This window comes from Streptomyces sp. NPDC048383 (genome assembly GCF_040651775.1).
In the GTDB taxonomy this organism is placed as follows: Bacteria; Actinomycetota; Actinomycetes; order Streptomycetales; family Streptomycetaceae; genus Streptomyces.
Genome location: NZ_JBEZKS010000012.1, coordinates 1 through 55821, shown reverse-complemented (window position 1 = coordinate 55821; position 55821 = coordinate 1). Strand labels below are relative to the sequence as shown.

Genomic DNA, 55821 nt, shown 5'->3' with positions numbered 1-55821 from the left:
GCCGTGTGCGCGTGCCCGCACAGGAAGGCACGCAGGTGCGGATGGCGGCCCGCCAGTTCCGCGAGGCGCTCCTCCCCGAACTGCCGGATCGCGTCCACGTACGGTGTGTGCAGCGGCACCGGCGGGTGGTGGAACGCCACCAGGACCGGCACCTCGTGCGGGGTGTCCGCGAGTACGCCGTCCAACCAGGTCAGCGTCGCATCCGTCAGGTAGCCGTGGTCCTCGCCGGGCACGGAGGAATCGCACACGGCCAGGGCGAACCCGTCGGCGCGCAGCACCCGGTCCACGGGCTCCCGCGACGGCTCCTCCTCCCCCAGCAGGACCCGGCGGAAGGCGACGCGCTCATCGTGGTTGCCGGGGCAGATGACCGTCGGGTGACGGGAGACGAGCAGGGCGCGGGCCTCCTCGTACTCGGCGGGCGTACCGGCGTCGGCTATGTCCCCACTGACCACCACCGCGTCGAGGTCGTACGGCAGGGCGTCCAGGTAGTCCATGACGGCGCGGGTGCGGTCGGCGGCGCGCGAACCGCCGTCGATGTGGACGTCGCTGAGGTGGGCGATCACGATCACGGTGGCGGCTGCTCCTTCGGTCGCCGCGTCCTCCGGTCGTGGGTCGCCGGAGGCTACGCTCGGCCCATTCAACAGGGCCCGCCCGCAGCCTCCTTCGTCCCCTCCCCGTGGGAGCGGCGTCCCTCCTCAGGCCGTGCGGGCCGCGCGCCCGGATGCCGGGGTGGCCGGTCCCGCTCCCTCAACCCGTCGAGCCTCGACCGGGCGGCGCCGCCGGCCGCACCGGCTAGCCGCGGTAGGCCTCCAGCAGTCGCAGCCACACCTCGCTGATCGTCGGGAAGGCCGGAACCGCGTGCCACAGCCGGTCGATCGGCACCTCACCCACCACGGCGATGGTCGCCGCGTGGACGAGTTCGGCGGCGCCCGCGCCCACGAAGGTGACTCCGAGCAGGACCTCCCGGTCGAGGTCGACCACCATCCGGGCCCGGCCCTGGTACCCCTCGGCGTAGAGTCCCGCGCCCGAGACCTTGCCCATGTCGTGGTCGACGGCCCGCACCCGGTATCCCGCGCGCTCCGCCTCGGCCAGGGAGAGCCCGACGGCGGCCGCCTCCGGGTCGGTAAAGACGGCCTGCGGCACGGCCTCGGTGTCGGCCGTGGCGGCGTGGGCGCCCCAGCGGGAGGTGTCGATGTCGCCGGTCCCGGCGGCGCGGGCGGCGATGGCCGCGCCGGCGATCCGGGCCTGGTACTTGCCCTGGTGGGTGAGGAGCGCCCGGTGGTTCACGTCGCCGACGGCGTAGAGCCAGTCGCTGCCGGGTACCCGGCAGCTCTCGTCCACCCCGATCCAGCCGCCGGGGGTCAGGCCCACGGTGTCCAACCCGATGTCCTCGGTCCGCGGCGCCCGGCCGGTCGCCACGAGCAGTTCGTCACCCTCCAGCCGCTCACCGCCCGCCAACACCACCGTGACGGGGCCGGTCGACCCGTCGCGCTCCACCGCCTCGACCTCCACCCCGGTACGGACCACCGCACCGGCCTCGCGCAGTGCCTCGGCGACCATCTCCCCGGCGAAGGGCTCCATCCGGGGCAACAGCCCGTCTCCGCGTACCAGCAGGGTCACGCGGGAGCCGAGCGCCTGCCAGGCGGTGGCCATCTCGGTGGCCACGACCGAGCCGCCGACGATCAGCAGCCGGCCCGGCACCTCCCGCGCCGAGGTGGCCTCGCGGGAGGTCCACGGTCGGGCTTCGGCGAGCCCGGGGACCTCCGGCACCACGGCCCGGGTCCCGGTGGCCACGACCACCGCGTGCCGGGCTGACAGGACGTGGTGCTCCCCCTCCGGACTGGTCACGGCCACCTTGCGGATGCCGTAGAGCCGGCCGTGACCCCGGTAGAGATCGGCTCCGGTGGAGTCGATCCAGTCGACCTGGCCGTCGTCGTTCCAGTTCCCGGTCCAGTAGTCGCGGTGCGCGAACACCGCCTCCGCGTCGAGCGGGCCCGCCACGGCGCCCGCCAGCCCCGGCACCCGCCGCGCCTCGGCCCGCGCCAGCGCCGGGCGCAGCAGGGCCTTGCTCGGCACGCAGGCCCAGTACGAGCACTCCCCGCCGACCAGCTCGCTCTCCACCAGGGCCGTGGTCAGCCCGGCGGCCCGGGTCCGGTCGACGATGTTCTCCCCGGCCGGTCCCCCGCCGAGCACCACGACGTCGTATTCCATCGCTTCAGTCATGGGGACCAGTGTGTCCGCAGCGGACGGGCGGCGGACGGCAAGGTCAGGGCTGCGGCGTGCCGGGGGTTTCCTCGGGCCCCGGGCCGGCCGCCGGGCCGGCCGACTGCTGCGCCTCGGCGGCGATCTTCGCTCTGACCTCGTCCATGTCGAGGGCGCGGGCCTGCCCGATGAGGTCGGTCAGGGCGGCTTCCGGCAGGGCTCCGGGCTGCGAGAAGATCGCCACCTGGTCCCGGACGATCATCAGGGTCGGGATCGAGGTGATCTGGAAGGCCGCGGCCAGCTCCTGCTGGGCCTCGGTGTCCACCTTGGCGAAGACCAGGTCGGGATGGTCCTGCGCGGCCTTCTCGTAGACCGGGGCGAACTGCAGGCAGGGCCGGCACCAGCCCGCCCAGAAGTCGATCAGCACGAACGGGTTCTCGCTGACCGTCCGGTCGAAGTTCTCCTTGGTGAGCTCGACAGTAGCCACGGGTCCGGACCTTCCTGTTGGGTGCGTGTCCTGTGTGAACGACCGTCCCACCCGTCGAATTCCGCGCCCGCGCCGGATCCGTCGAACGAGTGACCGGGCTCCTAGAACGGGTGGCCGGGCGCGCTGGTGCGGGCCGTCGTCCAGCGGAGTTCGGTGAAGGCGTCCAGGTTCGCCTCCCCGCCGAAACGGGCGCCCGTACCGGAGGCGCCGACCCCGCCGAAGGGGGCCACGGCCTCGTCGTTCACGGTCTGGTCGTTGATGTGCGCGATGCCGGTCGGTATCCGATCGGCCAGCTCCATGCCGTGCCCCGCGTCACGCGTGATGATGCCCAGCGAGAGCCCGTAGGGGCCCGCCGAGGCCAGCTCGACGGCTTCGTCCTCCGTCACGAAGGACCGTACGGGCGCCACCGGACCGAAGACCTCCTGCGCGTAGGCGGGTGTGTCGTCGGCGACCCCCGCCAGCACGGTGGGGCGGTAGAAGAGGCCCCGGTGGGTGCCTCCGGCGACGAGTTTGGCACCCTGCCCGATGCTGGCCTCGACCAGCGCGTGGACCCGCTCCAGCTGGGTTTCGTCGAGCAGCGGCCCCAGGTGCACCGGCTCGCGGTACGGGTCCCCGACGGCCAGCGCCTCGGCCCGCGCGGCGAGCCGCTCCACGTACTCGTCGTAGAGCGAGGCGTGGACGAGGTGCCGGCCCGCGGTCATGCAGATCTGCCCCTGATGGAAGAAGGAGCCCCAGGAGGCCTGCGCGACGGCGGCCTCGACGTCCGCGTCGGCGAGGACCACGAGCGCCGAGTTCCCGCCCAGTTCCAGGTGCGCGCGCTTGAGGTGCCGGCCGGCCAGCTCGCCGACCGCGCGGCCCGCCGCGGTGGAGCCGGTGAAGGACACCACGCTCACGCGCGGGTCGGCCACCACGGCCGCCCCCGTCTCCGCCCCGCCGGGCAGCACGCCGAGCAGCCCGGCGGGCAGTCCGGCGGCGGCGAAAACGGCGGCCAGGGCGAGGCCGCCGCAGACGGCGGTCCGGCGGTCCGGCTTGAGCAGCACGGCGTTGCCGAGCGCGAGGGCCGGCGCCACGGAGCGGATCGACAGGATCAGCGGGGCGTTGAAGGGCGCCACCACCCCGACGACTCCTGCCGGAACCCGGCGGGTGAAGGAGAGCCGGGGGGCCTCGCTGGGCAGGACCTGCCCCGTCGGCCGGGAGGCGAGGGCGGCGGCCTCGTAGCACTCCTGGGCGGCGACGTGCAGCTCGAAGTCCGCCTTGCCGGGGATGGAACCCGACTCCCTGACCAGCCATTCGCGCAGTTCGTCGGCGTGGGCGGCGAACAGGTCGCCGGCGCGGCGCAGTACGGCGGCCCGCTCCGGGTGGGTGGCGCGCGCCCAGTCCCGCTGCGCGGCCCGGGCCCGTACGGCGGCCTCGGCCACGTCGGCCGGGGCGGCGAGGTCGAGCGTGGCGAGGGTACGCCCGGTCGCGGGTTCGACGACCGGGGCCGTGCCGCCGGTGAGGGTGGGTCCGTCCTGCCAGAGCGTCGGGTCGAGGAGCGGCGTCACGCGGGGCCTCCGGAAGGCGATGGTGCGGGGCGGGGGGCGGCAGCACGCGCCATCGTGCCAGACCGGAGACGCCACTTCTGTTCGGTTATTGGGCAGTTGACGGGCTGTCATGTCTGGAAATGATCGACAGCTCGCGGGCGGCGACGCCCCCGCGGTGGCGTCGGGCTACCGCTCCAGGACGAGCGCGATGCCCTGTCCGACGCCGATGCACAGCGCCGCCATGCCCGTACCCGAACCGGCGGCCGCCAGTTGGTGGGCGACCGAACCGGCAAGTCGGGCCCCCGAGGCACCGAGCGGGTGGCCGATGGCGATGGCCCCGCCGCGCGGGTTGACCACGTCCGGGTCCAGCTCCGGCCAGGCCGCCAGGCAGCCCAACGCCTGCGCGGCGAAGGCCTCGTTCAGCTCGACGGTCGTCAGGTCGGTCAGCGAGCGGCCGGCCTTGCCCAGGACCCGCTCGACCGCGTCGACCGGGCCGAGGCCGAAGAGCTGCGGCTCGATCCCGGTGACGGCACTGGCGCTGATCCGGGCGAGCGGTTCACGTCCGGTCGCCGCCAGCCCGGCCTCGTCCGTCAGCAGCAGGGCGGCGGCCCCGTCGTTGAGCGGGGAGGCGTTGGCGGCCGTGACCGTACCGGAGCCGTCCGTGCGGAACGCGGGCTTCAGTCGGGCGAGGGCCTCGGGGGTGGAGCCCTCGCGGATGCACTCGTCGCGCGCGAGGTCCACCCGCGGGTACGGGACGACCTCGTCGGCGTACAGTCCGGCGGCCCACGCCGCGGCTGCCTTGTGGTGGCTCCGCAGCGCGAAGGCGTCCTGCGCCTCGCGGCTGATGCCGTGCTTCTCGGCGACCAACTCGGCGCCCTCGCCGAGCGAGCCGGTCCACTGCGCGGGCATGGCGGGGTTGGTCATGCGCCAGCCGAGGGTGGTGGACCACATCTCCTGGTGCCCGGCCGGGAAGGCCCGCTCCGGCTTCTGCACCACCCAGGGGGCGCGACTCATCGACTCGACGCCGCCCGCGATGGCGATGGAGGCGTCGCCGAGGGCGATGGCGCGGGCCGCCTGGATCACGGCCTCCAGGCCGGAGCCGCAGAGCCGGTTGACGGTGACCCCGGGGACGGTGACGGGCAGGCCGGCGAGCAGCACCGCCATGCGCGCCACGTCCCGGTTGTCCTCACCGGCGCCGTTGGCGTCGCCGAAGACCACGTCGTCGATGCGCGCCGGGTCGAGTTCCGGCGTACGGTCCACCAGGGCGCGGACCACGTGGGCGGCCAGGTCGTCCGGCCGGATTCCGGCGAGGGCCCCGCCGAACTTGCCGATCGGGGTGCGGACGGCGTCGACGACGTAAACGTCGCGGACGGTGCGGATGCTCATGGGGTCTCTCCTGGGCGGATCCGTACGGGCGGCGGCGCGTCGGAGCCGGCTTCGGCGCCGGGCACACCGCCGGGCACGCCCGGGTGGGGCGCGCCCGCAGTTTCCGTCCGACCGTCGCCGCCTGTCAACGGCCGTCCGGAAGCCGGCGGGGCGCCGGGCGGGTCCGCCGGAGCCTCAGGTCGACTCGCGGGGTACCACCAGGGCCGCCATCAGGTCGTGCCGTTCGGTGATCTCCGAGGGTTCGCGCACGGCCCGGTCCACCAGGGACGCCAGGTGGTCCCCGCTCGGCATCTCCAGGCGGACGGTGCTCAGCCGGGGCCGCAGCAACCGGCCGATGAGCAGGTCGTCGGCCCCCATGACCGCCACGTCCTCGGGGATCCGCAGGCCCGCGTCCTGGAGGGCGCGCATCAGCAGCATCGCGTACTCGTCGTTGTACGCGAAGACGGCGTCGAGGTCGAGCGAGGGCCAGCGGGCGGCGAGTTCCGCCGCCGACTCCTCGGTGTGGGCCAGCGCAACCTCCTGGACCACCTCCGCGCCCGCGACGGAGCGGGCCCCGACCAGGCGGGGTCCGGAGAACAGCTCCAGCCCCGCCTCCCGGGGGACGACCACGCCGATCCGGCGCCGGCCGCGCTGCACGAGGTGGGCGGCGGCCCGGGCGCCGATCTCGGCCTGGTCCATGACGAGCCCGTGCGCGCCGGGCACGCCGGCGGGCCCCAGGGTGATGACGGCGCGCGCGCCGGCCCGCTTGAGGGTGGCGACGTCGTGCGGCGACAGGGCGATCTCCCCGAGGGAGATCACGGCGACCGGCCGCAGCTCGGCCCAGGCGCGGGCGGCCTCGTCCCCGTTCAGGCCGAGGCTGCCGTACTGGACCACGGTGTAGTCCAAGCGGCGCAGGGCCCATTGCAGCTCGTTGAGGAAGGCGCTGTAGAGCGGGCCGACCGGCACGTGGGAGGTGGGCAGCAGGACGATCCGGGTGTGCCCGGCCCGCAGGCTGCGCGCGGCGGCGTGCGGGACGTAGCCGAGTTCCTCGGCGGCCTCCCGGACCTTGCGGCGGGTCGGTTCGCTGATCCGCACGGCCGCCGCGTTGTTGAGCACGTACGAGACCGTCGCGCGCGACACGCCCGCGAGGCGGGCGACGTCCGCGCTGGTCGGCACGTTCGGCGATTTCGATGACTGAGACATTGCCGTCGCATCCTTCCAGACCTGTTGCGCCCGGGGGCCGGCGGATGGCCTGAACCGAATGCGGGCGCGCCCGGGGGTGTCCGAGCGGCCGTCCTGCCCGCTACCGTCCTGCTACCGACGGGTAGGGGAGGTCCGGTGGCGGGTTCGTTGGACGTGGTGGGGTCGCCGGAAACGTCGCGACCGCCGGGGGCTCGCGGGGCACCGGGACTGCGGGACATGGCGACCGCGCTCGCCCGGGGTTCCGTCACCTCACGCGAGTTGGTCGAGGGATGTCTGGCCCGGATCGCGGCCGCGCAGCCCTCGCTCAACGCCTTCCGCCTCGTGCGCGCCGAGGCCGCGCTCGCCGAGGCGGACGCCGCGGACCGGCGCCTCGCCCGGGGGGAGCGACTGCCGCTGTTGGGTGTGCCGCTGGCGATCAAGGACGACATGGACCTGGCGGGCGAGCCGACCGCGTTCGGCTGCGCGGGGGACTTCCCGGCGCAGCGCACCGACAGCGAGGCGGTCCGTCGGCTGCGCGCGTCGGGGGCCGTGATCGTCGGCAAGACGCAGACGCCGGAGTTGGGGCAATGGCCGTTCACCGAGGGCCACGCCTTCGGGGCGACGCGCAACCCCTGGAACCCGGACCACACCCCCGGCGGCTCCTCGGGCGGCTCCGCGGCGGCCGTGGCCGCGGGGCTGGTGCCGGCCGCGCTCGGTTCGGACGGGGCGGGTTCGGTACGGATCCCGGCGGCCTGGACCCATCTCGTCGGGGTGAAGCCGCAGCGCGGGCGGATCTCCACCTGGCCCGCGCCCGAGTCCTTCCACGGGTTGACCGTCAACGGCGTGCTGGCCCGTACGGTCGCGGACGCCGCGCTGCTGCTGGACGCGGCGAGCGGCTCCGATCCGGGCGACCTGCACCGGCCCGCCCGCATCCCCGCGGCGGAGGCCGTGCTGCGTTCGCCGGGGCGGCTGCGGATCGCGCTGTCCTACCGGACGGCCTTCACCGCGACACCCAAGGCCCTTGATCCCGTGGTGCGTTCGGCGGTGGAGCGGCTGGCCGGACGGCTGGAGGCGCTGGGCCACGAGGTGGTCCCGGAGGATCCCCGCTACGGCCTCATCGGGCTGACCTTCGTACCCCGCGCGACCGTTGGAGTACGGGAGCTGGCGGCCCGGGTGCCCGATCCCGCGCTGCTGGATCCGCGGACGCACGGGGCGATGCGTACGGGGCGCCTGTTGGGCGGGCCCGCGCTGCGGGTCTCCCGGTGGGCCGAGCCGGCGCTGCGCCGCCGGGTCGGGGAGATGTTCGGCCGCTTCGACGTGGTGCTCACGCCGACCACGGCCACTCCCCCGCTGCGGATCGGCGCCCTGGCGGGCCTGGGGGCCATGGCCACGGACCGGGCGATGATCGCGGCGTGCCCGTACGCCTGGACGTGGAACGTGCTGGGCTGGCCCGGGGTCAACGTCCCGGCGGGCTTCACCCCGGACGGCCTGCCGCTCGGGGCCCAGTTGTTGGGGCCGGCGGACGCGGAGCCCCGGTTGCTGTCGTTGGCGGCACAGTTGGAGGCGGCGGAGGACTGGTCGGCGCACTGGCCCGCCCGCTGAGCCACGGGTCGGGGTCCGACGCGGCGGCCCCGGCCCGGCGCCCGTCGGAGGGACGGGCGGGGCGCGAGCGCGGCGCCGTCCGGGCCCGCGTCCGCGCGTCGCGGCGGTGACGGACCGGACGTGTTCCCGTTCGGGGTCCCGGGGCCAGTAATCTCGCCCGAATGACGGCACTTTCGCATCACGGCAACAGTCACGTCGAGCAGCCCGGCCGGGACGGGGTCACCGCCACCACGGAGGCGGATCCGTGTGCCACCGGGCCGGTGCGCACCGAGTACGCGCCCGACAGGGACGGGGATCCGGACCCGGGGGAGATCGTCTGGACCTGGGTTCCGTACGAGGAGAACGACGGCCGGGGCAAGGACCGCCCCGTCCTGGTCGTGGCCCGGGAGGCGGGTGGGCGGACGCTGCTCGCCGTCCAGCTGTCGAGCAAGCGGCACGACGCCGACGGGGAGTGGGTGCCGATCGGCTCGGGGCCGTGGGACTCGGCCGGGCGGGAGTCCTGGGTGGGCCTGGACCGGGTGCTGCGGGTCCACGAGTCGGGGATGCGGCGCGAGGCGTGCGCGCTGGACCGGGGACGGTTCGAGCTGGTCGTGGACCGCCTGCGGGAGCTCTACGGCTGGCAGTGACGGCGCCCCCACCCCGGGGCCCTGCCACCGCGGCCCTTCGCCGGGGACCCTGCGGTCAGCCCGTCAGCGGTGTTCCGAAGGCGCGGGCGAAGGCTTCGCGCGGGGCCGGGTCGCGGTCGAGCACGCCGAACACGACGTGCTCGAACGTCCCGGTGAAGCGTCCGGTCAGCAGGGCCCGGAAGGCCTCCGCGACCTGCGCCGGGTCGTTCCGGAAGACCCCGCAGCCCCAGGCCCCGAGGACCAGGCGCCGGTAGCCGTGCAGCACGGCGACCTCCAGGACCAGTTCCGCCCGCCGGGCCAGGACCGCCAGGATCTCGGCGACGCGTTCCGGTTCCTGTCGGCGGATCGTGCCCGCGTTCGGCGCCGGGGAGGTGAGGAAGCCCGCCCGGAAGGGCGTCTCCAGCAGTGCGGCCCGGTCATCGCGGAAGACGGGCACGCCGGGCGAGTGAATCACCCGGTCGGTGTAGAAGGTGCTCTCGGTCGCGCGGTGGACCTCGTAGTACGCGCGGGCCTCCAGCAGGGTCTCGTAGAGCGCCGAGGCGCGGCACAGCGCCTCCTCCTGGGCCTTGGCCCCGCGCACGTAGCCGCCCCCGGGATTGCGGGCCGAGGCGAAGTTCAGGACCGCCGTCGAAGCGGCCTCCGCGTCGTCGGCGGCGAGCCGGCGGGCGGCGACCGTACTGCTCTCCCCTGTCACCTCGATGACCGTCCGGGCTCCCCCACTGACGGACTGTTCGTCTGGAATGACCCGATTCGGTCCGTATATCGTGGTTCCCGCCTTGGCTTCCGCCACGGCGGCGGCAAGGGAAATCTGCCGCCCGGACCGCGTCCGGTACCCGCCGGCCGTCACGATCTGCGCGTTCTCCCGCGCGATTTCGCGCAATCTGCTCACGCCGCAAGCTTCGGGCCCCGCCCGGGGCAAAGCAAAGGAATTTGTGTCCCGAGGACGGGTAGGCACGGGTGACATCAAGGCCGACGACAGGAGACGAGGAAACGGTGATGCCGGAAATCCCGCCCGATCCGTTCGCCCAGGACTTCGATCACGCCCCCCTCACGGAGCCGGCCGCGGAGCACCTGGTGCACGGCATATGCTTCAAGACCGGACCGCCCCGACTGATCGGCACCGAGCTGGAATGGCTCGTGCTGGACGCCGAACGACCTTGGCTGCCACTGCCGCCCGAACGACTGGCGGCCGCCCACGAGGCCGCCTACGCCCTGCCGCTGCACTCACGGATCACCGTCGAGCCCGGCGGGCAGCTGGAGCTCAGCTCGGAGCCCGCCGCCTCCCTCACCGCGTGCGTGGACGACCTCCAGGAAGACCTCACCGCCGTACGCGCCGCCCTGGCCGCCCAGGGACTGGCCCTGCGGGGCGTCGGCCAGGACCCGCGCCGCCCCTTGCGGCGGCTGCTGAACAGCCCGCGCTACGACGCGATGGAGACCTACCTCGACCGTACGGGCCCGGCCGGCCGGGCCATGATGCGCTCCTCCGCCTCCGTCCAGGTCTGCGTGGACGCCGGTCACGAGGAGCCGGGCCCGCTCGGCTACGGCCGCCGCTGGCGGCTGGCCCACCTGCTGGGCGCGGTGCTGGTCGCCGCGTTCGCCAACTCGCCGGCGCGCGAGGGCCCGTACCGGGGCTGGCGGTGCGCCCGGCAGGGCATCTGGAACGACCTCGACACGCGGCGCTCCCTGGCACCGCCACTGGACGCCGAACCGCGGACCGGCTGGACCCGGCACGCCCTGGACACCGGGGTGATGTGCGTACGGTCCGAGGGCGACGGGCCGTGGCCGGTGCCGAGCGGGCTGACCTTCCGCGAGTGGCTGCGCGGCAACGTGCCCGCGGACGCCCACCCCGGCGGACTGCGTCCGCCCACCGCGCTGGACCTGGAGTATCACCTCAGCACCCTCTTCCCGCCGGTCCGGCCCCGCGGCCACCTGGAGCTGCGGATGATCGACGCGCAGCCCGGAACGGACGGCTGGCTGGTGCCCGCCGCCGTCGTGCACGCGCTCTTCGACGACCCGGAGGCCGCCGAGACCGCGTACCGGGTGTCCAAGTCGCTGGCCGACGCCTACGGCGGCCGGGCCGCCCCGCGCAATCCGCTCTGGCGCACCGCCGCCCGGGAGGGGCTCGCCGACCCCGAGCTGCGGTCGGCCGCGGCCGCGTGCTTCCTGGCGGCCCGCGAGGCGCTGCCGCGCCTCGGTGCGAGCACGCACGTACGCGACACGGTCGGTGCCTTCACCGAGCGCTACGTCCTGCGCGGTCGCTGTCCGGCCGACGAAGCCGAGGAGGACGACCTGTGGCAGCCCGCCGGGAAGGGACACCGCACATGAGCATCGACAGCCCGCACCGGAGCGCCGACCGTCCGGGCCGGAGCGCCGACCGCCCGCCCGGGAGCGCCGACCCCGAGGCCCTGCGCGCACGCGCCGTGGCCGCCCTGACCGCCGCGCGGGCGCGCACCGCCGCGCTGACGGACCCGGTGGACGACCGGGACCTGACCGCCCAGCACTCCCCCCTGATGTCGCCGCTCGTGTGGGACCTGGCGCACATCGGGAACATGGAGGAACTCTGGCTGCTGCGCCACGTGGCCGGGCGCGAGTCCCTGCGCCCGGAGATCGACCCGCTGTACGACGCCTTCGAGCACCCCCGCTCCGAACGGCCGAAGCTGCCGCTGCTCGGCCCGGCGGAGGCCCGCCGGTACGCGGCCGAGGTGCGGGGCCGGGTCTTCGACCTGCTGGAGAGCGTCCCGTTGGAGGGCACCGGGCTGCTGACCGACGGCTACGTCTTCGGGATGATCGCCCAGCACGAGCAGCAGCACGACGAAACCATGTTGATCACTCATCAGCTCAGGGCGGGCGCACCGGTGTTGACCGCCCCGGAGCCGGACCCCCCGCAAGGCCAGCCCCCGGGCGCGGCCGAAGTCCTCGTACCGGCGGGGCCGTTCACGATGGGGACCTCCACGGAGCCCTGGTCGCTGGACAACGAGCGGCCCGCGCACGTCCGCGACGTCGCGGCGTTCCTGATCGACACGACTCCGGTGACCAACGCCGCGTACCAGGCCTTCATCGCGGACGGCGGCTACCGGGAGCCCCGCTGGTGGGCGCCCGAGGGCTGGGAGCAGATCCGCGCCCACGCCATCGTGGCGCCGCTGTTCTGGCACCGGGAAGGCGACCAGTGGCTGCGCCGCCGGTTCGGGGTGACCGAGCCCGTACCCGCCGACGAGCCGGTGCTGCACGTCAGTTGGTACGAGGCGGACGCGTACGCCCGCTGGGCGGGGCGTCGGCTGCCCACCGAGGCGGAGTGGGAGAAGGCGGCCCGCCACGACCCGGCCGACGGGCGGACCCGCCGCTATCCGTGGGGCGACGCCGATCCGACGCCCGCGCACGCCAACCTGGGCCAGCGCCACCTCCGACCGGCCCCGGCGGGCGCCTATCCGGCCGGCGAGTCCCCGCTGGGGGTGCGCCAGCTGATCGGCGACGTGTGGGAGTGGACCGCCTCGGACTTCATGCCGTACCCCGGCTTCAGCGCCTTCCCCTACCGGGAGTACTCCGAGGTGTTCTTCGGCCCGGAGCACAAGGTGCTGCGCGGCGGTTCCTTCGCCGTGGACGCGGTCGCCTGCCGGGGCACCTTCCGCAACTGGGACCTGCCGGTCCGGCGGCAGATCTTCTCCGGCTTCCGGACCGCGAGGGACGCCTGATGTGCCGTCACCTCGCCTACCTGGGGCCGGAGGTGGCTCTGGGTCGGCTCCTCGACGAGCCCGAGCACTCCCTCGTACGGCAGTCCTGGGCGCCGCGCCGCCAGCGGTACGGCACGGTCAACGCCGACGGGTTCGGCGTCGGCTGGTACGCGCCGGGCGACCCCGTGCCGGCGCGCTACCGGCGGGCCGGGCCCGTCTGGGGCGACCTGACCTTCACCGACCTGGCCCGCGTCGTGCGCAGCGGTGCGGTACTGGCCGCCGTACGCGACGCCACGCTCCCGGGCGCGGACGGGGAGGCCGCGGCGGCGCCGTTCGCCTCGGGGCCCTGGCTGTTCAGCCACAACGGAGCCGTCCGCGACCATCCCGACTCCGTGGCCGGGCTCGCCGCGGCGCTGCCGCCCCGGGAGCTGCTCCAGCTGGCCGCCCGCACCGATTCGGCCCTGGTGTGGGCGCTGGTCCTGCGCCGGCTGCGGCAGGGCGACGACCTGGGCACGGCACTCGCCGAGGCGGTGCGCGAGGTGTCCTCGGCCGCTCCGGGCTCCCGGCTGAACCTGCTGCTGACCGACGGCGCGGCCATCGCGGCGACCGCTTGGGGCGACTCCCTCTGGTACCTCTCCGATCCGCCGGGCGGCCGCGCCGTCGTGGCGTCGGAACCGTACGACGACGATCCCCGGTGGTGCGAAGTGCCCGACCGGACCCTGTTGACCGCCACCCGTACGAGGGTCGCCCTGACCCCACTCAAGGAGACCACCCCGTGAGCGACTTCCAGTTGACCCGGACCCTCGACGAGAACGCCGCCGAGACGGCGCTACGCACGGACGTCCTGCGGGGGTTGACCGCCTCCCCCAAGGAGCTGCCGCCCAAGTGGTTCTACGACACCCGGGGCAGTGAGCTCTTCGAGGAGATCACCCGCCTGCCCGAGTACTACCCGACGCGCGCGGAGCGGGAGATCCTGTTGGAGCGGGCCCAGGAGATCGCGTCGGTGAGCGGGGCGCGCACCCTGGTGGAGCTGGGTTCCGGTTCCTCGGAGAAGACCCGGCACCTGATCGAGGCGATGCCCGCGCTGCGGACGTACGTCCCGGTGGACGTGAGCGAGAGCGCGCTGACCGGGGCGGCCGAGGCCCTGCTGGCCGAGCATCCGGGGCTGGACGTGCACGCGCTGTTGGCGGACTTCACGCAGCCGCTGCGGCTGCCGCAGTCGCCGGGCCCGCGGCTGGTGGTGTTCCTCGGCGGGACCGTCGGGAACCTGCGGCCGCCGGAGCGGGCCGCGTTCCTGGCGTCCGTCCGGGCGATGCTGTCGCCCGGGGACGCGCTGCTGATGGGAACGGACCTGGTGAAGGACGAGGCCACGCTGGTGGCGGCGTACGACGACGCCCGAGGGGTGACGGCCGAGTTCAACAAGAACGTACTGGCCGTCATCGACCGGGAGTTGGGCGCGGACTTCCACACCGCCGACTTCACGCACGTGGCGGTGTGGAACCGGGAGCAGGAGTGGATCGAGATGCGGCTGCGCGCCCGGTCGGCGGTGACGGTGAAGATCCGGGCCCTGGACCTGGTGGTGCCGTTCGAGGCGGGCGAGGAGATCCTGACGGAGGTGTCGGCGAAGTTCCGTCAGGAGGGGGTGCGCAGGGAACTCGCGGCGGCGGGGCTTGAGTTGACACAGTGGTGGACGGACGCGGAGGGACGTTTCGCGCTGTCCCTGTCGGTGGCGGACGGCATCGCGGGCTGATCCGTCCGGTGGGACGGTCGGCCGGGTGAGCGGCCGGCCGGCCGCGGCTGCGCGGGGATCGCGGGCAGCGGCGGCCGGGCGGGGGGCACGGACTCCGGCGCCGGGGCCAGGTCCTGCGGGAGGGGCCTCGGGGCCGGCCGCTCCGCCGGGACCGCTCGCGGAACCGGCGCGTCCGCGAGGACGGGCGCCGCGGCCGGCCGCTCCGTACCGGCGAGCACGGCGAGGCGGGCGGCCGCGGCGAGGTCCCGCCGGTCGGCGTACCGGCCCGCCGGGATCCGCGGCAGCAACCACAACTCGGCCCGTACGCCGCGGGCCCGGGCGATCCGCCAGAGGGAGGCGGTCAGCGGGTCGTCCCCGACGAAGGCGGGCGCCCCGGCGAGCTCCCCGTCCGGCAGCCGGTACCCGATCCGTACGGGATGTACGGGAACCCGCGCGTCCAGCGCCGACTGGAACGCGGCCCGCCGGAACGGGCCGTGGGCACGCCCGCACCAGGTGGAGCCCTCGGGAAAGACGGTGACCCGGTTCCCTGCCAGCAGGACCCGGGTGAGGGTGTCGACGGTGGCGGGCAGGGCCCGGATCCGGTCGCGTTCGATGAACAGGGTGCCGGCCCGGGCGGCGAGCCCGCCGACGACCGGCCAGCCGCGGATGTCGCTCTTGGCGAGCATCCGCGAGGGCAGGACGGCGGCGACGAGCGGGACGTCCAGCCAGGAGATGTGGTTGGCGACGATCAACCGGCCCCCGTCCGGCCCCGGAGCCCCGTGCACGGTGATCCGTACGCCGAGGGACCGGAGCAGGACGGTCGCCCAGGCGCGGACCAGGGCGTGGCGGGAGCGGGCCGGGAGCAGCCGTACCGGCGGGGCGGTCAGGACGGCGAGCAACAGCAGGGCCAGGGCGGCGGCCAGCCGCAGCACCGCGCGCGGGACGCCCGCGGCCCGCCCGGTGTGGGCGGCGCAGGCAGCGGGGGTACAGGGCCCGGTGGGCAGCCAGACGCTCATGCGCCCGGGGCGAGCGAGAGGAAGTGGTTCAGGTAGCGCGGGTTGGTCCGGCGCAGGGAGAGCAGGACGTACAGGTCGGCGCAGCCGAAGTGGGTGTCGAGGGCCGGCTCGCCGCAGACCCAGGCGCCGAGGCGGAGGTAGCCGCGCAGCAGCGGCGGCAGTTCCATCCGGCCGGGGGCGGTGATGCCGTCGGGGGTCCAGGGCAGGTGCGGAGTGACCCGGTACTCCTCGGGGGCGAGGTTGCGGGCCAGGACGGTCTCCCGGGTCGCGGCGGCCAGGACCCCGCCGTCGGCGAGCGGGACCGAGCAGCAGCCGGCGAGCCAGTTGTGGCCGGCGCGGTCCATGTAGCGGGCGAGGCCGGCCCAGACGAGGGCGATGACGGCGCCGTTGCGGTGGTCGGGGTGGACGCAGGACCGGCCGACCTCGACCAGGTCGGGGCGGATCGGGGCGAGCGCCGAGAGGTCGAACTCGCCCTCGGAGTAGAGGCGACCCGCGACGGCGGCGCGTTCCGGGGGCAGCATCCGGTAGGTGCCGACGACCTGCTCGGTCTCCTCGTCGACGACGAGGAGGTGGTCGCAGTGGGCATCGAAGGCGTCGGAGTCCAGGCCGGGCTCGGGCCCGTCCAGGCGGGCGCCGAGCTCTCCGGCGAAGACCAGGTGGCGCAGCCGCTGGGCGGCGCGCACCTCGTCCTCGTCGCGGGCGAGGCGGACGGTGTAGCGCGGGGCGCCGGCGGTGGGTGCGAGGGGGGACGGGGACAGGGGGGCGATGGTCATGGCTGCTCCTGATCCGGGCACGGGGTGCCGGGCCGCAGGTGGCGGACCCGGCTCCTCTACTTCTTCCGTGACCGGCTGGATTCGACATGACCGCTCAGCGGCCCTTGGATGTGCGGACGCTGAACTCGGCGCTCGACGACGGTGAGCGACGGCAAGGCTCGGCGGGAGGGCTCGGCCGGAGCGCCCGGCCGGGGCTCAGCGGTCGGAGCTGAGCACCTGGCTGATCGTGTCGGAGGCGTTCCTCGCCGCCTCCTTGGGGTCCTGGCCGGTGAGCACGGCCGTCATGTACGGCTTGATCGGGTTCTTGGCCTCCAGCTCGGCCCATCGGGCGGACTTGGGGGTGGCCCGGCCCTGGGCGGCGCCGGGGGCCATGTTCGCGGCGCCCTCGTTGCCGTCGACGAGGTGCGCGAGGGTGGTCTTGTTCGGTACGTAGCTCATGCTGCGGGCGAGCTCGGTCTGCCACTTCTCGCTGACCAGGGCGGTGATCAGGTCCACGGCGCGGGTGCGGTTCTTCGTCCGCTCCGGGATGATCAGGTCGGATCCGCCGGTGAGGACCGCGCCGGCCTTGTCCGAGGTCTTGCCGGGTATCGGGAAGAAGCCGAGCTTGCCCTTGAGCTCCGGGTTGGCGGCTTCGATCCGGGCGGCCTGACCGGGCGGGCCGATGATCTGGGCCACCTGGCCGCGGGCGAAGACGTCGGACTGCGGGGGCGTCTCCTCGTCGGCGTCCTTGGGACCGTCGCCGAGCCCTTGGAGCTCCTTGTAGAACTCCATCCCGGCCAGCGCCTTCTCGTCGTCGAGGGCGCCGATCCACTGGCCGCTGGTCTCGACGGCGAGCTCGCCGCCCTCGTCCCAGATGAACCCGGCGAGGACGTACCAGTTCTGACCGGGCAGGTAGATGCCCTGCTGGTCGCCCTTGTCGAGCTTCTGGGTGGCGGAGATCCACTCCTGGCGGTTCTTGGGGGTGGTCTTGATCCCGGCGGTCGCGAAGAGGTCCTTGTGGTAGATCACCACCCGGTTCGCCGCGTACCAGGGCACCCCGTACTGGGCGCCGTTGACGCTGCCGGGGTCGGAAAGGCCCTTGAGCCAGTCCTTGCTGCCCCATGCGCGCAGGCCTTCCAGGGTCACCTCGGAGAGGCCGCCGGTCTCGACGTACTGGGCGACCTGGGTGTTGCCGACCTCGATGACGTCGGCGCTCTCCTTGCCCTTGCCGGCGAGCACGGCGTTGACCTTCTCGCCGATCCCGGTCCACTCCTGGATCTTCACTTCCAGGTCGACGCCGGGGTGCCCCTTCTCGAAATCGGCGGTGAACTTCGCGATGAAGTCCTCCGAGGCGCTGCCCTTCATCAGCCAGAGCGTCACCTTCTCGGACCCTTCGGCCGACCCTCCCACCAGACTGCAGCCGGTGAGGGCGGTCGCGGCCGCGAGGGCCGTGCACACGGCAAGGAAGCGCATCTTCAAGGGGTCACCTTCTGGGGATTGTTCTCAGATGGCTTGAAATTGGCATAGACCAATGGGTGGGTCAAGGGCCTTTCACCCGGGATTGTTCACGCAAAGTTCGCGGACCTGCCCGTACTGGGGCACCTTGGAACAAGGCATCACGACGACCGGCGGGAGAATCCATGTCCAACCACACCTACCGGGTGACCGAAATCGTCGGCACCTCCACCGAGGGCATCGATCAGGCCATCCGGAACGGCGTCTCGCGCGCGGGCCGGACGCTGCGCAACCTCGACTGGTTCGAGGTCACGCAGATGCGCGGGCACATCGAGAACGGCGAGGTGGCGCACTACCAGGTCGGCCTGAAGGTCGGCTTCCGCCTCGACGACGAGGAGGCGTGAGCGCGCGCGGGGGGCTGGGCTGAGGAGCGGGCCCGCGGGCGGCCGTACGCCGGAGCCTGGCGGGCCGCTCAGGTACGGGCCGGGGGGTACGCGGCGGTACCCCGGCCCGCTCAGGTGCGGCCCTCGCCCTCCTGGGCGGCCTTCAGCTCCGGCGCGTCCGCCGCCCAGTTCGCGAGGACGACCCGGAACCCGGCGGCGCGGGCCGCCTGGCAGACCAGCTCGTCGTCATCGACCAGCATCCGCACCTCGCGGCCGCGCGCGATCCGCTTCAGCACCTCCAGCTTGGTCTGCCGCGCCGGGCGGCGGTCCTGGTTCCCGCGCATCCACAACCGGCCCTCGGGCAGCCCGTGTCGGGCCAGCCAGGCGACGGTGTCGGCCCGGCAGCGTTCCGGCCGGCCGGTCAGGTACACGACCTCGCAGTCCGTCGCGCTCTCCACGGCCAGCGCCACCCCGCGCGCGAGCGGCGGATCGGCCGGAGCGGCGCCGAAGAACCCGTCCCAGTTCCGGGGCCGACCCTCCAGGAAGTGCTGCCGGTGCGCGGTGTCGGCGAGGGTGTTGTCGAGGTCGAAGACGGCCAGCGGGCGGTGGGACGCGTTCTCGGTCATGACCGCAGCCTAGGCCGCCCCTACGACACCCGAGGAGGCCCTCGCGGCAGCCGGGGCGTCGCGGCCACCGGGGGGCCGGGGAGGCGGGCGCGCGGGCCGGGAAGGCGGGCGCGCGGGCCGGGGAATCCTCGCCGCCGCCCGGTGTTGAGATGGGTGTGATCCGAAGAATCTCGATACTCGACCGGTCCCGCACCCGCGAGGGGCATCCCGCCCCGCAGGCCCTGCGCGACACCGTGGAACTCGCCCGCACCGCGGAACGGCTCGGCTACCACCGGTTCTGGGTGTCGGAGCACCACAGCGTGCCCGGGGTGGCGGGCTCCGCGCCGACCGTCCTGGCCGCCGCCGTGGCCGCCTCCACCCGCCGCATCCGCGTCGGTACCGGCGGGGTCATGCTGCCCAACCACCAGCCGCTGGTGGTCGCCGAGCAGTTCGGGGTGCTGGAGGCCCTGTTCCCCGGTCGGATCGACATGGGCCTCGGCCGTTCCGTCGGCTTCACCAACGGGATCCGCCGGGCCCTGGGCCGCGACACCACCGACGCCGACCGCTTCGAGGAGCAGCTGGCCGAGCTGCTCGGCTGGATCGACGGCACGCAGCGGGCCCACCCCGAGGTGCACGCCCGACCGGCCGAAGGGCTGCGGATCCCGGCCTTCGTCCTGGCCACCGGTGAGGGCGCCGGCATCGCGGCCCGGGCCGGGTTGCCGATGGTGGCGGGAGACCTGCGCGGGCGGGAGCGGCTCGTGGAGACCGTCGAGCGGTACCGCGAGGAGTTCCGGCCGTCCGCCCTTGGCGGCGAGCCGTACGTCGTGGTCTCCGGGACGGTGGCGGTCGCCGCCACGGAGGAGGCCGCGCGGCGCGTCCTGCTCCCGGAGGCGTGGGCCGTGGCCCATTCGCGGACCCGGGGCAGTTTCCCGCCCCTGCGGCCCGCGGAGGAGGTGGAAGCGCTGGAGATGACCCCGAAGGAGCGGGAGCTGTACGAGGGCGCCCTCGTAGGGCACATCGCCGGTACGGAGGAGCAGGTCGCCGCCGAGTTGGCCCTGGTCGCCGAGCAGACGTGCGCCGATGAGCTGCTGGTCACCACCTCCACCCACGACCGCACCGCCCTGCTGGACACCTTCGACAGGCTGGCCCGGATCGCGGGCCTCTAAACTGGGGCGAATGCACCACTCCCCCGATCCCGAGACCCGTACGACGCCGGACGCGCCCGACCCCTGCGTACGGGTGCGGGGCGCCCGCGAGCACAACCTGCGCGGGGTCGACGTGGACATCCCGCGCGACACCCTGACCGTCTTCACCGGCGTGTCCGGCTCCGGCAAGAGCTCGCTGGCCTTCGGCACCCTGTACGCGGAGGCGCAGCGTCGCTACTTCGAGTCCGTGGCCCCGTACGCGCGCAGGCTGATCCACCAGATCGGCGCCCCGAAGGTGGACTCCGTGACCGGGCTGCCGCCGGCCGTCTCGCTTGAGCAGCGGCGTTCCTCGCCGGGTTCGCGTTCCTCGGTGGGGACGGTGACCCTGTTGTCGAACTCCCTGCGGATGCTGTACTCGCGGGCGGGCGCCTATCCGCCGGGGGCGCCGCGGCTCGACTCGGACTCCTTCTCCCCCAACACGGCCGTCGGGGCCTGCCCTTCCTGTCAGGGGCTCGGCCGCGTCCACCACACCCGCGCGGAACTCCTCGTGCCCGACCCCGATCTGTCGATCCGTCAAGGGGCCATCGCCGCGTGGCCGGGTGCTTGGCAGGGCAAGAACCTGCGGGACATCCTGGACGCACTCGGGTACGACGTGGACGTGCCGTGGCGGGAACTGCCGGAGCGGGACCGTGAGTGGATCCTGTTCACCGAGGAGCAGCCGGTGGTCACGGTGCACCCGGTGCGGGACGCCGACCGGATCCAGCGGCCCTACCAGGGCACCTACATGAGTGCCCGCCGCTACGTGATGCGGACCTTCTCCGACACCAGGAGCGCCACCCTGCGGGCGCGCGCCGAGAGGTTCCTCACCGACTCGCCGTGCCCGGTGTGCGCGGGTCGCCGGCTGCGGCCGGAGGCGCTGGCGGTGACGTTCGCGGGCCGGACCATCGCGGAGTTGGCGGCGCTGGCACTGACCGAGCTGGACGGCGTCCTGGCCGGCGCCGATCTGCGCGACGAGGCGGCGCGGGTGCTCGCCGAGGACCTGCGCTCGCGCATCGCCCCGGTCACCGAGCTCGGTCTCGGCTACCTGAGCCTGGACCGGACCGCGCCCTCGCTCTCGGCGGGCGAACTCCAGCGGCTGCGGCTCGCCACGCAACTGCGGTCGGGGCTGTTCGGGGTGGTGTACGTCCTGGACGAGCCGTCGGCGGGGCTGCACCCGGCCGACACCGAGGCGCTGCTGACCGTGCTGGACCGGCTCAAGGCGGCCGGGAACACCGTCTTCGTGGTGGAGCACAGCATGGACGTGGTGCGGCACGCGGACTGGCTGGTGGACGTCGGGCCGCTCGCCGGGGAACACGGCGGGCAGGTGCTCCACAGCGGCCCGCCGCGGGAGCTGGCCGGGGTGCGCGACTCGGCGACGGCCCGGCACCTGTTCGCCGAACGCGGGCCCGCCGAGCCCCGGCCGGTACGGACGGCGACCGGGACCGTACGGCTGACGGGCGTGGACCGGCACAACCTGCGGGGCGTGGACGCGGAGTTCCCGCTCGGCGTCTTCATGGCGGTGACCGGGGTGTCCGGGTCGGGCAAGTCGACGCTGGTCGGACGGGCTCTGGCCGAAGAGGTGGCCGGGCGACTGGCGGAGCCGGACTTCCCGGTCCGGCGGCTGGTGGAGGTGGACCAGAAGCCGATCGGACGTACCCCGCGGTCCAACCTGGCCACGTACACCGGCCTGTTCGACGTGGTGCGCAAGCTGTTCACCGCCGCCCCAGAGGCGCGGGCGCGGGGGTGGAAGGCGGGCCGGTTCTCCTTCAACGTGACGGGGGGTCGCTGTGAGACCTGCCAGGGCGAGGGCTTCGTATCGGTGGAGCTGCTGTTCCTGCCCAGTACCTATGCCCCGTGCCCGCAGTGCGCGGGTGCCCGCTACAACTCCGAGACGCTGGAGGTCCGTTACGGCGGTCTGAACATCGCCGAGGTGTTGGGCCTGACCGTGGAGTCGGCGGGGACGTTCTTCGCGGAGGTACCGGCGGCGGCGCGCGCCCTGCGGGCCCTGGAGGACATCGGGTTGGGGTACCTGCGGCTGGGCCAGCCCGCGACGGAACTGTCGGGCGGCGAGGCGCAGCGCATCAAACTCGCCACGGAACTCCAGCGGTCGCGCCGCGACCACACCCTCTACCTGCTGGACGAGCCGACGACGGGGCTGCATCCGGCCGATGTGCGGGTGCTGTTGCGGCAGTTGCACGGGCTGGTGGACGCCGGGCATTCGGTGGTGGTGGTGGAGCACGACATGGAGGTGGTGGCGGGCGCGGACTGGGTCGTCGACCTGGGCCCGGGCGGTGGCGCGGAGGGCGGCCGGATCGTCGCGGCGGGTACTCCGTCGGAGGTGGCCGACTCCCCCACCGGCCGGACCGGCCCCTACCTGGCGCGCACCCTGGGCCGGTAGGGAACGTCCGCGCGGGGCAGCCGCTACACGTCGCCCGGGAGCAGGTGTTGCGGGTGCTCGCGGAAGGACCAGGCGCCACGACTGCGGGTGAACACCCAGACGAGGTCGTAGCGGTCGGGCCAGGTCGCGGGGACACCGAGGACGTGCTGCGCGCCGAGGCCGCGGATCAGGGCGGGCAGTCCGGTGTGTTCCCAGCAGATGAGTACGGGCATCGGGGCGGCCAACGCGGCGTGGATCAGGGCCTGTTCCGCGCCGAGGGCGAACCCGGAGCGCACGGGGGTCTTCAGCGCGGTGGCGAGCGGCGCCAGCGTCTGGCGGCAGCGGGCGGGCGCGGTCGCCGGGCCGCCGGTCGCGAACAGGGCGCCGGGCCGGGGCAGCGAGGCCCTCGGGGCCAGCGCGAAGAGGCGGGGCAGTTCCTCGGCGCGGCGCCGGCCGCGGCCGGCGAGGAAGCCGGGGTCCTCGTTGCCCTCGTCGTCCTCACCGGTGTCCCCGGCATAGGGCTTCTCCGCGTGCCGGATCACCATGACGAGGGCGTCCTTCGCGGAGGACGGCGGTCCGGGGGCCGGCGGGGCCGGCTCGTCCCGCGCGGAGCACCCGGCCACCGCGAGGGGGGCGAGGGCGGCGGCCAGTACGGTGCGACGGCGCGGTCCGGTCCCGGCGGGGGCTTGTGGCATGGGGCCACTGTCGCCGACCGGCCGGGCACGGCCGCGGCGCGGCGCGGCGGACGGCCCGTACGAGCGCCCGGTCGGGCGATCGGCTCGGCCGATCGGCCCAGAACGGGGGTTGGGGCGCCCGTACGGGGGCATGGGGCGCGGGCGGGTCGGGGGCCGCACGGGGTGGGGCACACGGGGGCGGGGCCCCCGCGCCGGCGCGGGGCCGACGGCGACGGCGACAGCGGCGGCGACGGCGGTCAGGTCTTGCGGATCGCCCGGAGCCACTCCTTGTTCATCGCGGCGATCGACGGCAGCGGGATGCCCTTGGGGCAGGCCGTGGCGCATTCGCCGGTCAGGGTGCAGCCGCCGAAGCCCTCGTCGTCCATCCGAGCCACCATGTCCAGCACCCGGGTCTCGCGCTCCGGAGAGCCCTGCGGGAGCACGTTGAGGTGGTTGACCTTGGCGGAGGTGAACAGCATCGCCGACCCGTTGGGGCAGGCCGCCACGCAGGCTCCGCAACCGATGCACTCGGCGTGCTCGAAGGCCAAGTCGGCGTCGGGCTTGGGCACGGCGGTGGCGTGCGCCTCGGGGGCCGCGCCGGTCGGCGCCGTGATGTAGCCGCCGGCCTGGATGATGCGGTCGAAGGCGCTGCGGTCGACGACGAGGTCCTTGACCACCGGGAAGGCCGAGGCCCGCCACGGCTCGACGTCGATGGTGTCGCCGTCGGCGAAGGACCGCATGTGGAGCTGGCAGGTGGTGGTGCGCTCGGGGCCGTGGGCGTCACCGTTGATGACGAGGCTGCACGCGCCGCAGATGCCCTCGCGGCAGTCGTGGTCGAAGGCGACCGGGTCCTCACCGCGCAGGATGAGTTCCTCGTTGAGGGTGTCGAGCATCTCCAGGAAGGACATGTCCTTCGAGATGCCGTCGACCTCGTAGGAGGCCATCGCGCCGGGGGCGTCGGCGTTGCGCTGGCGCCAGACGCGCAGGGTGAGCTTCATGCGTAGCTCCGCTGTGTGGGGTGGACGTACTCTAAGACGAGGTCTTCCTTATGCAGGACGGGTGCGGCTCCGGTGCCCCGGTACTCCCAGGCGGCCGCGTAGCCGAACTCCTCGTCGCGGCGGGCCGCTTCGCCGTCCGGGGTCTGGGACTCGACGCGGAAGTGACCGCCGCAGGACTCGGCGCGGTGGAGGGCGTCGAGGCACATCAGCTCGGCGAGTTCCAGGTAGTCGACGACCCGGTTGGCCTTCTCCAGCGACTGGTTGAACTCCTCGCCGCTCCCGGGAACCTTGATGCGCCGCCAGAACTCCTCGCGGATCTCGGGGATCCGGGCGAGCGCCTTGCGCAGTCCTTCTTCCGTTCGGGCCATCCCGCAGTACTCCCACATGAGTTCACCGATCTCGCGGTGGAAGGAGTCGGGGGTGCGGTCGCCGTCGACGGCGAGCAGCTTGGCGAGGCAGTCGCGGGTCTCGCGGACGGCGGCCGCCGCCTCCGGGTGGCCGTCGTCGACCTCGTCGTGGTGCGGGTGCCGGGCCAGGTAGTCGTTGATGGTGGACGGCAGCACGAAGTAGCCGTCACCGAGGCCCTGCATGAGCGCGGAGGCCCCGAGGCGGTTGGCGCCGTGGTCGGAGAAGTTGGCCTCGCCGATCGCGAACAGGCCCGGGACGGTGGTCTGGAGGTCGTAGTCCACCCACAGTCCGCCCATCGTGTAGTGGACCGCCGGGTAGATCCGCATGGGGACCTCGTACGGGTTCTCCGCGGTGATCCGCTCGTACATCTCGAAGAGGTTGCCGTACTTCTCGGCCACCTTGTCCTTGCCCATGCGGCGGATGGCGTCGGCGAAGTCCAGGTACACGCCCTGGCCGCCCGGTCCGACGCCGCGCCCCTCGTCGCAGACGTTCTTCGCGGCACGGGAGGCGATGTCGCGGGGGACGAGGTTGCCGAAGGAGGGGTAGATCCGCTCCAGGTAGTAGTCGCGCTCCGCCTCGGGGATCTCGACGGCGAGACGGGTGTCGCCCTGGGCCTTGGGGACCCAGATCCGGCCGTCGTTGCGGAGGGACTCGCTCATCAGGGTGAGTTTGGACTGGTGGTCGCCGGTGCGCGGGATGCAGGTGGGGTGGATCTGGGTGAAACAGGGGTTGGCGAAGTGGGCGCCGCGCCGGTGCGCCCGCCAGATGGCGGTCGCGTTGGAGTTCATGGCGTTGGTGGAGAGGTAGAAGACGTTGCCGTAGCCGCCGCTCGCGAGGACCACCGCGTCCGCGTAGTACGTGGAGATCTTCCCGGTGATCAGGTCGCGCGCCACGATGCCGCGGGCGACGCCGTCCACCGTGATCAGGTCGAGCATCTCGGTGCGGGCGTGCATCTCCACGTTGCCGGCGGCGATCTGCCGGGACAGGGCCTGGTAGGCGCCGAGCAGGAGCTGCTGGCCGGTCTGGCCGCGGGCGTAGAAGGTGCGGGAGACCTGGACGCCGCCGAAGGAACGGGTGTCGAGGAGGCCGCCGTACTCGCGGGCGAAGGGGACGCCCTGCGCCACGCACTGGTCGATGATCTCGACGGAGATCTGCGCGAGGCGGTGGACGTTGGACTCGCGGGCGCGGAAGTCGCCGCCCTTGACGGTGTCGTAGAAGAGGCGGTGTACGGAGTCGCCGTCGTTGCGGTAGTTCTTCGCGGCGTTGATGCCGCCCTGCGCGGCGATGGAGTGGGCGCGGCGCGGGGAGTCGGAGAAGCAGAACTGGACGACGTGGTAACCCTGCTCGGCGAGGGTGGCGCCGGCCGCGCCGCCGGCCAGGCCGGTGCCTACGACGATGATCCGGTGCTTGCGCCGGTTCGCCGGGTTGACCAGCTTGGCCTCGAAGCGGCGCCGGTCCCAGCGCTCGGCGATGGGGCCCTCGGGGGCCTTGGTGTCGGCGATCGGCTCGCCGGTGGCGTAGTCCGCGTACGACGTGTGCGGGTCGTGGGATCCGTTGGGGTCGTGGGACCCGTGGGGTCCGGTGTGCGCGGGGGTCTCGTGTGCGCTCATGGTCAGCTCACCACTCCGGTCATGACGGCGACGGGGACGGACACGAAGCCCGCGAAGAGGACGAGGGCCAGGGCATTGGCCAGGAACTTCAGGGTCCGGTCGCGCCGGGCGTTGCCCGCGCCGAGGGTCTGGGCGGCGCTCCAGAAGCCGTGGCGGACGTGCATCCCGAGCGCGGCCATCGCGACCAGGTAGATCGTGTTGCCGTACCAGGTGGAGAAGGTGGCGAGGACGTTCTCGTACGGGTGGCCGGCCCAGGCGCGCTCGTTGACCGTGAGCGTGGTCAGGTCGAGGAGGTGCCAGACGATGAAGAGGGCCAGGATGACGCCGCCCCAGCGCATGGTGCGGGTGGCGTAGCTCGCCCGCCGGCGCTTGTGGGCGTACTTCACCGGGCGCGCCTTGATGTCGCGGCGGCTGAGCTGGTACGCGCAGACGGCGTGGGCGACGACCGCGGCGACGAGCACCACGCGGACGATCCACAGCGCCCACTCGTGGTGCAAGAAGGGGGACCCGAGGGTGCGGAGCCAGTGGGCGTAGCCGTTGAACTCGTCCGCCCCGAAGAAGATCTTGAGGTTGCCGAGCATGTGCACGACGAGGTAGCCGAGCATGATCAGGCCCGATGCCGCCATCACGGACTTCTTGCCGACGGTGGAGTCCCAGAGCGTGCGCGTGGTGGACGGCCGTCGATCCGTCCGCGTTGCCAGAGCCATGACGTCGACGGTAAGGACTTAAGTCCCGAAAGGTCCAAGACATGGTGGAGCTGATCGCGATAGGCATTGCCTATCGACGGGGCTAGGCTGGCGACATGCAGTTCCAACAGCTCGTGTACTTCGTGGCCGTCGCCGAGACCCGGCACTTCACCCGGGCCGCCGAACGGGAGCACGTGGCCCAGCCCTCCCTGTCGCAGCAGATCAAGGCTTTGGAACGGGAGCTGGGGGCCGAGCTCTTCAGCCGGGTACGGGGCAACATCGCCCTCACCGACGCGGGCGAGGCCCTGCTTCCGCTGGCCCGCCGGATCCTGGCCGACGCGGATACGGCACGGCTGGAGGTGCAGGAGTTGGCGCAGCTGCGCCGCGGACGGGTCCGGCTGGGAGCCACCCCGAGCGTGTGCACGGGCATGCTGCCGGCCGCGCTGCGCGCCTTCCACACCGCACACCCGGGCATCGAGCTGTTGATCGAGGAGAGTGGTTCGCTGGACCTCGTACGGGAGCTCGCGCGCGGGCTCCTGGACCTGGCCCTGATCACCCTGCCGCTGCCGCCGTCGGCGCCCGCCCTGACCACGGTGGAGTTGCTCACCGAGGACTTGCTGGTGGTTTCCTCGGCGGACCTCCCGCCCCCGGCGGGCGGGGGCGAGCTGACCATCGCCGATCTGCGGGACGAGCCGATGGTGATGTTCCGCCACGGCTACGACCTGCGGGACCTCACCGTGGGCGCCTGTCGGGCGGCGGGCTTCGAGCCGACGTTCACGGTGGAGGGTGGCGAGATGGACGCGATCCTCGGCTTCGTCCGCGCCGGGCTCGGGATCGCGGTGGTCCCGGCCATGGTCGTCGAACACGGCGGCCCGGGCCTGCGCGCGACCCGCCTCGCGGGCTCACCCCTGCGCCGCACGATCGCCCTGGCCCACCGCACGGACGTCGCACCCCCGCGTGCGGCTCGCGAGCTGAAACGCCTCCTCCTGGGCTGACGCCACCCCGGCCGAGGCAACCGGGCGCCGGGGCCGCGCCCGAGACACCCGGGGTCCTCGGGGCCACCCCGGACACCCGGACCGTTGCGGCCGGCCGCCACCGAAGTGGGTCCACAGTCGACCTCCCGCCGCGCAGGGCAGCCCTCACCCCCTCCGCCCTCGCTGTTCCCCGGTGCCGCGTCAGGTGCCCCGTTGCCGCGTCAGGCCGGGCGTATCGGCAGGGCGGAATCGAGGCCGTGGGCGAGCATCGTGAACGCGCGGTCCGCGTCGGCCACCGCGGCCGGGTAGGCCTCGTCGGCGCTCTGACCGGCGGCGAGCCGACGCCAGTTCTCCCGACCCAGCTCGTGACGCACCGCGACCAGGTGCACGGCCGCCAGCCGCGCGGTGAGCGGCGCCACGGCCTCCGATTCCAGGGCTTCGGCGAGGAGTTCCACCTCCCGGTCCGAGTAGTGCGACAGCCGCAGCTCCAGGCTGGGAGTGCCGTAGAGGAGCCCTTGGAAGGCGAGGACGTTCGGGTGGTCGCAGAGCCCGGTGATCGGGTCCCGCTCGGCGAGGGCGGCCAGGAAGTGCGCGTGGACCGCCCCGACCGGACTGCGGTCGGCGGACCGTTCGCGCACGATCCGTGCCGCCTCGTCCTGATGGTCGGCGAACCGGTCGAGAACCAGGTCCTCCTTGCTGGGGAAGTACCGGAACAGGGTGGGTTTGGACACCTCCGCCGCCGCTGCGACATCGGCCACCGATACGGCGTCGAAGCCCCGCTCCAGGAAGAGTTCCAGCGCCGTGGCCGCCAGCTGGCGGCGCGTACGCAGTTTTTTGCTCTCGCGCAGACCCGTCGTGTTTTCCATGCCCACACCGTAGCACGAAATATTGACCAAGTAACTTTCCTTACTTGGTTGCTTTTTCTCCGTCGGCGCGCTTTCCTGGAACCCGGCGACAACGAGAGGACGACCGATGACCGACGTACTGATCGTGGGCTCCGGCCCGACGGGACTGACCCTGGCCTGCGGGCTGGCCCTCAACGGCGTTGACGTGCGCGTCGTCGACCAACGCACCGGCCCACACCGTGAGTCCCGGGGAAAGAGCCTCAATTCGAGCAGCCTGCGGGTCCTCGAACAGCTGGGGGTCGCCGCGAGGATGACGGCCATCGGCACGGCGGACCTGGTGTTCCGCAAGTACTTCGACGGTGCCCACATCAGCGATACCCCCTTCACCGACGCCCTGTTCCTGGGGCAATGGCAGATCGAGGAGGTACTGCGGGAGCGGCTCGCGGAACTCGGCGTGCGGGTCGAGTACGGGACCGGGATCACCGGGATCCACCAGGACGCGGACGGGGTGACGGCGCAACCGGCCGGCGGCCCGGCCCTCCGGAGCCGCTACCTCGCGGGGTGCGACGGTGGCCGCAGCACGACGCGCAAGCTGCTCGGCATCCCCTTCGAGGGCAGCACCGAGGAGCAGTCGATGATGGTCCTCGGTGACGTGAGCGCCCCCGGGCTGAGCCGCGAGTACTGGCACCAGTGGTTCACTTCGGACGGCGCGGCCATGCTGCTCTGTCCGATACCGGGGACCGACTCCTTCCAGCTCCAGGCCTCGCGGGAGCTCGACCCCGACGGGGAGCCGTTGCCGCCCTCCCTCGAAAGCTTCCAGCGGCTGTTCGACCGGCACGCCCGGATGCCGGGGGTCGAACTGGCGGATCCCACCTGGATGTCGACCTGGAGGGTCAACGTCCGCATGGCCGCGCGGCTGCGGTAGGGCCGGGTCTTCCTCGCCGGGGACGCGGGGCACGTCCATCCCATCGCCGGCGGGCGGGGCATGAACACCGGGGTGGAGGACGCGGCGGCCCTCGGCCGGGCCCTGACCGCCGGCCTGAGCGCGCCGTCCGGAACGGTACGGGAGGAGTTCCTGGCCCGGTACGAGGCGGAGCGGCTACCGGTTGCGGCCGAGCTGCTGGCCGACACGACGGAACGGCTGGAGCGGGTCCTCGCGGCGGTGCGCGAGCCGGGCCGGGGAACGGAGGCGGCTCTGCGCTGACCGATACCGAAGGCGAAGCCGACCGTGCCCCGGACAGCACGGACCGGCGGCCGTCGGGACGCCGAACCCACCGGCCACCCCCAACACCCTTGCTGACCACCACGCCAACGGCCGTCCGCCCCTCGGCTCCTCGGGGGCGGCGGTGCACCGGGGCCGCGCCAGGCCTCGGCCGGAATGGAGCCGGCCACGTGAGGGCGCCGGCCAGGTGGGGTGCCGGTCAGGTGGGGGTGGGGACCGCGTCGGAGAGGGAGAGGGTGTGGATACGGTCCGGGGAGCCGGGACGGGCGTAGTACCAGCCCTGGGCCGTGTCGCAGCCGAGGTCGCGGAGCTGGGCGGCCTGGACCCCGGTCTCCACGCCCTCGACCGTCACGGCCAGTTCTAGGCTGTGGGCCAGCGCGACGATGCCCTCCACGATCTTGACGTCGACGGGGTTGGCCGGCTGCTGCTGCATCCCCTGCGTGAAGGAGCGGTCCAACTTCAGGACGCTGACGGGGAGGCGGCGCAGGTTGGCGAGGTTCGAGTAGCCGGTGCCGAAGTCGTCCAGGGCGATGTCCACGCCCAGGGCGGCGAGCCGCCGCAGCGGTTCGAGGAGCTCGTCGTCGGCCCCTATCAACGCCGACTCGGTGACTTCCAGGCACAGCGCGCCCGGAGCCAGGCCCGAGCTCTCCAGGACCCGTACCGTGTCGGCGACCAGGCCGGGGTGGTGGAGCTGGGTCGGGGACAGGTTGACATTGACGCGCAGGCTGGAGCCACCGTGCTGGAGCTGCCAGCGCCGGGCCTGCCGGACGGACTCCTCCAGGACCCAGCGGCCGAGCGGCACGATGAGCCCGGTCCGTTCGGCGAGCGGGATGAACCGGTCGGGGCCGAGGACCCCGTACTGGGGGTGCGACCAGCGCACCAGCGCCTCCGCGCCCCGCACGCTGCCGTCGTGCATGTGCACCAGGGGCTGGTACTCGATGAAGAACTCACCGCGTTCCAGCGCGGCGGGCAGCGCGTTGGTCAGGCCGTGCCGGGTGATCGCGCGGGCGTCGGCCTCCTCGTCGGCGAACTCGAAGCGGTTCCCGCCCGCGGCCTTGGCCCGGTACATGGTGATGTCGGCGCTGCGCAGCACCTCCGCCGCGGTTCGTGCGCCGGCCCGGCCCTCGACGATGCCGATGCTGCCCCGCACGGTCAGCTCCCGGCCCTCCAGCCGGATCGGCGTGGACAGGGCGGAGAGGATCCGCACCGCCAGGTCCGTCACCTTCTCCTCGTTGTCGGCGGCGGGTCCGGTGGTCAGGGCCACGAACTCGTCCCCGCCCAGCCGGGCCACCACCTCGCCCGGTCCGGTCGCGCAGCTCTGCAGTCGGTCGGCGACCTCCACCAGGAGCCGGTCGCCCGCCGAGTGGCCCAGGCTGTCGTTGACCGCCTTGAACCCGTCGAGGTCGAGGTAGCACAGGCCGAAGCTGCTCGCCCCGCCCGCGCTCAAGGCCTTCTCCAGCCGCTCGAAGAAGAGCGTCCGGTTGGGCAGCCCGGTCAGCGCGTCGTGGGTCGCCTCGTAGCGCAGCCGCAGGTTCAGCAGCCGGCGTTCGGTGGTGTCCTCCATCAGGGCCAGCTGGTACTGCGGGGTGCCGTCGGTGTCGCGCAGCAGGGACACCGTCAGGTTGGTCCACAGGACGGTGCCGTCGTGCCGGTAGTACGGCTTCTCCACCCGGTAGTGCTCGCGCTCCCCGCGCACCAGCTCCCCGTACATGCGCCACACGTGCGGGGTGTCGTCGGGGTGTCCCCACTCGCTGACGTTGCGGCCCCGGACGTGCCCCTCCAAACCGCCGAACATCTGCAGCAGGGTGTCGTTGACCTCCAGGACGTTGCCCTCCAGGTCGGCGATTCCGATCCCGATGGCCGCCCCCTCGAAGACCGCCCGGAAGCGTTCCTCGCTGGCGTGGAGGGCCTGCTGGGCGTCGCTGCGGGCCGTGAGCGCGGAGCGGGCGATGGCCTCCTGCTCCTTCAGGGTCCGCTCGCGCAGCGCGCGGGCGAAACCGGCCGCGATGCCGTGCTGGAGGCGGGCACACCGGGACCGGTACTCCTCGGTGCCCTCCGTCCCGGAGCCGTCGGGCCCGCAGTAGAGCACGAGGTAGGACTCGACCACGCCGAGAGTGCCGGCCAGGGCTTCGGGGTCGGTGCAGTGCACGGCGACGAGTTCGGCGCCCACCCGCTGGGCGACCGAGGCGTCGAAGGGCCGGGCGTGCAGGGCCTCGGTGAGGGTGCGGGTGAGCGGTACGAGGTGCAGTTCGAACTCGGGCCGGGTCAGCGAAGTGGCCGTGACGGGGAAGATCGCCCGCCCCCAGATGGTCGCGAAGCGCCCGATCCGGTCCTCCAGCCCGCTGCGCGGCTCGCGCAGTGGCTCCCGCCCCGGGACGGGGCCGGTCGGCTGCGCGGAGGCGCCGGCCGGGCCCGGGGCGGTACCGAAGGCGACGGCCTGCGGGAAGGCCCGACCGGTAGGCGCGGGCGGCGGTGTGGGAGCGGGAAGTCTCACGCCTTGCGTCCCACGCCGCCGAAGCCCGAGAAGGCGTACGGGTCCTCCGGCTCGTCGCCCTCGGCGAGCGCCTCGGCGCGGTCCGGGCGCCAGTCCGGCATGGACACGAGACCGGGTTCGAGCAGGTCGAAGCCGTCGAAGAAGCCGCCGACCTGCTCCCGGGTGCGCATGACGAGGGGGTTGCGGATGTCCCGGTAGACGGTGACGACGCCGCCCGCCACCTCCTGGGTGAGCGGGATCCCCTCGAACGAGGCGTGCGTGAGGACGAGCAGGCTGCCCGGGGCCAGCGCGTCGCGCAGCTCGGCGACGGCGGCGTACGGGTCGTCCGCGTCCTCGATGAAGTGCAGGACCGCGACGAGCAGCAGCGCGACGGGCCGGTTCAGGTCCAGCAGTCCGCCGACCTCGGGGGCGGCGAGGATCTCGTGCGGCTTGCGCAGGTCGGCCGCGACGACACCGGTGCGTTCGTCGCCGTCGAGGACGGCGCGGCTGTGCGCCACGGCCACCGGGTCGTGGTCGACGTAGACCACGTTCGCTTCGGTGCTCGCCGCGTGGGCGATCTCGTGGACGTTGCCGAAGGTCGGGATGCCGGAGCCGATGTCGAGGAACTGCGTGATGCCCTCGGCGACGGCGTGCCGGACGGCGCGGCGCATGAATGCCCGGTTGGCCTGCATGACCTTGGGGAGCCCCGGCATGAATTCCATGGCTCGGCGGGCCGCCTGGCGGTCGACCTCGAAATTGTGGGAGCCGCCCAGGTAGTAATCGTAGATGCGGGACACGCTCGGCACCGATATGTCGATGCCTGCCGGGGCCCAGGCGGGGCGCTCCATCGGGGTCTCCAAGCCGTAGTCGTGCCGTGGTCCGTCCGGGGGCGGGACGGGGGTCGGACTCCTGTCCGAGCCGAATGTACTGATCATTGCCCAACCGAGCGAGTAAAAGCGGAAATTGGCGGTCCGTTCTTGGTCACACACCAAAGGTTCGAGCGGGTCCGGACAGGGGTGTCTCTGAATCCGACAAATACCTTTTGGGAATTGAACAGCGGCTGATCAGGCACGGTCACCGACTGGCTCAAACCTCTATGGTCCCAACTCCGCCCGTTCAGGCGAACCGAGCTCGTCCCCCACGTGCGCGGGCGCGCGCGGGCCCATGCTCCCCGGGTGAACAGAGCCTGTGCCAGGCGCCTGCTGGCGGTCCCGGTCCTGCTGTGGGCGGCGCTGGCCGTCACGCCGGCCGTGGCCGATAGCCGCGCATACGCGACCTTCGAATCCGGCGACGGCGGAGCGTCCCTCACGGTGTCCGCCACCGCCGGCGGCGGCGTGGGCGTGGCCATGCGAGGTGGCGGACATCACGGCAGGGGGCACTGCAAGGGCCGCGGCGGACACTCCGGCGGAGGGCATCACGGCGGGCACGGTGGACACCACTGCCCACCGCCTCCGCCGCCGTGCCCGCCGAAGCCGACCCCGACCCCGACCCCACCGAAGCCGACCCCCACGCCCACCCCGACGCCCACCCCCACGCCGACTCCGAAGCCCCCGACCCCGACGCCCACACCGCCGCCCCCGAAGCCCGCTCCACCGGCTCCCGCTCCGCCCAAGCCGGCCCCCGTACCGGTGCCGAAGCCGCCCGTGGCGGCGCCGCCACCGCCCCGGGTGTACCCGGCGCCCGCTCCGCCGCCGCCCAAGCCCGCGCCGCAGCCGACGCCTCCCCCGGTGGTGACCCCGCCGCCCGCCCCCAAGCCGGTGGCTCGCCCCAGCTACCACGCACCGACCCGCAAACCGGCTGAACGTCACATCTCACCGGTCACCTTCACGCTCATGACCGCGGCTCCCGCCGTGCTCGCGATCGTCGCGCTGCGCCCGCGCTGACCGCGCGAGGCCGACCGACCGTGCCGGGCACACCCGCGCGACGGAGCGGCGGCTCACCGCAGCGGCTGCGCGCGCCCTCTCCTCTTCCCCTGTGACCACCGATTGGGAGTCATCTTGTCGGAATGGCTCGTCCTGTCCCTCGCGATGGCCGCGGCGTGCGCCGTGGTCCTTTCCATCGCCTTCTTCAACCACCGCAGGATCGGCGAGGACGACGATCCGAACGAAACCCCGGACGTCATCGAGTACATGACGATGATGATCGGGGTGATCTACGCCATCGTGCTCGGTCTCGCCATCGCCGGCGTCTGGGAAGGCAGAGGGGCCGCCCAGGAGTACGTCCGCCAGGAGGCCCAGGCCCTGCACGAGATCAGCGTCCGCTCCGAGGTCTACCCGGCCGAGGTCCGCAAGAAGATCCGCTCGGACGTCGACGCGTACGTGACGTACGTGGTGGACACCGAGTGGAAGGAGATGGCCGACAACGGCGAACTGACCGACCGCGGCGGCGAGCTGCTGGAACGTATCCGCCGTGACGTGACGGACTACGAACCGCAGACCGACCACGAGGGTCAGGCCTACCAGCCGCTGGTCGACCAGGCGGCGATGGTGGACGACGCCCGCAACTCACGCGGGCAGAGCGCCGGGGCCACCATGCCCGGGGTGGTGTGGTTCGGGCTGATCGCGGGAGCGCTGGTGACGGTGGGGCTGATCTTCACCCTCCAGATCCGGCGGTCGTTCCGCGAAATGCTGCTCGCAGGCCTGTTCAGCGCACTGATCGCCTTCCTGCTGTTCCTGATCTGGGACTTCGACGCCCCCTTCGGGCGGGGCATCTCCGCGACCGCCGAACCCTTCCTCGCGCAGTTCCCGCACCTCGGACTGGGTGACTGAACGTCCGTGCCGGGCGCCCGGCGAACGGGCGCCCGGTGCGGACGACGGGACGACGGGACGACGGGACGACGGGGATCAGCAGACCCCCCGGAGACACCCGGAGACAGCCGGAGACCGGTCGGGGACAAACCGGGAACGGGCCCCACGTCCCCGGTTCGGCCTACCGGTGTGCCCCATTCGCCCGTTCCTGATCGCGGGTGACCGGCCCCGCACCTAGCGTGGCGGACATCGAGGTGCACGACCCCTCACGTGCGGAAACGCTGCGCGGCTGCTCCTCGGGGATCCGGAGAACCAGCCATGGGTGCGATACGCAGCTCCGTCACCACCCTGTTCAGCGCCGGCGCCACGGGCGCGGCCCTCGCACTCGGCGCCCTCGGCGCGCCCGTCGCCCTCGCGGCGGAGGCGGCGCCCATCACCTCGTTCGGCTTCGCCATCACCCCCTCGACGGTGGCCCCCGGCGGGCAGACGGTGCTGTCGGTCACCGGCTGTGACGCGGCCTTCGCCACCGCCTCCTCCGGGATCTTCGACACCGTGAGCATCGGGCGCGGCCAGACCGTCCGGGTCACCGTGGACCGCGACGCCCGCCGCGGAGCCCAGTACTCCGTCTCCTTCACCTGCAACGGTGAGACCGGCTCGGCCGATGTGATGGTCGCGGGCGCCACGAGCACGCCCACCACGAGTTCGACCACGGGCCCCCGCGCGAACGCCTCACCCTCGGCATCCACCGCCGCCCCCGTCGCCCCCGTCGCCCCTGCGGCGTCATCCCCCGCCGCGGTCGTGTCCCCGCCGCGTACGACGGCCGCCGTCGTCCCCCCGCGCACCACCGCTCCCCCGGCGCCCCGTACGACGGCGGCGCCGCCCCCGCGCGCCACGACGGGTACCGTGACGGGCAATCCCACGGCCACGGCCGGTGCCATCCTCGGCGTCCGGGGCGGGCTCGGCGGCAGCGTCGCCGGGATGGACCCGCTGGAACTGGGCGCGGGCGCGGCCCTCTTCCTGCTGGCCTCCGGTGGCGCCGCGTACGCCCTGTACCGGCGCCGGACGTCCCACGGGCACTGACCCGACGGCCCGCGCCACGGGCACCCCGGGGCCGTCCGACCCGAACGGCCGGCCCCGTACGACCCTCACCCCGCGCGCCCGCGCGCGACCGACGTTCCCCTTCCCGCCCGCGAACCGCCGGTGGCCCCGAGGCCCGTGCGGGCCCGGGGCGACCGGCGGATCGTCAGGGCGGGCTACCGGCCCGCTCGGCCGGTCAGGCCCGGCCCGCCGGGACGTTACGACGGCGGCGCATCACGTGCACGCCCGCGCCGAGTGCCGCGGCACCGATCAGACCCGCGCCCATGGCCGTCTCGGCGGTGGACGGGCCGAAGGACCCGCCGATGCCGCCCTGGGCACCGCGGCCCGGAAGGATGGTGAAGCGGTGCGTGGCGACCAGGTTGTTGTCGTGGCACTTGACCGACAGCGTGTGGTGGCCCGGCGAGGCGTGGTTGAAGATCCGGACGGTCGCGAAGCCGATGGGGCCCGACGAAAGGTTCGTCTGCGGAAAGTTGCCGTGCGACCAGACGGTGCCGCCGTTGCGGCAACCGGCCGCGCTGACCTGCATCGAGGCGCCCTGGTGCACGGAGTACGGGTTGACCGTGACGTTGCTGGGCCCGGTGCCGCCGCCCTGCGGGTTCGCTTGAGCGGACGTGACACTGAGACCGATCGCGGCGCAAGCAGCCGCGGTCACGGTGAGAGCGCGGAAAACACGCATGGTGGAACCTCCAGCGGAAAGCGCCCCGGAGCGGTGGCTCCGGGCAGATCGACGAGAACGCCTCCCATGACGAACCCTCGGGCCGGTCCGCAACCGGCGCATGTCCACCTTTGGGCCGGCCGGTTGAGCGACACGCCGAAGATCGCGGAATGGATCTGACGGATCCGCAGGTCACGAGGTGTCAGGCATTTATGTGACGATTACCTGGATGGGCGCACCCCTTCCGGCCCCACCACCCGTTCGCCCCTCCCCGATCGCCGTCCCGACCGAGCGCCCTTAGCGTGCGTGAAGCAGGGCGTACAGGGGTGGGACTGGAACGCGGGTCGGGACCCCCGCGTCGGGAAGGGAGAGCCATGACCGAGGACGAGAGTGAGCAGCGGCCGAGGAGACGTTCCCCCTGGGGCGTGCTCGCGCTGGTCATGCTCAGCGGCCTCGCCATGATGCGCAACGGCGCGAACATCGAGGGCGGGCCGCCGCAGCCCACCGCGGCCGCGGCGGTCGCCGTGCGTCCGGACCAGCTGCCTGCGAACCCGCCGACGCCGCCGTCGGACATGGAGGTGCTGGACCACTCGTCGGTGCAGCGCATCCGGATTCCGTCGATCAGCGTGGACGCGCCGGTGATGACGGTCGGGCTGGACGCGCAGGGGTGGATCGACGCCCCTCCGCCGCAGGACCGCAACCTCGCCGGCTGGTACCTCAACGGCATCTCGCCGGGCCAGCAGGGGTCGTCGGTGATCGTGGGGCACGTGGACAACGCGCAGGGCCCGGCCGTCTTCTACGGCCTCGGGTCGACGAAGCCGGGCAGCCGGATCGAGGTGGAGCGCTACGACGGGCGTACGGCCGTGTTCGAGGTGTACGGCGTGGAGGTGTTCTCGAAGGAGTCCTTCCCCGGTGCCCGCGTGTACGGGGACACCGGGCACCCGGAGCTGCGGGTGATCACCTGTGGCGGCGGCTACTCGAAGGACAAGGGCTACGACGGGAACGTGGTCGTCTTCGCCCGGATGGTGGCCTCCCGCTGACGGACCCGCAGCCGGCCGCCGACAGGCCGCCGGCCGCCCCGTCGACCGGCCGACGTCCGGCCCGCCGCCCGCCCCGCCGAGGGGGTTCTCCTCAGCGGGGCGGCAGCGTGGGCAGGGTCATCCGGTAGCCGCGCGCGAGGAGTTGGGGCAGGTAGGTGGCGAGGGCCTGGACGCTCTGCGCGCGGTTGCCGCCGGCGTCGTGGTTGAGCACGATCACCCCCGGTCCGGCGCCCGCCTGCACGCGGGAGACGATGGCGGAGGTCCCGGGTTCCTTCCAGTCGAGGGTGTCCAGGGTCCAGGCGAGCGGCTCCATCCCCAGGTCGGCGCCGATCTCGAAGGCGGCCCGGTTCCAGGCACCGTACGGGGCCCTGAACCACTGGGGCGCCTCGCCGATGGTCTGCTGGACGACCTCGCTGGTGCGGCCGATCTCGGAGAGCAGGGCGGGCCGGCCGAGCTTGGGGATGAGCGGGTGGGTCCAGGTGTGGTTGCCGATGACGTGACCTTCGGTGACCATTCGGCGCAGCAGGTCGCGGTTGTCGGTGGCCATCTCCCCGCAGACGAAGAACGTGGCGCGGACCTGGTACCGGGCGAGGGTGTCGAGGATGGCCGGGGTGTAGCGGGGGTCGGGGCCGTCGTCGAAGGTGAGGGCCATGGCGCTGGCGTGCGCGACGTCGTCGGGCAGTCCGAGGATGGGTCGGGCCCGGACCGCCGGCTTCGCGAGGGGCGGCCGTACGGGTGCCTCGGCGGTCATCGGCCGGAGCCGGTAGGACTTTTCGGGCGGTCCCGCGGCCCGCAGTCCGGGAGCTCCGGCGGCGCCGGCGGGCGGCGGTCCCCCGGCCGGGGCGGGACCGGCGGCGCCGGGGATCGGGGGCTGTGACTCGCCTGCGGTGACCAGCGTGGACGCGGCGGCGATTCCGAGGAAGACGGCGGTACGCAGGAGCACGCGTCGCCCTACTGTCGGCTCGTCATTTTTCATTATTACTACGTATCAACGACATCCCGGCAGATGTCGAGAGGCACGGACGCGCCCCCGTTCGCTCACTCGTTCAGCCGCGCCGCACCAAGGGGAACGGGAGCGTCTCCCGGATCGTCAGGCCCGTCAGGAACATGACCAGACGGTCGACTCCGATGCCCAGGCCGCCGGTCGGCGGCATGGCGTACTCCAGGGCGTCCAGGAAGTCGTTGTCGAGTTCCATCGCCTCGGGATCGCCGCCCGCCGCGAGCAGGGACTGCGCGGTGAGGCGTCGGCGCTGCTCGACGGGGTCGGTCAGCTCCGAGTAGGCGGTGCCCAGTTCGGTGCCGAAGGCCACCAGGTCCCACCGTTCGGCCAGCCGCGGGTCCTTGCGGTGCTGGCGGGTGAGCGGCGAGACGTCGGTCGGGAAGTCCTTGTAGAAGGTGGGCAGCTTGGTCCGCTCCTCCACCAACCGCTCGTACATCTCCAGGACGACGTCGCCGCGGGTGTCCTCCGGCGCGTGCGGCACCTTGGCCCGGTCGCAGAGCCGGCGCAGCACGTCCTCCTCGGTGTCCGCGTCGACCTCCTCGCCCAGGGCCTCGCTGATCGCCCCGTACATGGTCTTGACGGGCCAGGCACCGGAGATGTCGTGGACGACGAGCTTGCCGTCGGGGCCCGCCTTGTGGGCGATCGGCGAGCCGTAGGCGGCGGTCGCGGCGTCCTGGACGAGTTCTCGGGTGAGGTCGAGCATCACGTCGTAGTCGGCGAAGGCCTGGTAGGCCTCCAGCATCGTGAACTCGGGGTTGTGCTTGTAGGAGACGCCCTCGTTGCGGAAGGTGCGGCCCATCTCGAAGACCTTCTCCATGCCACCGACGCACAGCCGCTTGAGGTACAGCTCGGGTGCGATGCGCAGGTACAGGTCGAGGTCGTAGGCGTTGATGTGCGTGCGGAACGGCCTGGCGTTCGCACCGCCGTGGATCTGCTGGAGCATCGGCGTCTCGACCTCCAGGTAGCCGCGGTCCAGCAGCCCCTGCCGCAGGGCCTGCACCGCGCTGGAGCGGGCCCGTACGACGTCGCGCGCGTCGGGGCTCGCGACCAGGTCGAGGTAGCGGCGCCGGACGCGGGCCTCGGGGTCGGCGAGTCCCTTGCGCTTGTCCGGGAGGGGGCGCAGGCACTTGCCGGTGAGCTGCCAGTCCGAGACGACCACGGACAGTTCGCCCGACCTGCTGGTGCCGACCTCACCGCTCGCCACCACGTGGTCCCCGAAGTCGACCTGCGCGGTGAAGGACTCCAGCGCGCCGGGCCCGGCCTCGTCCCGGGTGAACATCAGCTGGGTGTCGCCGGTCCAGTCGCGGAGCACGGCGAAGACCACGCCGCCGAGGTCGCGCACGACCATCACCCGGCCGGCGAGGGTGACCTGTTCGCCGGTGCGGGCGCCCGGCGGGTAACCGGGGTGGGCGGCCTTCAGCTGGGCGACGGTGTGGGTGCGCTGCCGGATCCCGACGGGGTAGGGGTCGGTGCCGCTCGCCCGGATCCGTTCCATCTTGGCGTGCCGGACCCGGACCTGGTCGGGCAGCCGCTCGACCTGCGCCTGTTCCCCGTCCTGCCCGACGAGGTCCAGGCCCATCGAGTCGATGGACGGCAGGCCCTCGGTGGTGGCGGGGTTGGTGAGGCCCCTGGGGTGACCGTTGCCCCACAGGGTGCGCAGGCTCGGTACGGAGACGAAGCCCTCCGCGATGCCGGAGGCGAGGCTGACCCGGGCGAGCGATCCGGCGTCCTGGTAGCAGAGGAAGCGGGGGTACCACTCGGGGCCGTACTTGACGTTCGAGCGGTACAGCGCCTCCAGCTGCCACCAGCGGGAGAAGAACAGCAGGAGCTTGCGCCACAGCTTCAGGACCGGGCCGGCGCCGATCCGGCCACCCTCCTCGAAGGCCGAACGGAACACCGCGAAGTTCAGGGAGATCCGCCGTACGCCCAGGCCGGGGGCGGCGGCGCACAGCTGCGCGACCATGAACTCCATGACGCCGTTCGGGGCGGACCGGTCCCGGCGCATCAGGTCGAGGGAGATGCCGTCCCTGCCCCAGGGGACGAAGGACAGCAGGGCGATCAGCTCGCCCTTCTCGTCGAAGGCCTCGACCAGCAGGCAGTCGCCGTCGGCACGGTCCCCCAACCGGTCGAGGGCCATGGAGAAGCCGCGTTCCGTCTCGGTGTCGCGCCAGCGGTCGGCCCGCTCGACGATCATCTGCATCTCGTCCTCGGACAGCGCCGAGTGGCGGCGGATGAGGGTGGTGGCCCCCGTCCGCCGGACCCGGTTGACGGCCTGCCGGGTGACCCGCATGTCGCGACCGTCGAGGTCGAAGTGGGCGACCTGCAGGATCGCCTCGTCGCCGAGCTGGAGCGCGCTGAGCCCGGACCGGGCGTAGGCGGTCGCGCCGTCCTCGGAGGCGCCCATGACGGCCGGCTGCCATCCGTAGCGGCGGGCCACGGCCAGCCAGGCGTCCACGGCGGGCGTCCAGGCGGCGGGGTCGCCCACCGGGTCACCGCTGGCCAGGCACACCCCGGCCTCCACCCGGTACGTCACGCCCGCCTTGCCGTTCGGGGCGAAGACCACGGCCTTGTCGCGGCGGGTCGCGAAGTAGCCGAGGGAGTCGTTGCGGCCGTACGCGCCGAGGAGCGCCCGGATGCGGGGTTCCTCGTCCCCGTGCAGGGCGGCGGTCAGCCGTTGGGAGCGGAACAGGGTCGTGGCCGCGTTCAGCAGGGCGAGGGCGCCGAAGAGGCCGAGGAGGAAGTACAGCGGGCGGGGCGGCCGCCCGTCGAACTGCCGGGCGGAGAAGAGCCCGCCGAACACCTGCTTCGCGGCCCAGTCGAGCCACTGCCCCTTGGGCAGGGTCCCCGGGAACAGGGCGACGAGCCCCCACCCGACGAGGACCGCGGCGAGCAGTCCGAGGCCGAGCACGAGCAGGGCCCGCCAGACGGCGCCGTGCCGGGAGGCGGCGTAGAACTCGCCGCGCGCCGCGATCAGGATGACCATCGCGGCGACGGCCACGGCCATGGACGGGCCGCCGATCCAGTAGTCCCGGTCGGCGATGATCAGGACGTCGACCAGGATCAGCAGGGCCAGATAGGTGACGACGATCCACCAGGCGATCTTCTTGCGGGTGCCGAGGGCGGCGGCCAGCAGGAAGAGGAACACGGCGTAGGCGAGGTTCTCGCTGACGGGCACCACGAACTGGTCCAGGAAGCGGACGACGGGCCTCAGCAGCCGTCTCAGCGTCGGGGAGAGGGCCAGCAGGGCGCACAGCAGTCCGAGCGTTCCGAAGAACGCGCCGAAGGCGTCCGGGACCCGGCTCAGGAACCGGCGGTGCGTCGCACGGCTCTCACGGGTCCCACCGGTCTCCTCCACTGTGGCACTCATGGTTCGCACTGTAAGGAGGGCCGCGCGGGTCCGCGCGGCGAGACGGCATACCCTCGGAAGGGTGACAGAGCACGTGAACACGGGATTCGAGCGCGGCACCGACGGACCGAAGGTCATCCTCGCCGGAGTTGACGGATCCGATTCCTCCTTGCGGGCCGCCGCGTACGCCGCCGGCCTCGCCCGCCGCCAGAACGCACTCCTCGCCCTCGTGTACGTCCAGCCCGTCATCCCGGCCGGCGCCTCGATGGGCGTGCCCGTCGCCGACACCACCGGGGAGATCGCGGAGGGCATCGTCGCCGAGATCCGTGACTCCGCGGAACGCCTGAAGGGCGTCTTCGACGTCCGCTGGCAGTTCCACACCTTCCGCGGGGACCCGTACTCCGGGCTCGTGAGCGCCGCCGAGGAGCTGACGGCGGACGCCGTCGTCGTCGGCGCGTCCGAGCGGGCGGGTCACCGGATCGTCGGCTCGGTCGCCGTCCGCCTGGTCAAGGCGGGCCGCTGGCCGGTGACGGTGGTGCCGTAGCCCCTGCCGGTGGCGGCGGCCGTGTACGTGGCCGGGATCGTCAGCGGGCGGCAGCAGGTGTCAGCGGGCGGCTTCCAGGCCGTCCTTGGCGGCGCCGCGGCTGAGGACGGCCTCGGTGACGGCCTCCTGGGCTTCCTCGTAGTCGTCCCGGCCGGGGTCCTCGGCGAGGGCCGCCGGGAGGTTGACCACCCGGCCGGGGCCGAGGTCCATCATCTGCGGGATGAACTCGGCCTTGGTCACCTGCCAGCGCTGCCCGGGCGCGGCGGGCGGGGCGAAGGTGAAGCGGCCGATCGAGCCGTAGTTGCCGCGCAGGTCGCGCGCGCCGGAGGGGTTGAACATCTCGCCGGCGACCTGGTCGCCCATTCCGTAGACGATCCAGGTGCCGTTGACCTTCTCGTAGGCCTGCGGGACGTGCGCGTGGGTGCCCAGGATCATGTCGATGTCGGGCCTGCCGCCGGTCTGCGAGGCGGTCAGCGCCTTCCCCAACGAGAGCTGCGTCCCGTCGGGGTCGGTCTCCCACTCCGTGCCCCAGTGCAGGCTGACCAGGACCACGTCCGCGCCGGCCTTGCGGGCCGCCCGGGCGTCCGCGACGATCCGGTCCTGCTTCATCTCGTTGACGGCCCACGGTTGGCCCTCCGGCATCGGGTAGCCGTTGGTGTCGTAGGTGTAGGCGAGGTGCGCGACCTTGGCGGGGCCCGCCTCGTACATCGTCGTCCTGGCCGCCTCGGCGGCCGTGCGCGCGGAGCCCGCGTGGCCGAGACCGGCCTTGTCGAACCGGTCGAGGGTGCGCCGGATGCCGTCCGCCCCGTCGTCGAGGGTGTGGTTGGAGGCGGTGGAACAGCCGTCGTAGCCGGCGGCCTTGAGTCCGTCGGCGACCTCGGGCGGGGAGACGAAGGCCGGATAGCCGCTGAACGGTCCGCCGTCCTCGCCGTAGATGGTCTCCATGTGGCAGAGCGCGAGATCGGCCGCCGAGACCACGGGTTTCACGGCGGCGAACATGGGGCGGAAGTCCCACCCGTCGCCGCCGGCGTCCTCCGCCGCCCGCTTGATGACGGAGGTGTGCGGTAGTACGTCGCCGCTGGCCACCAGGGTGAAGCCCTTCTCGGCGGCGCCGGGGGCGGCGGTTCCGGACGGGGCGGGCGTGGCGGACGACGGACCGGCCGCGCCGGTGCCGAGCCGGGCCGGGGCGGGTCCGCCGTCGGCGCAGCCTGCGGCGACCGCCGGCAGCAGGACGGCGCAGAGGAGTGCGAGTGCCCGTCGGGTACGTGTGCTCATCTGCGCCGACTCCTTTTTGTATGACTATCGGATCATCTGATCCGCAATCCATAGGAGAAGACGCCCGAAGTCAAGGAACGGTGCCGTCCGCCTGAGCCGTCCCACTCCGACGGCCCCCACTCCGACGGCCCCCCGTGCGTTCGTCCCGCCGCCCGCGCGTCGAGGCGTCCGTTCGTCGCGCCGTTCGACCGTTCGTCGTCCGGCTCGGCCGCCCACCGGACGACCCGGATGCTTGGGCGCACCGGGGACGCCGGACGGTTCCGGCCGGGCTCCGTGCAGGTCAGGGTGAGCGGGTCGGCCCCCCACGCGGGACCCGAGACCCCCAGCGACCCCCGGAAGGAGCCACCCGTGCCGCCCTCCCCCACCCTCCAGCACACCGAACCCCAGGCCCTCGCCGAACTCCAGCGCGACCACGGGCGGGCCCTGTTCGGTTTCCTGGTCGGCCTCACCGCAGGGGACGCCCAGCGCGCCGAGGACCTCGTCCAGGAGACCCTCGTACGGGCCTGGCAACACCCGGAGGTGCTGGCCAGCAGCCACGAGTCCATGCGGCCCTGGCTGTTCACGGTCGCGCGGCGGCTGGCGATCGACGCCCGCCGGGCCCGCCTCGCCCGCCCGCTGGAGGTGGACCCGCACGGCCTGGAGCACGCGCCCGAGCCCCAGGACGCGGTGGCGGGCTCGGTCACCGCGATCGACATCCGGCGGGCGGTCGGCAGCCTCGGGCAGGAACACCGGGACGTGCTGGTGCAGGTCTACTTCCAGGACCGCTCGGTGGCCGAGGCCGCCGCGGAGCTCGGCATTCCGGCCGGAACGGTCAAATCCCGTACGTACTACGCCCTGCGCGCCCTTCGGAAGGGCCTCCAGGGATACGGACTCGGCGCCTGACGGCCGGCCCGGACGCGCTCGCCCCCCTCGAACGACGCCGGAGAAACTCTCAAGGATCGCCCGTCATGCGCACGAACCGGACAGGGAGCGCATCGATTGCGGCATCAGAGCGTTCAAGTTGAGTAAACATCCCCCGCTCCACGAGTCGTGCGGTGAAGGCTCGGGGGTGACGGCGGGAAGCTCGACGCGGGGAGAGGTGGAACGGTGCAGCCCGAGGGTTCGAACGGCACCAGTGACGGCGGACTGGCAGTGCCCATGGCGTGGCTCTACGCGGAGTACATCGCCGACGAGCTGCTGCGCACGGGCCGGCTGATCCCGGTCAGCACCCTGGAGTTCCGCGCCGGACGCGACACGCTCGCGCTGACGATCTACCTCTCGGACGCGGCGGGCGAACTCTCCGGCATCCGGGTGGTCTCGCAGCTCGACGAGTGGATGTCCCTGACGGCGTACGGGCACCCCTGGCGCGACTGGGTCCACACCCGCTTCCTCGCGCTGGGCGAGGAGGCCCGCGAGCGCGGCGACGCGGAGGACCCCGACCTCGAACTGGCGCGGGCGGCCTGGCGCTGGCTCGACCACACCGAGCTGTTCGCCACCAACCTCGGCCCGGGCCGCCACGAGCACACCGACACCCCGCCGGCCCTGGACGAGAACGCCCGCGTCTGGACGCCGGCCTGGCAGCTCGGCCTCCCCCTCGGACACCTCGCGATGCACCTGTTCTAGGGCCGGTCGGTGCGGGCCCACGCCTGCGCCGCCCGGCTGTTACGCCGTCTCGGACGGGTCGGTGACCAGGCCCGTGAAAGCGGCCTCGTTGCGCTCGGCCCGGGTCACGTACCAGCGGGCGATCAGCCACATCACCGGGTACGCGGCCAGACCCAGCGCGATCCAGACCAGTGGACCGGCCGTCGACCGCGGCAGCAGGAACGCCAGCGGCAGCGGGACCAGCAGCAGCGCGAGCACCGTCAGCGCGCCCAGGCCGGCGCGCAGCTGGCTGCGCATCAGGGCCCGTACGTAGGTCGTGCCGAGGGTGGTGTGCTCGGAGATCTCGGAGCAGGCCGGGGCGTGCGCGGGCGGCCGCCGGCGGGTGCCGCGGGGCACTCCGGTGACGGTCTCCCGCCGGGGCGGGTGCTGCGGCTCGGCCATGGGCCGGAGTCTACGCGGGGCCCCGCTCCCGGCACCGCCCGGTTCCTCGCCCTGCCCCGCTACTTGAGGAGGCGGGAGAGCCGACGGTCCGCGAGGGGCTTGCCGCCGGTCTGGCAGGTGGGGCAGTACTGGAGCGAGGAGTCCGCGAACGACACGGAGCGGACCGTGTCCCCGCACACCGGGCAGGGTTCGCCCGTGCGGCCGTGGACCCGCAGCCCGCTCTTCTTCTCCGCCTTGAGCTTCCCCGCCGCGACGCCGTGGGCACGCTCGACCGCTGTGCGCAGGGTGTCCCGCACGGCCTCGTAGAGGTGCGTGATCTGGTCCTCGTCGAAGGAGGCCGCCAGTTTGAACGGCGAGACGCGGGCCGCGTGCAGGATCTCGTCGCTGTACGCGTTCCCGATCCCGGCGATCACGCCCTGATCGCGGAGCACCCCCTTGATCTGCCGGCGCTCCCCCGTCAGGAGTGCGGCGAAGGAATCGCGGTCGAAGCCCTCCGCGAGCGGGTCGGGCCCGAGCCGGGCGATGCCCGGGACCTCCTGGGGGTCGCGCACGACGTACACCGCGAGGCGCTTTTGGGTCCCCGCCTCGGTGAGGTCGAAGCCGCCGCCCTCCTCCAGTGCGACGCGCAGCGCGAGCGGCCCCTTGCCCGGCCGCGGCGGCTGGGCGGGGAACGCGTCGCGCCAGTGCAGCCAACCGGCGCGGGCCAGGTGGGTGACGAGGTGGAGGTCGCCGATCGGCAGGGCGAGGAACTTGCCGTGGCGCGCGGTGGCCCCGGCCGTCCGCCCTTCCAGGGCGGTCGGGGGCGGGTCGTACGTCTTGAGCACGCTGACGGCGAGCGGGAGGACACGTTCCACGACCCGCCCGGCGAGGTGCTCGTCGAGGAACTCCCGCAGGGCCTCGACCTCGGGCAACTCCGGCATCCTCCCAGCCTGCCGCCACCCCACCCGAACCGCGACCCGACCCGACCCGCCCCGGCGCCGGCCCGGTCGGTGTGCCGGGGGTCAGGACATGACGAACTCGCACCACACGCATTTGCCGCTGCCCCGCGGTTCCACGCCCCAGACGTCCGCGAGTCGGTCGACGAGCATCAGGCCGCGGCCCGAGACGCCGGACTCGCCCGCCTCGCGGCGTCTGGGGAGGGCGCTGGAGCGGTCCGCCACCTCCACGCGCAACCGTCGCTCGGGGCCGGTCAGCACGCGCAGGGTCACGATGGCGGGGCCGTCGGTGTGCATGAGGGCGTTCACGATGAGTTCGTCGGCGATCAGTTCGATCTCGTCGGCCCGGTTGCGCGCGCCCCACGCGCGGACCGCCGCACCGATCATGTGCCGGGCCGCGACGAGGGCTTCGGGGTCCCCCGGGGCCACGTGCTGCTGGAGCCGGCCACGGCCCTGCGGGGCCTCCTCGCCGAGCCGGCGCAGCAAAAGCAGCGCCATGTCGTCGTCGCCGCCCCGGTCGTCGACGACCTCGCAGAGCCGGTCGGCCAGGAGCTGGAGGTCCGCCGGGCCGTTGCGGACCAGGGCGGTGAGGAACTGGATGCCGTCGTCGAGGTCGGCGCCGGGCTGTTCCACCAGTCCGTCGGTGCACAGCAGGAGCGTTTCTCCCGGATCCAGTTCCACGGTGGTGACCGCGTACTCCAGGCGGCCGAACTCGGCGGACAGCCCCAGCGGCATCCCGCCTTCCACCGGCAACCTTTGGCAGTTCCCGTCGCGGGTGCGCAGCAGCGGGTCCAGATGGCCGGCGCGCACCAGTTGCAGGACCCCGGTCGAGAGGTCGGCCTCCACGTAGGTGCAGGTCGCGAAGCGGTCGGTGTCCAGTTCGTGCAGGAAGACCGAGGCCCTCGCCATCACCGTGGCCGGCGAGTGCCCCTCGGCGGCGTACGCGCGCAGGACGATCCTCAGCTGCCCCATCACGGCGGCCGCGTGCGTGTCGTGGCCCTGGACGTCGCCGATGACGGCGCCCACCCGGCCGCCCGGCAGCGGGATGACGTCGTACCAGTCGCCGCCGATGTCCTGCCCCATCCGCGCGGACCGGTAGCGGACCGCGATCCGGGCGCCGGGGACGGCCGGGATGCGCCGGGGCAGCATCGCCTGCTGGAGTCCCTCGGCGAGGTCGTGCTCCTGCTCCAGCAGCATGGCCCGTTGCAGGCTCTGCGCGATGCTGCTGCCCAGCGCGACCAGCAGGTTCCGTTCGTCCTGGGTGAAGCCGTCCTTGTCCTGGTAGAGGAGTCCGATGGCGCCGATCGGGCGGGCCTGCGCGATCAGCGGGAGGTAGGCGGCGGCGGAGATCCGCATGGGCGAGATCCTCGCCCAGAGCCCCGGATAGCCGTGGGCGAACTCCTCCGCCGAGTCGAGGAAGCGCGGTTGCAGCGAGCGCACGACCTCACTCATCGGGTACGGCTCGTCGATGCGGGTGTAGCGGGTGCCGGGTACGAAGCTGCCCTGGGGCCCTTCGGCCACGAGGTGGATGCGGCCGGCCTCGACGAGGCCCATGACCATGCCCATCGAACCCAGGCGCTCCAGGCCGTGGGCGTCGCCGAGGGCGTCGATGACGTCCTTCACGGTCCGGGCGTGCGCGAGCGCCGCCGTGGTGCTCTCGACCACGGAGGTCTGCCGGCGGCGCTCGTCGTCCAGGCCGAGGCGCTCGGCGGAGTGGCTGAGTTCCTCGGTGGCGTCGCGGACGATGCCGATGATCCGGTACGGGCGCCCGTCGGGGTCCCGCATGACGCGGCCCTGGGTGTGCGTCCAGCGCGGTTCGCCGTCGCGGCAGCGGATCCGGAAGTAGGCGCCGTAGCTGTCGACGCCGCTCTTGAGGGCGCTGGAGACCAGCGCGTCCAGCCGGGTGGCCTCGGCCGGCGGGACGCGCGGCGAGAGGGATTCGGGGTGGCCGTCGTAGGCGTCGGGGGCGGTGTCGAAGACTTCGAGGGCTGCTGGGTCCAGGTGCATGAGCCCGGTGACCAGGTCCCAGTCGAAACTGCCCATCCGGTTCAGCGACAGCGACCGGTCCGCGTGGGCGGGCCAATCGTCCGGCAGCGATGTGGTGCTCGGCACCGGTCCACCATGACACAGCCGGGGGTCAGGCGCTCTCCAGGTACTGGGCCTCGTCGGAGCCCTCGGTCAGCGGGTCCGGGACGTCGTACGGGGCGTCGTACGGGGCGTCGGGCAGGAACGGGTCGAGCATGTCCGGCAGGGCGTCGTCCTGTGGGTGGCCGGGCAGGGCCGGGTCGTCCGGGCCCTGCTCCGACGGCTCGGACGGTACGTCGCCGGGCGCGTTCGGCGCGGGGTCCGCGGGCCGGGCCGGCGACGGCGTCCCGGGCGCCTGCGGGGTGACGGGCGGCCGCGCGGGCTTGCCGGGCGGGGTGTCCGCGGCCGGCGGGCACGGGGGCGCGTTGCCCGCGCCGGGCAGCTGCGCCTGCGGTCCAGCGAGCGGGAGGCCGGCGGCCGGGTCGGTGAACGGGTCGGCGGGCACGCCCGCCGACGCCTCGCCGGGGACGCCGCCGGGGGCGGTGCCCGGAACTCCGGACGATCCTTCGGCGAGCGGGCCGGGGGCTCCGGGGGCGCCCGGGACGGCGCCCGGCGGGGCCGGCGGCAGGTCGAGGGACGCGCCGGCGGACGGGTCGCCGGTGAGGTCGTCGGTCTCGGCGAGACCGGGGCCGGCAAGCGTACCGGCGCCGGGGTCTTGCATGAGACCGCTGGTCGAACCGGTCGGCCCGGCGTTGAAGTCCTCCGCGAGTTCGTCCGCGAAGCCGCCCGTGAACTCGTCGGGACCGGCCTGCGGCGTACCGGCGGACGGGTCGAACGGGGCTTCCCCGGGAACGGCCCCGGCCGCCGGGTCGGACGGCGGGCTCCCCGGAGCCCCCTCGGTGACGTCGAACGGCACGTCGGACGGGGCGTCGTACGGGCCGTCCCCCGGCAGGCCCCCCGTGACGTCGGACGGAGGTCCGGCCGGCGGCGCCGTCGGGGACACCGGTGGCCTGGTCCGCTCCAGGCTGTTGGGGTCGGGCGCGGTGCAGGGGTCGGAGGCGGCGCCGGGCGGAACGGCGGGCCCGTCGGGAATCCCGTCGGCCGGGTCGTAGGGCGGCAGCACCCGGGGGGTCTTGTCCTGGGCGCCGTCGTCCCCGGTCCTGCGCTCGATCCAGGTGTTGTCGGCCACGTTGACGATGAGCAGGTTGTCCAGGGGCCGGGCGCTCGGTTCGACGACGACGACCTGGTTGGCCTGGTAGCCCTGCCAGGGGTCGCCCTTGGTCACCGGGCTCCCGCTCGCGGAGCGCGGCGCGACGAGCGGGTTGCCGCAGCCGCAGCGGACCCTCGGCATGCCGTGTTCGTCGACGAGCACGGCCGTGCCGGCCTGGAGCACGGCCTGGAAGTCCTCGGGGTGGCCGCCCTTGTACCCGTGGCTGGTGACCCGGGTGTCGGCGCGGAGCACCACCGGGGTGAGTCCGCGCAGGAACTCGGGGAGCTTCGCCTGTTCGACTCCGGCGACCGAGGCGAAGGCGCGGCCCCTGGCCTCGTCGGCGACGAGGTAGCCGACCTGTCGTTCCACGTCGCAGCTGCCGAACCGCTGGGTGCCGCCGTAGAGGCCGGGGGTGGCCGCGCCGATCGTACGGATGCCCCGGCCGCTGCGGTTCGGCAGCGGGGGCTGCACCGGGGCGGACTCGCGGGTGGCGAACGATGCCGTGAAGGGCGCGGCGCCGGCGGCGCCGACGGGCTGGAGCTGCACCTCCTTGCTCTCCGCGGCCGGGCCCTTCGTCACCTCGGGCGGCGAGCCCGTGCATCCCGCGGCGAGCAGTCCGACGAGGGCGAAGAGGGTTGTGCAGGTCGGTAGGTGACGGCGCGACGTATGACGGGGTGTCATCGGTGCGGTTGCGTCGTTCACGTCTTTCACGCTGATCTCCCTATTCGCCCCGAGTTGTCACCTCTTGTCTGCCGCATGTTCCGGAGCCCCGCAAGTGGAGCGCCGCGAGTGGGGCACCGACGCCCGAACGCAGGGTCTTGAACATGTTCAACAAACCCCGTAGGGTCACGACCATAACTTGAACACGTTCAAAGGAGAGTGCCGTGACGGTACTCGTCAACCTGATCGTCATCCTGGGCATGTTCTACGTCGTCCCCGTGGGCCTGCTCCTCATCGACCCCGTCCGGCTGCGCGCCGCCGCCCGGCTGTGGCCGCTCGCCGCCCTCCCCGGGGCGCTGTGCCTGTGGCTGCCGCGCGGCGCGGCCGCCACGGCGCTCGCCGCGTTGTACGCGTGCGCGGCGCTGGCGCCGGCCGCCCACGCACCGGCCCGGTTGCTACGGACCCGCTCGCTCGCCCCCGCCGAGGTGGCGGCGCTCACGGCGCTGGTCGCGCCCTCGGTCGCCGGGATCGCCCTGGTCGCCGAGCGGGCCGGATACCGGCTCTTCGGCTTCGACCTCGACATCCTGGCCCTGACCGTCCCCCACTTCCACTTCGCCGGGTTCACGGCGGCGCTGGTCGCCGGGCTGGTCTGCCGGTCGGCGGGTGCGCGGCGGTGGGCGCGCTGGGCGGCGTACAGCGTGCCCGCCGGCACGCTGCTGGTACTCCTCGGATATTTCGTGGACGACTGGGCCGAACTGCTGGGGGCGATAGTGCTGACGGCGGGAATGTGGGCCGTGGCGCTCGTGACCTGGCGCGATCTGCGACCCGTCGCCGGCGACCGGACCACGGGCACCCTGTTGGCGGTGTCGGCGGCCGTACTGGTCGCCACGATGCTGCTCGCCCTGTGGTGGGCGGTCGGCGAGGCCACCGGGATCGCGCACCCCACCCTGACCTGGATGGCCGCGACGCACGGCCTCGGCAACGCGCTCGGCTTCGCCCTCTGCTCGCTGCTGGCCTGGCGCCGCCTGACCGCCGGCCCGACCGCTCCGGCAGGGCCGACCGACCCGACCGCGCCGGCCGCCGTGCCCACTGCCCCGGCCGCCGTACCCGCTCCGACCGCCCCCGCGATGACCCCGGCACCGCCGGCCGCGACCCGCTGACCGCGCACCCCCGAACGGAGACCACCCCATGACCCGCCTCACCAGCACCGGCCGGGACGCCCTCAACTACCCCGACCGCGGCGCCACCCTGCGCCGACCCCTGCCCGACGGCTACCACCACCTGCACCACCGGGCCCGCGTCGGGCGCGGGCGCGAGGTGTTCGAGGCGGCCGGCAGAGCCGTCTCGGAGTTCGCGATGCACCGGGCGACCGGGGCCCGCGTCCGGACGGACGGCCCCGCCGCCCCCGGGGTGCGGGTGGAGATCGGGCTGGGCGTCGGCCCGCTGCGCGTCACCGTGCCCTGCGAGGTGATCTGGGTACCCGACGCCCCGGACCGTGCCGGATTCGCCTACGGCACCCGGACCGGGCACCCCGAGAGCGGCGAGGAATCGTTCCTGGTGGACCTCGCCGAGGACGGCACCGTCTGGTTCGAGGTCACCGCCTTCAGCCGGCCCGCCGTCTGGTACACCCGTCTCGCCGGCCCGCTCGTCCCCGTCCTGCAGCGCGGTTACGCCCGGCTGCTGACCCACCACCTGCGCGGGCTGGCCGCGACCGGCTGATACTGGAGGGGATGGACTGGTTCACCGCACCCGCCTACTGGCCGGCCCGGATCTTCTTCCAGCGGACCCTCGCCGGTGTCTACGTCCTCGCCTTCGTCGGGGCCGCCCTGCAGTTCCGGGCCCTGATCGGAGCCCGCGGCATGCTGCCCGTCCCGCAGTACGTGCGGTACGTGCCCTTCCGCAACGCCCCGAGCCTCTTCCAAATCCACTACTCGGACCGGCTCTTCGCCTGCTGCGCCTGGGCCGGCGCGCTGCTCGCGGCGGCGCTCGCGGCGGGGGCCGGGGACAGGGTTCCGCTGGGCGCGGCCATGGCGATGTGGGCCGTCCTGTGGCTGCTGTACCTGTCCGTCGTCAACGTGGGGCAGACCTGGTACTCCTTCGGCTGGGAGTCGCTGTTGCTGGAGGTGGGCTTCCTCGCCGTCTTCCTGGGCAACGCCCGGACCGGGCCGCCCGTGCTGGTGCTGTGGCTGCTGTGGTGGGTGCTGTTCCGGGTGGAATTCGGCGCCGGGTTGATCAAGATGCGGGGCGACGCCTGCTGGCGCAAGCTCACCTGCCTCTACCACCACCACGAGACGCAACCCATGCCGGGACCGCTCAGCCGGTTCTTCCACCACCTGCCGAAGCCGCTGCACCGGGTGGAGTGCGCGGCGAACCACGTGACCCAACTCGTCGTCCCGTTTCTGCTCTTCATCCCTCAGCCGGTGGCCTCGTACGCCGCCGCCGTGATGATCGCCACCCAGTTGTGGTTGGTGCTGTCCGGCAACTTCGCCTGGCTGAACTGGCTGACGATCGCGCTCGCCCTGTCGGCCGTCGACTTCACCCGGTTCACCGCAGCGCCGCCCGCCGCCGCCTCGCGCGGAGCGCCGCTCTGGTACGTGGTCCTGGTGTGCGCGGTGACCGTCCTGGTCCTGGTGCTGAGTCGGCACCCGGTCGCCAACATGGTCTCGCGGCGCCAGGTGATGAACCGCTCCTACGACGGGCTCCACCTGGTCAACACCTACGGGGCCTTCGGCTCGGTCGGCCGGATCCGCGAGGAGGTCGTGGTGGAGGGCACCGACGACCGGACGCCGCGCCCGGACGGCGCCTGGCGGGAGTACGGCTTCAAGGGCAAACCGGGCGAACTCCGGCGGATGCCGCGCCAGTTCGCCCCGTACCACCTGCGCCTCGACTGGCTCATGTGGTTCGCCGCGCTCTCCCCCGGCTACGCGCGGGACTGGTTCGGGCCGTTCGTCGAGCGGCTGCTCGCGGGCGACCGGGACACGCTGCGCCTGCTGCGCCACAACCCCTTCCCGGACGCCCCGCCCCGTTTCGTACGGGCCCGGCTGTACCGCTACCGGTTCACCACCCGGAGCGAGTTCCGCGAGACGGGCGCGTGGTGGCACCGCACGTTGGTGCGCGAGTACCTGCCGCCGACCCGACTCACGGACGCCGCCGCCTCAGAGCCCGAGTAGGGCGGCCTCCCGCTCGGCGGATATGCCCTTCTTCGGGCGGTCGGGCCGGTGCGGGGCGACGCCGCCGAGGCTCCGCAACCAGGCCCAGGTGTCCGCGGCCGTCTCCTCGACGGGCCGGCACGTCAGGCCCGCGTCGAGCGCCTTGGTGACGTCCGCGCCGAAGATGTAGTCGTGCAGCTCGCCCTCGGGAAGCCAGATCGGCAGTTCCGTCCACGGCTCGACGCCGGCCTTCTCGATCACGTCGTCCGCCGTCCAGCGCGGCTCGACCGCACCTCCGGTGGCCGCGGCGCAGGCCGCGATGAGGCTGCCCATGGTGGCGTGGCCCCTCGGGGACACCACGTCGTAGGCGCCGCCGCGGCCTGCCGCCGCGGCGTCCAGGGTCCAGCGCGCGAGGTCGCGGACGTCGATGTACTGGAGCGGCAGGTCGGGCCGACCCGGGGCCAGCAGCGGGCCGCCGCGGGCCACCCGGTTCAACCACCAGGGCAGCCGGCCGACGTTCTCGTAGGGGCCGATGATCAGGCCCGCCCGGACCAGCAGCGCGTGGTCCCCGAAGGCGGCCTCGACGGCCAGTTCGCCGCCGCGCTTGTCCTCGGAGTAGGCGACGGCCTCCGCGTCCGGTGATCCCTCGACGACCGCACCGGCCTCACCGAGTCCGGCGGGAGACGGGTAGACGTAGACCGAACGGCTGGAGATGTACGTGTACTGCCCGACCCGGCCGGCCAGCAGGCGGGCGCTGTCGCGCACCACGACGGGGGCGCCGCTCCAGGTGTCGACGACCAGGTCCCACTCGCCCTCGGCCAGGGCCGTGAGCCCGTCGGGGGCGGTACGGTCCCCGTGGAGCGCGCTCGTGCCCGGCGGGGCGGCGTGGCGACCGCGGTGGAAGACGGTGACGTCCCAGCCCCGGTCGAGGGCGTCCTCGACGATCGCACGCCCGACGAATTCGGTCCCACCCAGCATCAACAGTTTCATGGGTCGAGACTGCACGGCCACGGGTGGGACGGGGAAGTGTTGATCGCCATCAGCGATCACGCCTTGGGCGGACGCGGAACGGGAACTCCGCTCGCGCCCCCGTCGCTCCTCGGCGCGGGGGCGCGGACCGGTGCCCCGGACGGGGCCGTCCGGAGGACTTCTAGTCGATGCCGGGCAGGATGTGGGGTTCGGCCAGGTCGTCCTCGTAGCCCGCCAGCCGGATCGGCGCGGAGCGTGCCCACACTTCGAGGCTGCCGAGTTCGTCGGACTTCGTGTGCGCCCCCCGACCGGTTCGCTCCATGGTCTGTTCGGGCTTCTTCGTTTCAGTCACCGCGCACTCCCTTGTGTCGCGTAACCCGGCGAGCACGACCGCACGCCGGAGATAGGGAAATATAAGAGTTTCCGGACGCGGTGGCGCCTTGGTGGAGCGGTGCCCGGGTGGGGCTCCTTGCGGTCAGGGTACACATATGAGCGGGGCCCCGCTCGATGGAAGGGTAAAATCCACGCTGGACCGCATGTTTTCGCCCGGAGTTCAGTGAGTTGTGGGCCGGCGTGTCGCCCCGGACCGATCTGCTCGACGACGGTGACACGCGCGCCGGCACGACGGAAGGAGCGGCGGTGACGGTGGCGGACGTGCCGGAGACCGGCAGTGTCGACGAACTGATGGAACGGCTGGACACGCACCGGGGCCGCGATCACGGGCTGCGGACGGCGGCGCTGCTGCGGCGCTCGCACCCGTCCGACAAGGAACTCCAAGTGGCCGGACTGCCGCACGGGTTGGCCGGTGAGGTGCGTCCGCTCCTGGGCGCCCGCGTGGCGGGCCTCGCCCGGCTCCGGACGCGGAGACCTTGCGTCAGGCCTCGGAGAGCGCGGCGACCGCGGGTCTGAACCCGGGGGTGATGGAGGACTGGCGTCCGGTCCTCGAACTGCTCGCCGCGCGCGTGCGCGGAACGGGCTGACCGCCGCCCCCGGAAGAGGACACCGAGGACGCCGGGGACGCCGGGGACACCGAGGACACCAAGGACGCCGGGGACGCCGAGGGGGGGCGCCCGCCGGGGGGGCCCCCCCGGGGGCGCGGG

General features: G+C 73.4%; 48 protein-coding genes and 2 pseudogenes (1 of these 50 only partly in view). 22 read left to right on the top strand and 28 right to left on the bottom strand.

Going from position 1 to position 55821, the window contains the following annotated elements; translation table 11 throughout:
- The 6 genes from AB0D46_RS11325 to AB0D46_RS11300 form a co-directional block, all read right to left on the bottom strand.
- Positions 1 to 569 carry the 5' portion of a metallophosphoesterase gene (locus tag AB0D46_RS11325; RefSeq protein WP_362877053.1) on the bottom strand. 196 nt of this gene lie to the left of the window's left edge, so the window shows 569 of its 765 coding nt (coding positions 1-569); it begins with the start codon at positions 567 to 569; its stop codon lies beyond the left edge, outside the window.
- A gap of 223 nt (positions 570 to 792) precedes the next feature.
- A complete protein-coding gene (locus tag AB0D46_RS11320; protein WP_362877052.1) occupies positions 793 to 2223 on the bottom strand; it encodes an NAD(P)/FAD-dependent oxidoreductase in 1431 nt (476 codons plus the stop codon).
- Positions 2224 to 2266: 43 nt separating this feature from the next.
- Positions 2267 to 2689 (bottom strand): thioredoxin family protein, encoded by a 423-nt coding sequence (locus AB0D46_RS11315; protein WP_362877051.1) that lies wholly within the window; start codon positions 2687 to 2689, stop codon positions 2267 to 2269.
- 101 nt (positions 2690 to 2790) lie between these two features.
- Complete coding sequence (locus tag AB0D46_RS11310; RefSeq protein ID WP_362877050.1) at positions 2791 to 4233, bottom strand: aldehyde dehydrogenase family protein; 1443 nt, start codon at positions 4231 to 4233, stop codon at positions 2791 to 2793.
- 165 nt (positions 4234 to 4398) lie between these two features.
- Positions 4399 to 5598, bottom strand: a complete 1200-nt coding sequence (locus AB0D46_RS11305) for a thiolase family protein (protein WP_362877049.1) — start codon at positions 5596 to 5598, stop codon at positions 4399 to 4401.
- A gap of 174 nt (positions 5599 to 5772) precedes the next feature.
- On the bottom strand, positions 5773 to 6780 hold the full coding sequence (locus AB0D46_RS11300; protein WP_362877048.1) for a LacI family DNA-binding transcriptional regulator: 1008 nt from the start codon (positions 6778 to 6780) through the stop codon (positions 5773 to 5775).
- Between the two features lie 156 nt (positions 6781 to 6936).
- Here AB0D46_RS11300 and AB0D46_RS11295 point away from each other — a divergent pair, with 156 nt between their 5' ends.
- Both AB0D46_RS11295 and AB0D46_RS11290 read left to right on the top strand, forming a co-directional pair.
- Positions 6937 to 8361: an amidase gene (locus AB0D46_RS11295; RefSeq protein WP_362877138.1), complete on the top strand. Its 1425-nt coding sequence runs from the start codon at positions 6937 to 6939 to the stop codon at positions 8359 to 8361.
- 161 nt (positions 8362 to 8522) lie between these two features.
- Positions 8523 to 8987 carry a type II toxin-antitoxin system PemK/MazF family toxin gene (locus AB0D46_RS11290; RefSeq protein ID WP_362877047.1) on the top strand — a complete coding sequence of 155 codons (465 nt, stop codon included), beginning with the start codon at positions 8523 to 8525 and terminating at the stop codon, positions 8985 to 8987.
- Positions 8988 to 9042: 55 nt separating this feature from the next.
- On the opposite strand, the gene AB0D46_RS11285 is transcribed toward AB0D46_RS11290, so the two are convergent.
- The gene (locus AB0D46_RS11285; RefSeq protein ID WP_362877046.1) at positions 9043 to 9876 is read right to left on the bottom strand and encodes a TIGR02452 family protein; all 834 of its coding nucleotides are present in this window, start codon (positions 9874 to 9876) and stop codon (positions 9043 to 9045) included.
- Between the two features lie 107 nt (positions 9877 to 9983).
- Here AB0D46_RS11285 and egtA point away from each other — a divergent pair, with 107 nt between their 5' ends.
- Genes egtA through egtD form a run of 4 tightly spaced genes read left to right on the top strand, consistent with a single transcriptional unit; the run spans position 9984 to position 14405 of the window.
- Positions 9984 to 11312 carry an ergothioneine biosynthesis glutamate--cysteine ligase EgtA gene (egtA, locus tag AB0D46_RS11280; protein WP_362877045.1) on the top strand — a complete coding sequence of 443 codons (1329 nt, stop codon included), beginning with the start codon at positions 9984 to 9986 and terminating at the stop codon, positions 11310 to 11312.
- Complete coding sequence (egtB, locus tag AB0D46_RS11275) at positions 11309 to 12676, top strand: ergothioneine biosynthesis protein EgtB (RefSeq protein WP_362877044.1); 1368 nt, start codon at positions 11309 to 11311, stop codon at positions 12674 to 12676. Before egtA ends, egtB begins: the two co-directional genes overlap by 4 nt.
- Positions 12676 to 13434: an ergothioneine biosynthesis protein EgtC gene (egtC, locus tag AB0D46_RS11270; RefSeq protein WP_362877043.1), complete on the top strand. Its 759-nt coding sequence runs from the start codon at positions 12676 to 12678 to the stop codon at positions 13432 to 13434. Before egtB ends, egtC begins: the two co-directional genes overlap by 1 nt.
- The gene (egtD, locus tag AB0D46_RS11265) at positions 13431 to 14405 is read left to right on the top strand and encodes an L-histidine N(alpha)-methyltransferase (RefSeq protein ID WP_362877042.1); all 975 of its coding nucleotides are present in this window, start codon (positions 13431 to 13433) and stop codon (positions 14403 to 14405) included. The genes egtC and egtD overlap by 4 nt, the downstream gene beginning before the upstream one ends.
- On the opposite strand, the gene AB0D46_RS11260 is transcribed toward egtD, so the two are convergent.
- The 3 genes from AB0D46_RS11260 to AB0D46_RS11250 form a co-directional block, all read right to left on the bottom strand.
- Positions 14288 to 15400, bottom strand: coding sequence for a 1-acyl-sn-glycerol-3-phosphate acyltransferase (locus tag AB0D46_RS11260; RefSeq protein WP_362877041.1), 1113 nt, complete (start codon positions 15398 to 15400; stop codon positions 14288 to 14290). The two genes, egtD and AB0D46_RS11260, sit on opposite strands and share 118 nt — an antisense overlap.
- Positions 15397 to 16173, bottom strand: a complete 777-nt coding sequence (locus AB0D46_RS11255) for a GNAT family N-acyltransferase (protein ID WP_362877040.1) — start codon at positions 16171 to 16173, stop codon at positions 15397 to 15399. The genes AB0D46_RS11260 and AB0D46_RS11255 overlap by 4 nt, the downstream gene beginning before the upstream one ends.
- A gap of 195 nt (positions 16174 to 16368) precedes the next feature.
- Positions 16369 to 17625: an extracellular solute-binding protein gene (locus AB0D46_RS11250; protein WP_362877039.1), complete on the bottom strand. Its 1257-nt coding sequence runs from the start codon at positions 17623 to 17625 to the stop codon at positions 16369 to 16371.
- 167 nt (positions 17626 to 17792) lie between these two features.
- On the opposite strand from AB0D46_RS11250, the gene AB0D46_RS11245 reads away from it, so the two are divergent.
- On the top strand, positions 17793 to 18011 hold the full coding sequence (locus tag AB0D46_RS11245; RefSeq protein WP_362877038.1) for a dodecin: 219 nt from the start codon (positions 17793 to 17795) through the stop codon (positions 18009 to 18011).
- A 110-nt stretch (positions 18012 to 18121) separates the two neighbouring features.
- Here AB0D46_RS11245 and AB0D46_RS11240 read toward each other — a convergent pair whose 3' ends face one another.
- The gene (locus AB0D46_RS11240) at positions 18122 to 18616 is read right to left on the bottom strand and encodes a hypothetical protein (protein WP_362877037.1); all 495 of its coding nucleotides are present in this window, start codon (positions 18614 to 18616) and stop codon (positions 18122 to 18124) included.
- A 149-nt stretch (positions 18617 to 18765) separates the two neighbouring features.
- Here AB0D46_RS11240 and AB0D46_RS11235 point away from each other — a divergent pair, with 149 nt between their 5' ends.
- On the top strand, positions 18766 to 19761 hold the full coding sequence (locus AB0D46_RS11235; protein WP_362877036.1) for an LLM class flavin-dependent oxidoreductase: 996 nt from the start codon (positions 18766 to 18768) through the stop codon (positions 19759 to 19761).
- 10 nt (positions 19762 to 19771) lie between these two features.
- A complete protein-coding gene (locus AB0D46_RS11230; protein WP_362877035.1) occupies positions 19772 to 22177 on the top strand; it encodes an excinuclease ABC subunit UvrA in 2406 nt (801 codons plus the stop codon).
- A 23-nt stretch (positions 22178 to 22200) separates the two neighbouring features.
- Here the strand turns inward: AB0D46_RS11230 and AB0D46_RS11225 are convergent, their stop codons facing one another.
- The 4 genes from AB0D46_RS11225 to AB0D46_RS11210 all read right to left on the bottom strand — a co-directional run bounded on the left by AB0D46_RS11225 (position 22201) and on the right by AB0D46_RS11210 (position 26553).
- The gene (locus tag AB0D46_RS11225; protein ID WP_362877034.1) at positions 22201 to 22851 is read right to left on the bottom strand and encodes a hypothetical protein; all 651 of its coding nucleotides are present in this window, start codon (positions 22849 to 22851) and stop codon (positions 22201 to 22203) included.
- Positions 22852 to 23087: 236 nt separating this feature from the next.
- On the bottom strand, positions 23088 to 23828 hold the full coding sequence (locus AB0D46_RS11220; RefSeq protein ID WP_362877033.1) for a succinate dehydrogenase/fumarate reductase iron-sulfur subunit: 741 nt from the start codon (positions 23826 to 23828) through the stop codon (positions 23088 to 23090).
- Positions 23825 to 25846 carry a fumarate reductase/succinate dehydrogenase flavoprotein subunit gene (locus tag AB0D46_RS11215; RefSeq protein ID WP_362877032.1) on the bottom strand — a complete coding sequence of 674 codons (2022 nt, stop codon included), beginning with the start codon at positions 25844 to 25846 and terminating at the stop codon, positions 23825 to 23827. Before AB0D46_RS11215 ends, AB0D46_RS11220 begins: the two co-directional genes overlap by 4 nt.
- Before the next feature lie 2 nt (positions 25847 to 25848).
- Positions 25849 to 26553, bottom strand: a complete 705-nt coding sequence (locus tag AB0D46_RS11210; RefSeq protein ID WP_362877031.1) for a succinate dehydrogenase cytochrome b subunit — start codon at positions 26551 to 26553, stop codon at positions 25849 to 25851.
- A gap of 95 nt (positions 26554 to 26648) precedes the next feature.
- Here AB0D46_RS11210 and AB0D46_RS11205 point away from each other — a divergent pair, with 95 nt between their 5' ends.
- The gene (locus AB0D46_RS11205; protein ID WP_362877030.1) at positions 26649 to 27527 is read left to right on the top strand and encodes a LysR family transcriptional regulator; all 879 of its coding nucleotides are present in this window, start codon (positions 26649 to 26651) and stop codon (positions 27525 to 27527) included.
- Between the two features lie 200 nt (positions 27528 to 27727).
- Here the strand turns inward: AB0D46_RS11205 and AB0D46_RS11200 are convergent, their stop codons facing one another.
- Positions 27728 to 28372 (bottom strand): TetR family transcriptional regulator, encoded by a 645-nt coding sequence (locus AB0D46_RS11200; RefSeq protein ID WP_362877029.1) that lies wholly within the window; start codon positions 28370 to 28372, stop codon positions 27728 to 27730.
- Positions 28373 to 28478: 106 nt separating this feature from the next.
- On the opposite strand from AB0D46_RS11200, the pseudogene AB0D46_RS11195 reads away from it, so the two are divergent.
- Positions 28479 to 29555, top strand: a pseudogene (locus AB0D46_RS11195) (FAD-dependent monooxygenase).
- 217 nt (positions 29556 to 29772) lie between these two features.
- Here AB0D46_RS11195 and AB0D46_RS11190 read toward each other — a convergent pair.
- Both AB0D46_RS11190 and AB0D46_RS11185 read right to left on the bottom strand, forming a co-directional pair.
- A complete protein-coding gene (locus AB0D46_RS11190; RefSeq protein ID WP_362877137.1) occupies positions 29773 to 31932 on the bottom strand; it encodes an EAL domain-containing protein in 2160 nt (719 codons plus the stop codon).
- A gap of 131 nt (positions 31933 to 32063) precedes the next feature.
- Entirely contained in the window at positions 32064 to 32894 is an 831-nt protein-coding gene (locus AB0D46_RS11185) for an SAM-dependent methyltransferase (RefSeq protein WP_362877136.1), read from the bottom strand.
- 611 nt (positions 32895 to 33505) lie between these two features.
- On the opposite strand from AB0D46_RS11185, the gene AB0D46_RS11180 reads away from it, so the two are divergent.
- From AB0D46_RS11180 to AB0D46_RS11170, 3 genes are all read left to right on the top strand, one after another.
- Positions 33506 to 33847, top strand: a complete 342-nt coding sequence (locus AB0D46_RS11180) for a hypothetical protein (RefSeq protein ID WP_362877028.1) — start codon at positions 33506 to 33508, stop codon at positions 33845 to 33847.
- Positions 33848 to 34043: 196 nt separating this feature from the next.
- The gene (locus tag AB0D46_RS11175; RefSeq protein ID WP_362877027.1) at positions 34044 to 34814 is read left to right on the top strand and encodes a hypothetical protein; all 771 of its coding nucleotides are present in this window, start codon (positions 34044 to 34046) and stop codon (positions 34812 to 34814) included.
- Between the two features lie 297 nt (positions 34815 to 35111).
- A complete protein-coding gene (locus tag AB0D46_RS11170; protein WP_362877026.1) occupies positions 35112 to 35873 on the top strand; it encodes a hypothetical protein in 762 nt (253 codons plus the stop codon).
- A 193-nt stretch (positions 35874 to 36066) separates the two neighbouring features.
- Here the strand turns inward: AB0D46_RS11170 and AB0D46_RS11165 are convergent, their stop codons facing one another.
- Positions 36067 to 36567, bottom strand: coding sequence for a hypothetical protein (locus AB0D46_RS11165; protein WP_362877025.1), 501 nt, complete (start codon positions 36565 to 36567; stop codon positions 36067 to 36069).
- A gap of 353 nt (positions 36568 to 36920) precedes the next feature.
- Here AB0D46_RS11165 and AB0D46_RS11160 point away from each other — a divergent pair, with 353 nt between their 5' ends.
- Entirely contained in the window at positions 36921 to 37586 is a 666-nt protein-coding gene (locus AB0D46_RS11160) for a class F sortase (RefSeq protein WP_362877024.1), read from the top strand.
- Between the two features lie 91 nt (positions 37587 to 37677).
- On the opposite strand, the gene AB0D46_RS11155 is transcribed toward AB0D46_RS11160, so the two are convergent.
- Together AB0D46_RS11155 and lysX are read right to left on the bottom strand one after the other, a co-directional pair.
- Positions 37678 to 38562: a polysaccharide deacetylase family protein gene (locus AB0D46_RS11155; RefSeq protein ID WP_362877023.1), complete on the bottom strand. Its 885-nt coding sequence runs from the start codon at positions 38560 to 38562 to the stop codon at positions 37678 to 37680.
- A gap of 70 nt (positions 38563 to 38632) precedes the next feature.
- Entirely contained in the window at positions 38633 to 41953 is a 3321-nt protein-coding gene (lysX, locus tag AB0D46_RS11150) for a bifunctional lysylphosphatidylglycerol synthetase/lysine--tRNA ligase LysX (protein WP_362877022.1), read from the bottom strand.
- A gap of 61 nt (positions 41954 to 42014) precedes the next feature.
- Between lysX and AB0D46_RS11145 the strand changes: the two genes are divergently transcribed.
- On the top strand, positions 42015 to 42476 hold the full coding sequence (locus AB0D46_RS11145; protein ID WP_362877021.1) for a universal stress protein: 462 nt from the start codon (positions 42015 to 42017) through the stop codon (positions 42474 to 42476).
- Between the two features lie 60 nt (positions 42477 to 42536).
- On the opposite strand, the gene AB0D46_RS11140 is transcribed toward AB0D46_RS11145, so the two are convergent.
- The gene (locus tag AB0D46_RS11140; RefSeq protein ID WP_362877020.1) at positions 42537 to 43751 is read right to left on the bottom strand and encodes a CapA family protein; all 1215 of its coding nucleotides are present in this window, start codon (positions 43749 to 43751) and stop codon (positions 42537 to 42539) included.
- Positions 43752 to 44099: 348 nt separating this feature from the next.
- Here AB0D46_RS11140 and AB0D46_RS11135 point away from each other — a divergent pair, with 348 nt between their 5' ends.
- A complete protein-coding gene (locus AB0D46_RS11135; RefSeq protein ID WP_362877019.1) occupies positions 44100 to 44633 on the top strand; it encodes a sigma-70 family RNA polymerase sigma factor in 534 nt (177 codons plus the stop codon).
- 255 nt (positions 44634 to 44888) lie between these two features.
- Positions 44889 to 45353: a hypothetical protein gene (locus AB0D46_RS11130; RefSeq protein ID WP_362877135.1), complete on the top strand. Its 465-nt coding sequence runs from the start codon at positions 44889 to 44891 to the stop codon at positions 45351 to 45353.
- A 39-nt stretch (positions 45354 to 45392) separates the two neighbouring features.
- Here AB0D46_RS11130 and AB0D46_RS11125 read toward each other — a convergent pair whose 3' ends face one another.
- The 4 genes from AB0D46_RS11125 to AB0D46_RS11110 all read right to left on the bottom strand — a co-directional run bounded on the left by AB0D46_RS11125 (position 45393) and on the right by AB0D46_RS11110 (position 50645).
- A complete protein-coding gene (locus tag AB0D46_RS11125; RefSeq protein WP_362877018.1) occupies positions 45393 to 45773 on the bottom strand; it encodes a hypothetical protein in 381 nt (126 codons plus the stop codon).
- Positions 45774 to 45832: 59 nt separating this feature from the next.
- On the bottom strand, positions 45833 to 46693 hold the full coding sequence (locus AB0D46_RS11120) for a DNA-formamidopyrimidine glycosylase family protein (protein WP_362877017.1): 861 nt from the start codon (positions 46691 to 46693) through the stop codon (positions 45833 to 45835).
- A gap of 81 nt (positions 46694 to 46774) precedes the next feature.
- On the bottom strand, positions 46775 to 48838 hold the full coding sequence (locus AB0D46_RS11115; RefSeq protein ID WP_362877134.1) for a SpoIIE family protein phosphatase: 2064 nt from the start codon (positions 48836 to 48838) through the stop codon (positions 46775 to 46777).
- A gap of 7 nt (positions 48839 to 48845) precedes the next feature.
- Entirely contained in the window at positions 48846 to 50645 is a 1800-nt protein-coding gene (locus AB0D46_RS11110) for a DUF6777 domain-containing protein (protein WP_362877016.1), read from the bottom strand.
- A 182-nt stretch (positions 50646 to 50827) separates the two neighbouring features.
- Here AB0D46_RS11110 and AB0D46_RS11105 point away from each other — a divergent pair, with 182 nt between their 5' ends.
- The 3 genes from AB0D46_RS11105 to AB0D46_RS11095 are packed head-to-tail and all read left to right on the top strand — an operon-like array spanning position 50828 to position 53773.
- Entirely contained in the window at positions 50828 to 51763 is a 936-nt protein-coding gene (locus tag AB0D46_RS11105; RefSeq protein WP_362877015.1) for a YndJ family protein, read from the top strand.
- Positions 51764 to 51791: 28 nt separating this feature from the next.
- Entirely contained in the window at positions 51792 to 52322 is a 531-nt protein-coding gene (locus AB0D46_RS11100; RefSeq protein WP_362877014.1) for a DUF1990 domain-containing protein, read from the top strand.
- 11 nt (positions 52323 to 52333) lie between these two features.
- Entirely contained in the window at positions 52334 to 53773 is a 1440-nt protein-coding gene (locus AB0D46_RS11095) for a lipase maturation factor family protein (RefSeq protein ID WP_362877013.1), read from the top strand.
- Here AB0D46_RS11095 and AB0D46_RS11090 read toward each other — a convergent pair.
- The gene (locus tag AB0D46_RS11090; RefSeq protein ID WP_362877012.1) at positions 53759 to 54742 is read right to left on the bottom strand and encodes an NAD-dependent epimerase/dehydratase family protein; all 984 of its coding nucleotides are present in this window, start codon (positions 54740 to 54742) and stop codon (positions 53759 to 53761) included. The two genes, AB0D46_RS11095 and AB0D46_RS11090, sit on opposite strands and share 15 nt — an antisense overlap.
- Positions 54743 to 54902: 160 nt before the next feature.
- Positions 54903 to 55073, bottom strand: coding sequence for a hypothetical protein (locus AB0D46_RS11085; protein ID WP_362877147.1), 171 nt, complete (start codon positions 55071 to 55073; stop codon positions 54903 to 54905).
- A gap of 332 nt (positions 55074 to 55405) precedes the next feature.
- On the opposite strand from AB0D46_RS11085, the pseudogene AB0D46_RS11080 reads away from it, so the two are divergent.
- Positions 55406 to 55701: pseudogene (locus AB0D46_RS11080) on the top strand (hypothetical protein).
- Positions 55702 to 55821: the final 120 nt, after the last annotated feature.

Coding starts and splice junctions, on each gene's coding strand:
- AB0D46_RS11320 (WP_362877052.1), bottom strand. CDS start 2,223: ATGACTGAAGCGATGGAATACGACGTCGTGGTGCTCGGCGGGGGACCG.
- AB0D46_RS11305 (WP_362877049.1), bottom strand. CDS start 5,598: ATGAGCATCCGCACCGTCCGCGACGTTTACGTCGTCGACGCCGTCCGC.
- AB0D46_RS11300 (WP_362877048.1), bottom strand. CDS start 6,780: ATGTCTCAGTCATCGAAATCGCCGAACGTGCCGACCAGCGCGGACGTC.
- AB0D46_RS11290 (WP_362877047.1), top strand. CDS start 8,523: ATGACGGCACTTTCGCATCACGGCAACAGTCACGTCGAGCAGCCCGGC.
- egtA (WP_362877045.1), top strand. CDS start 9,984: ATGCCGGAAATCCCGCCCGATCCGTTCGCCCAGGACTTCGATCACGCC.
- egtB (WP_362877044.1), top strand. CDS start 11,309: ATGAGCATCGACAGCCCGCACCGGAGCGCCGACCGTCCGGGCCGGAGC.
- egtC (WP_362877043.1), top strand. CDS start 12,676: ATGTGCCGTCACCTCGCCTACCTGGGGCCGGAGGTGGCTCTGGGTCGG.
- AB0D46_RS11260 (WP_362877041.1), bottom strand. CDS start 15,400: ATGAGCGTCTGGCTGCCCACCGGGCCCTGTACCCCCGCTGCCTGCGCC.
- AB0D46_RS11255 (WP_362877040.1), bottom strand. CDS start 16,173: ATGACCATCGCCCCCCTGTCCCCGTCCCCCCTCGCACCCACCGCCGGC.
- AB0D46_RS11250 (WP_362877039.1), bottom strand. CDS start 17,625: ATGCGCTTCCTTGCCGTGTGCACGGCCCTCGCGGCCGCGACCGCCCTC.
- AB0D46_RS11245 (WP_362877038.1), top strand. CDS start 17,793: ATGTCCAACCACACCTACCGGGTGACCGAAATCGTCGGCACCTCCACC.
- AB0D46_RS11240 (WP_362877037.1), bottom strand. CDS start 18,616: ATGACCGAGAACGCGTCCCACCGCCCGCTGGCCGTCTTCGACCTCGAC.
- AB0D46_RS11235 (WP_362877036.1), top strand. CDS start 18,766: ATGGGTGTGATCCGAAGAATCTCGATACTCGACCGGTCCCGCACCCGC.
- AB0D46_RS11230 (WP_362877035.1), top strand. CDS start 19,772: ATGCACCACTCCCCCGATCCCGAGACCCGTACGACGCCGGACGCGCCC.
- AB0D46_RS11225 (WP_362877034.1), bottom strand. CDS start 22,851: ATGCCACAAGCCCCCGCCGGGACCGGACCGCGCCGTCGCACCGTACTG.
- AB0D46_RS11220 (WP_362877033.1), bottom strand. CDS start 23,828: ATGAAGCTCACCCTGCGCGTCTGGCGCCAGCGCAACGCCGACGCCCCC.
- AB0D46_RS11215 (WP_362877032.1), bottom strand. CDS start 25,846: ATGAGCGCACACGAGACCCCCGCGCACACCGGACCCCACGGGTCCCAC.
- AB0D46_RS11210 (WP_362877031.1), bottom strand. CDS start 26,553: ATGGCTCTGGCAACGCGGACGGATCGACGGCCGTCCACCACGCGCACG.
- AB0D46_RS11205 (WP_362877030.1), top strand. CDS start 26,649: ATGCAGTTCCAACAGCTCGTGTACTTCGTGGCCGTCGCCGAGACCCGG.
- AB0D46_RS11200 (WP_362877029.1), bottom strand. CDS start 28,372: ATGGAAAACACGACGGGTCTGCGCGAGAGCAAAAAACTGCGTACGCGC.
- AB0D46_RS11185 (WP_362877136.1), bottom strand. CDS start 32,894: ATGGAGCGCCCCGCCTGGGCCCCGGCAGGCATCGACATATCGGTGCCG.
- AB0D46_RS11170 (WP_362877026.1), top strand. CDS start 35,112: ATGGGTGCGATACGCAGCTCCGTCACCACCCTGTTCAGCGCCGGCGCC.
- AB0D46_RS11165 (WP_362877025.1), bottom strand. CDS start 36,567: ATGCGTGTTTTCCGCGCTCTCACCGTGACCGCGGCTGCTTGCGCCGCG.
- AB0D46_RS11160 (WP_362877024.1), top strand. CDS start 36,921: ATGACCGAGGACGAGAGTGAGCAGCGGCCGAGGAGACGTTCCCCCTGG.
- AB0D46_RS11155 (WP_362877023.1), bottom strand. CDS start 38,562: ATGAAAAATGACGAGCCGACAGTAGGGCGACGCGTGCTCCTGCGTACC.
- lysX (WP_362877022.1), bottom strand. CDS start 41,953: ATGAGTGCCACAGTGGAGGAGACCGGTGGGACCCGTGAGAGCCGTGCG.
- AB0D46_RS11140 (WP_362877020.1), bottom strand. CDS start 43,751: ATGAGCACACGTACCCGACGGGCACTCGCACTCCTCTGCGCCGTCCTG.
- AB0D46_RS11130 (WP_362877135.1), top strand. CDS start 44,889: ATGGCGTGGCTCTACGCGGAGTACATCGCCGACGAGCTGCTGCGCACG.
- AB0D46_RS11125 (WP_362877018.1), bottom strand. CDS start 45,773: ATGGCCGAGCCGCAGCACCCGCCCCGGCGGGAGACCGTCACCGGAGTG.
- AB0D46_RS11120 (WP_362877017.1), bottom strand. CDS start 46,693: ATGCCGGAGTTGCCCGAGGTCGAGGCCCTGCGGGAGTTCCTCGACGAG.
- AB0D46_RS11100 (WP_362877014.1), top strand. CDS start 51,792: ATGACCCGCCTCACCAGCACCGGCCGGGACGCCCTCAACTACCCCGAC.
- AB0D46_RS11095 (WP_362877013.1), top strand. CDS start 52,334: ATGGACTGGTTCACCGCACCCGCCTACTGGCCGGCCCGGATCTTCTTC.
- AB0D46_RS11090 (WP_362877012.1), bottom strand. CDS start 54,742: ATGAAACTGTTGATGCTGGGTGGGACCGAATTCGTCGGGCGTGCGATC.